Here is a 57671-nt window from a genome sequence, read left to right on the forward strand (position 1 = left end):
CCTACGGCCGGTCCGTAGAGCGCGTCCCACCGACGGCGATCGGCGACGAGGTCGCATGTGTCATCGGTTGTCGAGATTTTCGAGGATCTCCCGGACCTTGCCGACGTCCGGGTGGTGCTGGCCGTATCTCCGCTCGAGGTCCGACAGCAGGCCGCCCAGGGTGCGTTTCGCCTGTGCCCTGTTTCCCGAGCCGAATTCCAGCAGCCCGATCTGGCAACGGAGCTCCAGGACCCGCTCCTCGTCGGCGCCGAATCGCTGCTCGTCGGTCAGGAGCCGGTGGAGCTGGGTCAGGGCGACGCTCGTCTCCCCCACCGCCGCGTGGCAGTTCGCCGCCATCAACCGGCATCGCAACGCGAGATTGTTGCCCGGTCCCTCTATCTTGGCGACGTCGGCCGCCAGCCGGTGGAACTCGGGTGCCGCCCGGCGGTAGTCCCCGCCGAGGAAGAGGACCTCGGCGAGATCGATGCGCAGGTTGACCACGCTGGAGCTCATCGAGCCGAACGCGCCGGCGGCGGGACCGACTATCTCCGCCAGCACGTCCGCCGCCTGGCTGAAGCGGGATTCCGCCTTGAGCGCCTCGGCGTCCTTGCGGGCGTGCTCGATGTCATGAAGCCCGATCTGCGCCGTTCCTCCGGCGTGCCTGATCCGCGCCGGTCGCACCGGGTCGGTCGGCCGCCGGTTACGGCTCTCCGCCGGAGGGGTGATGCGTCCGACGACGGTGGCGTACATGCGCACCGGATGGGGCGTGTCCAGGTTCACGTAACCGGGGAAGGGCGGCAGGTCGTGGCAGAACTCCAGCAACCGTTCGTAGGCGACGTCCGCGCTGGGCACCCGCTTCTCCGGCGTTTTGGCGAGCAGCCACAGGACGAGCCGCTCCAGCCCCTCGGGCACGTCCCGCCTTCTGGTGCGCAGTGGCCGGGGCGGGATGTCGGTGTGGTTGCGCATCGCGGCCAGGGCCGTGGGGGCGGCGAACTGGTTCTCTCCGGCGAGCATCTCGTCCAGGATCACGCCGAGGGAGTAGAGGTCGCTCTGCGGACAGGCGGCCCCGCTCATGGCCTGCTCGGGTGGCATGTACGCCGGTGTGCCGAGCACCTCGCCCGTTCTTGTGAGTCTCGTCGCATTCGGGGAGACGAGCGTGGCGGCGATGCCGAAGTCGAGGACCTTCACCGTCCCGTCGGGGCAGAGCATCAGGTTGGCGGGCTTGAGGTCCCGGTGCACCAGCGAGTTGGCGTGGGCCACGGCCAGGACCGAGCACACCTGAGCGGCGATCGACACGGCCCAGGCGATGGGAACCTCGGTCTCGTCCAGAAGCGAGGAGATGGAACAGCCGTTGACGAGCTGCATGACCAGATAGAGATCGTCGCCGTGCGATCCGCAGTCATAGATCGTGGGCACTCCGGGGTGCTCCAGCCGGGCCGTGATCCGTGACTCACGAACGAAACGTCTGGCCAGTTCCTCATCCGGCCGGCCGTCGGGAAACCTGCTGACTTTGATGAATTTGACGGCGACCTGCCGGTCCAGGCGTTTGTCGTAGCCGAACCAGACCTCCCCCATTCCGCCGGAACGGCGAGACAGAGGATCCAGCTCGTAACGCCCGCCGACGGTGACCCATCTGCCCAAAACGATCAGCCCTCCAGAAAGGCTCTGCCTTCTCAGGAAAATCCAGAGAACTTTCCGATAAAAAAGTACAGGCTTACGCAGCGAACTGCGGGTCGAATTCCGCCATACGGACGCTTTCCAGCGCTACAACCATGATGGCATGATGCGTGGCTTTTCCTCCGCCTGCGGCAACCTCTCCGGCGGGCTTCCGGCGTGGGTACGGCGGCGCGCGGCGGGACGGCGGCGCCGGAGCGGCCGGGCGGTGACGACGTGGCGCTCCGGCTCGGCCCGCCGGTCGATCGGCGACCGCCGGCGCTTCACGGAGCGTCCTCTGCGACCGTACGGTTACCGATGGTAGATCCGCGAGATATCGGCACGTTCCATCGCGAGCCGAACGAGATCCTGGAACGCGTCACACGTCTCGAAGGGGGTGGTCGGCTCGAAGGTCCGCGTGACGTCCGGACGGAAAACACTCCCCTCTCCGACCGGTTCCACCACGATTATTCTCTCCTGCCTGACCGTTTCCACCATGATGCGGCCGCCGCATCGAGCCCCGCCGTTCTTCTCGCACATCCCGAAACGGGTCTTCCCGGTCACATACCGTACCGACTGGAACCTCTCACGGAAGAACACACCATGTCGGCCGACACCTCTCACGGAAGGCCTAGCCACCGACATTCATTGCGGCAGATTCGGCTCCGCCTTTAATAGCGCCGTCATATCGAAAGCGACCGCCGAAGCCCATCCTCGACCTCGTCCATCATGGCGAGAATCAGCGTGTCGGAGGCCCGATCTCTCCCGCGCGAATGAGGCATTGGATACGCCGACGCGGACGGCCGCGTCCTGTCCGAGAGAGAATGCCGACAGGCCGTCACATCACAACGATTGGCCGCGGACGGTTATGACATGATCCGCCCGCGTCCATCGGCAGGGCGCTCCCCGCGCGACAACGCAGACTCGGCCGGGAGACGGCGGCGAGGCGCTCGTCGCATCTTTCCCGCTCCTCCGCCTCCCCGTCTCCCCGGGTGCCTTCGCGCCCTGACGATCGCGGCGGTCGGCGAGCCCGATCAGGCGCTCTTGGCCGAATGGACGAACATCTCCCTCCTCTTAGGAAAACCGGACGAATTCCCCCACCCCCGGCCTGTCATACCGTCGCGGTAAACATCCATCGGAGGGCTGGCACGTGTCCGTTGATCTTCACCACCGCGCCGTCGTCGCAGACACTCATAACGATCTGCTGATGGCGGTTACCGCCAGGCCTCCGGAGCGGTGGGCGTCGTTCTTCCGTGAGCGGTGGCTGCCCCAGTTGCGTGAGGGCGGGGTGAATCTGCAGGTGCTGCCGGTCTTCATCGACGACCAGTATCGGCCCGAGGGGGCGCTCCGGCAGACGCTGCGCATGATCGAGTGTGCGCACACGCTGGCCGAGGGCAACGCCGACGCGGTGCGGCTGTGCACCGACGGAGCGCAGATCGACGCGGCGCTCGGCGAAGGGCTGATCGCCCTGGTGCTGGCGCTGGAGAGCGCGCCGGGCCTGGACGCGTCCGTGGAGTTGCTGCCCACCTTGCACCGGCTGGGGGTGCGGGTCGCCTCGATCGCGCACTGGGGCCGTACCGCGCTGGCCGACGGCAGCGGTGAGGACGCCACCGCCAGCCGGCTCACCGCCGCCGGCGTGCAGGCTCTGCGGGAGATGGAACGCCTCGGCATGATCTTCGATGTCTCGCATCTGGGTGCCTCCGGGGTCGCTCACGTGCTGGAGCTGGCCACCCGGCCGGTGATGGCCACTCACTCCTCGGCCCGGGCCCTGCGTGATCACCACCGCAATCTCACCGACGACCAGATCCGCGCCATCGCCGCCACCGGCGGCGTGATCTGCGTGAACTTCGTGCCGGGCTTCCTGTCGGAGGATCCGGCCGACCACACGGTGGACCGGCTGGTGGACCACATCGAGCACGTCGTGAGCGTCGGCGGGATCGACCACGTGGGCCTCGGCCCCGACTTCGTCCATGAGGTCCTGACAGACGTCACCCCGCCGTGCTGTGAGGATCTCAGCTACGGCGAGATCGATCCCCTGGCCGTCCTGCCGGGACTCGAAGGGCCACGCGGCCTGCCTCTGGTCACCGAGGCCCTGGTCAAACGGGGCCTCCCCGACGACGACATCGTCAAAATCGTTGGTGGGAACGTGCACCGGTTGTTCCGCGCCGAGCTCGGACGACCGCGGTGAACCTGAACGCCATGCTGGAGGACCTGGAGGAGCTCGTCCTCTGCGAGTCCTTCTCCGCCGACCATGAAGCGGTGGCACGCAGTGCTGAAGTGGTCGCCGACCAGGGCACCCGGCTGCTCGGAGCCCGGCCCGAGACGATCGTGATCGACGGGGTCACCCACCTGCGGTGGAGCTTCGGCACCCCTCGGGCGTTGCTGGTCGGCCACCACGACACGGTCTGGCCGATCGGGACACTGACGAGGATTCCCTGGTCGCTCGTGGACGGCATCGCCCGCGGGCCGGGCGTGTTCGACATGAAGGCGGGGCTGGTGCAGACGTTCCACGCGCTGGCCGCGCTGCCGTCGCTGGACGGGGTGTGCGTGCTGGTCACCGGGGACGAGGAGGTCGGCTCACCGTCCTCGCGCACGCTGATCGAGGAGGCGGCGCGCGAGTGCGCGGCCGCGTTCGTGCTGGAGGCCAGTGCCGACGGCGGCGCGCTCAAGGTCGCCCGCAAGGGCATCTCGATCTACGAGCTCCTGGTGCACGGCAGGGCCTCGCACGCGGGGCTCGACCCGGAGAAGGGCGCGAACGCCGGCATCGAACTGGCCCACCAGATCCTCGCCGTCGCCGGGATCGCCGACCGGGTGAACGGCGATCTTCCAGGCAGGACGACGTCGGAGGCCTCACCCGTCGCCGGAGCACGGGAAATCAGAGCACGAGAGACCGGGATCCGAGAGACCGGAGCGCGGGAAGCCGGGACCCGAGAAGCCGGAACGCGGGAGACCGGAGCACGGGAGAGCGGAACGCGGGAGACCGGAACGCAGGAGACCGGAACGCGGGAGAGCGGAGCACAAGGGACCGGGACCTCGCCGGGGTCCCTGGGAACGACCACCGTCACGCCGACGGCGCTGTTCGGCGGGACCACGGTCAATACCGTTCCCGCGCTGGCTCGCGTGTCGGTGGACGTACGGGTGCCCACCCTCGCCGCGCAGGAACGGGTCGACGAGCTGATGCGCGCGCTGGCCCCCCGGCTCGCCGGGACCAGGCTGGAGGTGAGTGGAGGCCCGAACCGCCCTCCCCTGGAGGAGGCCTCTTCGGCCGCCCTGTTCGCCGTCGCCCAGCGGATCGCCGCCGACCTCGGGCTCGCTCCCCTCACCGGTGTCGGAGTGGGCGGAGCCTCCGACGGCAACTACACCGCCGGCGTCGGCTGCCCGACGCTCGACGGACTCGGCGCGGTGGGCGGCGGCGCCCACGCCGACAGCGAGCACGTGGTCGTGAGCGAGATGCCCGGCCGCACGGCACTGCTGACCGGTCTGGTTCAGGCGGTGCTCAGGTGACCGGCGCGGTGCTGCGCGAGCTCCACTTCATCGAGGAGTTCGAGGACGTCATGAAGCTGTTCGACGGCATCTGGCGTCCCGACCCGGGGAGCGCGCCCGTCACGGTGGAGATGATGCGGGCGCTGTCGCACGCGGGCAACTACGTGGCCGGAGCCTACGAGGGCGACCACCTGGTGGGCGCCTCGGTGGCCTTCCTGGGCGCACCCCCCGGACAGGTACTGCACTCCCACGTCACCGGCACCGCGATCGGCCGCGGCATCGGATTCGCCCTCAAACTGCACCAGCGCACCTGGGCCCTGGCCCGGGGCCTGGACCGGATCACCTGGACCTACGACCCCTTGGTCCGCCGCAACGCCCACTTCAATCTGGCCAAACTCGGCGCCCGCCCCGAGGAGTACCTGCCCTCCTTCTACGGCGCCATGGACGACGCGATCAACGCCGGGGACGAATCCGACCGGGTGCTCGCCGTCTGGCGGCTCACCCAGCCCCACGTCCTGGCCGCCGCCCGGCGAGAGCCGTCCGCCCCGGCGGTCCCGCCGGACGCGGTGGCCGCGCTGACCGACCGCGACCAGCGCCCGATCTTCGGACGGACCGACGCGCGCACCCTGCTGGTCGCGGTGCCCGAGGACATCGAGGCACTGCGCCGTACCGACCCCGGTGCGGCCAAGGCCTGGCGACACGCCGTACGCGACGTACTGGGCGGCCTGCTGCGCGAGGGCGCGTCGATCACCGGTTTCCACCGCAAGTCCTGTTACGTCGTGGAACGGGCCGGCTGACAGTGGCCCGGCGCCGAAGGCGTGACCCCGGCCACAGGATTACCGTGGAACGGACCACCCGTCCCGAAACCAGTGCCGAAGACACGACACGGACCACACAACCGCCACGGAACGGATCGTCCGGCCCGAAACCGATGCCGAAGACACGACACGGACGACACAACGGCCATAGAGCGGGCCGCCTGCTCAAAACTGATACCGAGGACACGACACGCGCCACCTGACCGCCGCAAGCGGGTCACCTGATCGGAAACCAGCGCCGAGGACGCGCTGCCGGCCACACAATTGCCGTTGAGCAGGCCACCTGCCGACGGGGTCCTCACGGAGACGCGGCGGGAGCCGCGCGACATCCCGCGACACGCCGCCTGATCGGCGGCGAGCGCGGCCAGGAGAGGGAGAGAATGTGAAGATCACTGGAATCGAGCTGCGGCGGATCGCGATGCCGCTCGTCGCTCCGTTTCGCACCTCGTTCGGCGTCGAGACCGAACGCGACGTGCTCCTACTGCGGGTCGTCACCCCCGACGGTGAGGGCTGGGCCGAATGCGTGGCCATGTCCGACCCTCTCTACTCCCCCGAATACGTCGACGGCGCCGCCGACGTCCTGCGCCGCTTTCTCATCCCCGCCCTGCCCCCGAACCCCGACGCCCACAACGTCGAACGCGCCCTGCACCCCTTCAAAGGCCACCGCATGGCCAAAGCCGCGCTGCAGACCGCCGTCCTGGACGCCCAGCTCCGCGCTGGCGGCCAATCCCTGGCCTCCTTCCTCGGCGCCGCCAATGACCGCGTGCCCAGCGGGGTGTCGGTCGGCATCATGAACTCCATCCCCGAGCTCCTCGACGCCGTCACCGGCTACCTCGAAGAGGGCTACCTGCGCATCAAACTCAAGATCGAACCCGGCAACGACCTCGCCCCCGTCCGCGCCGTCCGCGAGCGCTTCGGCCCCGACCTGCTCCTCCAGGTCGACGCCAACGCCGCCTACACCCTCACCGACGCCCCCCACCTCGCCAAGCTCGACCCCTACAACCTGCTCCTCATCGAGCAGCCCCTCGCCCACGACGACATGATCCAGCACGCCCAGCTCGCCCAGAAGATCACCACCCCCATCTGCCTGGACGAATCCATCGAGTCGGCCGCCCACGCCGCCGCCGCCATCACCCTGGGCGCCTGCTCCATCATCAACATCAAACCCGGCCGCATCGGCGGCTACCTCGAAGCTCGCCGCATCCACGACCTCGCCCAGGCCCACGGCATCGCCGTCTGGTGCGGCGGCATGCTCGAGACCGGCATCGGCCGCGCCGCCAACGTCGCCCTCGCCGCCCTGCCCGGCTTCACCCTGCCCGGCGACACCTCCGGCTCCCACCGCTACTACACCACCGACATCACCCCGCCCTTCGAACTCCACGACGGCCACCTCGCCGTCCCCACCGGCCCCGGCATCGGCGTCGAGCCCCTCCCCGACGTCCTCGACGCCGTCACCACCTCCACCGAATGGATCACCCTTTGAACTCCTCTCCGGCCTGAAGGGCCGGAGCTTCTCCCGTCGCATCGCGGTTAGGCGGCGCGCGGGGGTTGACGCTTCGCAGACCGGGCAGCCCCGAGGTCTCCGCGTCCTGACACCACAGTTCCTGCGGCGTTGCGAATGTTGATCGCGGCGTTGGTGTCGGCGTGGCCGATCCACCCGCACACGGGGTTGGCGCACGAGAACCGGGTGCCGTCACGAGAGGCCGCGTCACGGTGCCCGCACTGGTGGCAGGTCTGCGACGTGCCCGGGGCGGGGACCTTCATCACCAGCCCGCCGCGATCATGGGTTTTGTACTCCAGCAGGGTGACCGTGCGGCCCCACGCCTCGCCGGTGATGGCGCGGTTCAGCCCTGCCTTCTGCGGCACGTTCCGGCCGGGTTGTTCGATCGTGCCCTTGGCGGAGCGGACCATGTTCGTTATCTCCAGATCCTCCACCACGACCACGCTAAAGGCGTCAGCGAGTTCGGTGGTTGTCTGGTGCTGCCAGTTAACGGCTCGGCGCTTGGCTGTCGCGCGGAGTTTGGCCATCTGGTCATAGGTGCGCGTCAGGCGATGAGAGGTCCGCTGTCCGGGGGTACGCCCAGCGCGCTGGCGGGCGGATTTCTTCTCCAGGCGGCGCAGGTGTTCATGCTCACCGCCGGTGAGCCAGGGGCCGTGCTCACGCATGGTCTCGTCCGACAATGCCAAGGCGACGGTGATCCCCCGGTCGATTCCTACGGCTGGACCGATATGAGTGTCCGTGACCGGAGTGGTCATGATCTCGGTCCGGAACACGATCTGCCAGCCGAAGGCGTCCTTGATCAGCCGGGCTCCGGTGATCCGCCCGGCCGGGCCGCCCTTGGTGACGCCGGGCAGGTCCTTGGTCCACCGAAACCGCACCCGCCCGACCTTGGGCAGGTTGACCGCACCCCACCGCCGGTTGACCCGCTTGATCCGCAGGTCGCGGGCCTGGGGCACATCGACGGCCGGCCGGGATCTCAACCGGGCCTTGAACGTCGGGCGTTTGGCGGGGTGATCAGGGGTGAAGAAGTTCACCCACGCCTGCCGGTAGGTCTTCAACACCGCCTGAGCCGCCTGGGCGGGCAGTTGGCCCATCCAGTCGATCTCACGACGGGCCGCCCGGATCGCCTCGTCGCACTCCTTCAATGTCGCGAACCGGCTCTGCCGGAAGGTGAAGTACTCGTGCAGCAGGTTCCACAGCGCGCGGGCAATGTGCGCCTGGTCGTCCAGCACCGCCGCCTGGGCCGCGCTCAACTCCAGGCGGGCCACATGCGCCCGCGTCTGCTTCACCTTCTCCACACTCTGATCGTATCGTTTGGTTTATGTCACCGAGGTGGGAACCGAACCATGATGTGCGCACCGGACGGCACGTCGTTTATAACCTTCACGCCCATTTGGTGTTTGTCACCAAGTACCGGCGTGGGGCCTTCACCGACCCGATGCTGGTCCGATGCGAACAGATCATGCGGGAGGTCTGTGCTGATTTCGAGGTCGAACTTCGCGAGTTCAACGGCGAGGACGATCACGTCCACCTGCTGGTCCATTATCCGCCCAAGGTCGCTTTGTCCAAGCTGGTCAACTCACTGAAGGGGGTCTCGGCTCGGATGCTGCGTAAGGAGTTCAGCGCTCACGTCAGCAAGTACCTGTGGGGTGATCATTTCTGGTCTGGGTCCTACTTCGCCGGATCGGTTGGCGGGGCTCCGCTGACCGTGCTCAAGCAGTACATCGAGCAGCAGAACCAGCCGGTCTGATCGAGGTGGACGCCGGTTCGCCTGGTGGCGAATCGGCTGTTCCTGCCCCGTTACGCGGGACAGTCCGCCTCACCCCCGGCCCGAAGGCCGGAGCACTACGGACGAACCTGGTAGAGAGGCTGTCCTGCCGAGGGGCCGCCGCCGTTCGCGGATACACAACCGATACGCGGTCGAGCGCCGGCGGATGCGCGGCTTCAACCGGGCCAATGTCCGGCCTGTGCAGGATGGCCCGCATGTTCTCCCCTCGAATACCCGGTGCGCTGGCCGCACTGACCGCGACCGTGGTGCTGTCCGCGACGATCGGATACGGCATTCCGGTCGCGGCGGCCGCGACGTCGGCACCCGCCAGGCCCGGTGCGCAGAGCGCGGGCGACCGGCTCTTCGCGTACCTCGGCAACGGCGGCTACGACGTCGACTCCTACGACGTGCGCTACGACTACCGGCCGGGCACCATGAAAATGGATGCCTCGGTGGGGATCACGGCAACCGCGACCCAGGCCCTGTCCAGCTTCAGCCTGGACTCGGCGGTGGAGAAGGTCATCGGGGTCACCGTTGCGGGCCATCCCGCCGGCTTCCGCGTCTCAGGCCAGAAACTGCTGATCACCCCCAGGCGGGCGCTGCCCCGGGGGCGGTCGTTCCGCACGGACATCTCCTTCCGCGTGGACCGCGACGACAACCCGCAGTCGCCCGCCTTCCCCTCCGATGAGAAACCGCACCGCACGGCCTGGGTCAACACGAAGGACGGCTTCTCGCTCATGGGCCAGCCGGACCGAACCCACCTGTTCTTCCCCGGCAACGACCACCCCGGCGACAAGGCGAAGGTCACCTTCCGCATCACCACCCCCAAGGATCTTCAGGCGGCCGCCAACGGCACCCTGCGCTCACGGACGGAGAAGGCGGGGCGCATCACCTACACCTTCACCACCCGCGGCCCCATCCCGACCCATGTCGTGCAGGCGGCGGTCGGCCGCTTCACTCTGATCAAGGGCAGGGGACCCCATGGTCTGCCGCTGCGCAGCTACGTCGCCACCGACCAGGCCGCCAAGGCGCGCCTGCTGGTGGACGACATCCCCGACCAGATGGCCTGGCTGGAGAAGCAGATCGGCCCCTACCCCTACGAGACCTACGGCGTGCTCGGAGTACCCGAGGGCTACCAGGGCGTCGCCCTGGAGACCGCGACCATGTCCACCTACGCCGCCGAAAATCTGACCGGCACGAACAACGAGGGCAAGGTGACCAAGGAGGACACCCAGGACGACCGGATCACCATGGTCCACGAGCTGGCCCACCAGTACTTCGGTGACGCCGTCTCGGTGCGCGACTGGGACCAGATGTGGATCAGCGAAGGTCACGCCGAGTTCTACCAGGTTCTTTACGGCTCGGAGAAGGGTTATCGCGACCTGAACGACCCCGGCCGGGGACTGCGCGCCCGCTACGACTTCGACGGTGACAAGCGGATCGAGTCGGGCCCTCCGGGGAGGATGACGCACGCGCGGGACGTGCTGGTCGGCACCAACACCGGGGGGCTGTTGATGCTGTTCGGGCTGCGGGAGATGGTCGGCAAGACCACCTTCCAGCGGATCGAGAAGACCTTCTTCAACGAGTTCCGCGGCCGCTCGGCCACCACCCGGGACTACATCAAGGTCGCCAACCGGGTGAGCGGCAAGAACCTGACCGGCTACATCAACGGCTGGATGTACGACGCCAGAACCCCGCCCATGCCCGGCCATCCGGACTGGAAGCCCAAGGGCTGAGGCGCACGGACGGGTAGGACGTGATGGCAGAGCACGGATCCCGTTTCCTGCGCTACGGATCTCAGGGGCAGCGCAGGCGCGGGATCGCCTCCAGCAGGGAGCGGGTGTAGTCGTCCCTGGGCGAGCCCACCACCTCCTCCGTCGGCCCGATCTCGACCAGCCTGCCCTGGTGCATCACCGCGACGACGTCGGAGACGTACCGGACCACCGCGAGGTTGTGCGAGATGAACAGCATCGACAGCCCGAGCTCCTCGCGCAGCGAGCGGACCAGGTTGAGCACCGCGCCCTGGACGGAGACGTCCAGGGCCGAGGTGATCTCGTCGGCGACCAGTAGCTCGGGCCGGGCGCCCAGTGCCCTGGCGATCGCCACCCGCTGGCGCTGGCCGCCGGACAGCTCGCGCGGGTAGCGCCCCGCCAGCGAGGCGGGCAGCGACACCAGTGACAGCAGCCGCTCCACCTCCGCCTGACGGGCGGCCCGGGACAGGCGGAGCCCCTCCGCCACCGACGTGCCCACGGTCATTCGCGGGTCGAGGGAGGCGTAGGGGTCCTGGAAGACCATCTGGATCTTCCGGGGATCGCCGCCGACGATCTCGCCGGTGTACGGCACCAGCCCGGTCACCGCCCTGGCCAGCGTGGACTTGCCCGATCCCGACTCTCCCACCAGGCCGACGATCGCGCCGGCCGGGATCTCCAGCGTGACGTCGTCGACGGCGGTGAACGTGCCGAACCGTACGGTCAGGTTCTTGATGATCACGAGGCCTCCCAGCAGGCGACGCGGTGCGCCCTGCCGTACGGGATCAGGGGCGGACGTTCGGCGCAGCGGTCGGTCGCCAGTTCGCAGCGGTCGGCGAAGGCGCAGCCCCCGCCGACCTCGGCGGGCGAGGGCTGGCGGCCGGGGATGCTCGCCAGCGGCAGGGACCTGTCTGTGTCCATGTCGGGCAGCGAGGCGATCAGGGCGCGGGTGTAGGGGTGCGCGGCGCCGGAGGCCAGCTCCCCGACGGGCAGTTCCTCGACCACCCGGCCCGCGTACATCACCACGACCCGATGGCACAGCTCTCCGACCACGGCGATGTCATGGGAGATGAACAGGGTCGCCGCACCGGTCTCGTCGGTCACCTCGCGCAGCAGCCGCAGGATCTGCCGTTGCACGGTCACGTCGAGGGCGGTGGTCGGCTCGTCGGCGATGATCAGTCGCGGCGTGCCCATCAGGCCCATCGCGATCACCGCACGCTGCCGCATGCCGCCGGACAGCTCGTGCGGGTGCTGCCGGGCCCGCCGGTCGGGCTCCGGGATGTGCACGCGCCCGAGCCGGTCCACCGCTCTGGTCCTGGCCTCGGTACGGCTCGCGCCCTGATGAACGGTCGCCACCTCCGCGAGCTGCCCGCCGACCTTGAGCGCCGGGTTCAGGGAGGACATCGGGTCCTGGAAGACCATCGCCAGCGACGTGCCGAGCAACCTGCGGCGTTCCTGTTCCGGCAGCTCGCCGAGGTCCGTGCCGCACAGCCGCAGCCGTTCCGCGCTCACCCGGCCCGGGTGGGGAACCAGCCCGCCGATCGCCAGCGCGGTCAGGCTCTTGCCGCTGCCCGACTCCCCCACCAGTCCGACGATCTCGCCGGGCGCGATGCTCAGCGACAGGCCGCGCACCGGCGTCACGCCGCCGGGGAAGGTGACGGTCAGGTCCCGTACCTCCAGGACCGCGTCCGGCTCGGGCTCGTCGAATCCGGGCTCGTCAGGCCCGGGAACGGCTCGCGGGACGTCCTTGCCCGCCGTCACGGCGGGACGCGACGCCGCGTGTGCCAGGGCGTCTCCCAGCAGGTTGAACCCGATGCCCGCGAGCGCGACCGCGACCGCGGGGCCGAGGGCGACGGCCGGGGTGACGTAGATGCGGCCGAGGCCGTCGAAGAGCAGCCGTCCCCAGTCGAACGACGGCGGCTGCACGCCCAGCCCGAGGAAGGACATCCCGGCCAGCCCGAGCAGCGCGCCGCCCAGCGCCTGGGTGAGGTTGAGGATCAGCGGCTCGGCGATGTTGGGCAGGACGTGGCTCGTCATGATGCGCCGCCGGGAGACGCCCAGCATGCGGGCGGCCGACACGTAGTCGGCCCCGGCGACGGAGGCGGCGAGCGTCTGGGTGAGCCGGGCGAAGCCGGGCGCGATGGCCACGCCGATGCCCAGCACGGCCCCTCGCGCGCCGAGCCCCGTGACCACCGCGGTGAACATGGCCAGCAGCAGGCCGGGGAAGGCGACCAGCGCGTTGACCGTACCGGTGACCAGGCGGGCGGCGCGGCGGGGCAGCACCGAGGGCAGCGCGCCCAGGACGACCCCGGCCGCCGCTCCGATGAGCGTGGCCAGCAGGGCGAGGGTGAGCGAGAGCCTCCCGGCGACCAGCACCCGTTCGAGGATGTCGCGACCCAGGTTGTCGGTGCCGAGCGGGTGCGCGGCCGAGGCTCCCTGGAGGATCACCGTGGCGTCGATGCGTTCGGCCCCGGCGCCCCAGATCGGGGGGCCGATGATCGCCAGGATGACCATGAGCGTGACCAGAACGGTTCCGGCGATCCCGGCGGGGGTCCGCGGCAGGCGCCGCATCAGGCCTCCCTCAGGACGGCGGGATCGAGCACACCGAACGGCAGGCGCCGCATCAGGCCTCCTTCAGGACGGCGGGGTCGAGCACGCCGGGCAGCGGGCGCCGCATCAGGTCTCCTTCAGGGCGGAGGTGGGGTCGAGCACGCCGAGCAGCAGATCGACGAGAAGGTTCACCACCAGCACGATCGTTCCGTAGACGAGGATCACGCCCTGGGCCACCGGGTAGTCCTTCTGGGTGATCGACTCCACGATCCGCTGTCCGAGGCCCGGCCACGCGAAGACGTACTCGACGAGCACGCTTCCGGCGATCAGGCCGGTGAGCAGCAGCCCGCCCACGGTCAGGGTCGCGGTGAGCATGTTGGGCAGGACGTGCCGCACGTACAGCCGGGCGGCGGGAAGTCGCTTGGCCCGCGCCAGCCGTACGTAGTCGGTGCTCAGCTCGCGCAGCGTCTCCACGCGGGCGATGCGGGCGATCATCGCCGTCGGCGCGATGGCCAGGGCGAGGATCGGCAGCACGTAGGACACGGGGCCGCTCTTGCCCGCGGGCGGGAACCAGCCGAGCCCGATCGCGAACACGGCCACCAGGGCGATCGAGTAGAGGAACTCGGGCACGGCGACGGCCGTGCCGGTCGCCGAGGTGAAGGCCGCCTCGGTGCCCCGGCCGCGGCCGTTCTCGGTGCGGACTCCCGCCCACATGCCGAGCGGCACCGCGACGAGCAGGGCCACGACGGTCGCGAGCAGGGCGAGCATGAGGGTGTTGGGGAGCCGGGCGGCGATGACGTCGCCGACCCGCTCCCCGCTGAGGAACGACGTGCCGAAATCTCCGCTCAGCACGTGGCGGACGTAGGACAGCAGCTGGTCCAGGATCGGCTGGTCCAGCCCGAGTGCCTCGCGCCTGGCGGCGACCAGCTCGACCGGCGCGGCCGGACCGAGCGAGGCGCGCACGGGATCACCCGGGATCAGGTGGATCATCGCGAACGACGCGACGAGCAGCGCGGCCAGCGAGATCACGAACCGGACGAGGTGCCGCAGGACGAACGCGCCGCGGGTGCGGCCGCCGGGCGGGCGCGAGGACTCGGCCACTCAGCCCGCCTCGGTCATCCGGATCGAGGTCGGAATGACCTGGTCCGCCGTCATCTGGAACGTCGCGCCCTTGGAGGCGACCAGCACGGTGTTCTCCACGGCCGGCACCAGGTCGGCGTTCTCGAACAGCGCGGACTCCGCCTCCAGCCAGAGCGCGCAGCCCTCCGCGCCCGGCTTCACCGCGGCCTCGGTGACCAGCTTGTCGTAGCGGTCGTTGGCCAGGTGGGCGAAGTTGGCTCCCTTCGGCGCCGCCGGACCGGACAGGAACCCGACGAGCTGCGTGGGGAGCGTGACGCCGATCGGCAGCCAGACGACGTCCCAGTCCTGGGTGACGGTGATCGACTCCGACAGTTTGGTGTCGATGACGCCGTTCAGCGCGACCTCGACGCCGACCTTCTTCCACGCCCCGGCGAGGTATTCGGCCGCGGCCTGCACGCCCGCTCCCCTGGTGGTGGGATAGAGCAGGCGCAGGGTCAGCTTCTTGCCGTCCTTGGCCCGGACGCCGTCCGCGCCCGCCTTCCAGCCGGCGGCGTCCAGCGCCGCTCCCGCGGCGGCCTCGTCGAAGGCCGGGACGTGACCGGTGACGGTGTCGCCCGGACACGGCCTCGGGTCGAGCACCAGCCCGGTGGCCGGCCTGCCGGTGCCGCTGGAGGCGATCCCGGCGAGCTCCGTGAGATTGATCGCCTGGGTGAGCGCCTTGCGCACCGCCGGATCCTTTGCGGGACGGTCGTCACCCTGGTGGTAGAAGAACTGCCCGTTGCCGGCGGCCCGGACCAGCTTGCCCATCCCCGGGGTGGCCTCCAGCCGGGCGCGGTCGGCGCCGGCGATGATCGCTCCGTTGAGCCCGCCGGAGATCAGCAGGTTGGCGGCGGTCTGCTCGTTCGGCACGACCTTCAGCACGACCTTGGCGGGCAGCCCGGGCGTCTGCGTGGTGGCGCCGCCCGGCCCCCAGGCGTAGTCCTTGCGCACCTGGAAGGTGTAGTGGTCGCTGGGCACCGCCTCGGTGAGCGTGTAGGGCCCGGAGCCCGAGGTGGCGCGGGCCACCGCCGAGCGGTCCTTCACTCCCTTGCCGCAGACGACGAACATCTCCGCGGTGCTCTCCAGGATGAAGCCGAACGGCTGCGGGGTGGAGAGCGTCACCGTTCCCGCCGCGTCGTCCGCCTCGGCCTTCATCCCCGCGGGGACCAGGACGCCGTTGATCGGCGACTTGGTGTTCGGGTCGGTGATGTGGTCGACGTTGGCGGCCACATCGCTGGGGGTCAGTGGGGAGCCGTCCGAGCAGGTGACGCCCTTGCGCAGGGTGAAGGTCACCGAGTCGGGCTTGACGTCCCATTTCTCGGCCAGTCCGGAGGTGATCTTGCCGTCGGCCGCGTTGTGGACCAGCGTGTCGTAGGCGAACGACAGCACCACGTTGGTGACCGAAAGCACGCCCATGGCCGGATCGAGCACACCGGGGTCGGCGCTGATCGCATAGGTGAAGGTGCCCGCGCCGGCGGGCGTGCCCGACGGGGCCCCCGCCGTGCCGCCGCCGCACGCGGTCGCGAACAGGCTCAGGGCGCCCAGTACGGCTACCGTTCCTGTGTTTCTCATCGGGGCTCCAGGGGGTGGAGGGTGATGCCCCACATTCGCCGGTTCCCGGCGATCCTTCTTCGTCCCTCCGCACAAAAAGTGGAAGGTTCGTCGTCCTACCGCCCGAAGATCCGCATCTGGAGCATCACGGTCAGCCGTGCGTCGGGGTCGGCCAGATCCAGCTCGCCGATCTCGGTGAGCCGCTTCAACCGGTAGCGGAAGGTGTTGGCGTGCACGTGCACCATGGCCGAGGCTGCGTTGACGTCGCCGAAGGCGTCCAGGTAGGCGCGCAGGGTGGCCACCAGCTCGCTGCCGTGCTCGGCGTCGTAGGCCAGGAGCCGTTCGTAGGGCCCGGTGGGCGCCTGCTCCTCGGCCTCGACCAGGTCGGAGAGCTGGAGCAGCAGCGACTCGAAGTGCACGGCGCTGTAGCCGGCGACCGCGCCGGACGCCTCGCGGGCGCGCAGCACGCGCAGCGCGCGGTCGGCGTCGGCCCGGGACCGGGCCACCTCGGTGAGGTTGGCCGCCAGACGCCCCACGCCGATGTTGGCGGCGTGCCGGGGGCCGACGCGGGCGAGGAAGCTCTCGGCGACCCGCACGGCCCGCCGCTCCTCGTCGCCGATGGCGTGCAGGGGCAGTACGGCGTACGCCACCGAGCCGACCAGCGCGGCGGCGGCCCGGGGGTGGATGGCTCCGACATGCAGGGCGAGCGCGTCGCACAGGCGGTGCCTGTCGCTCTCCCTGAGTGCGGCGTCGGTGCCGGATCCGCCGCTGAGCTGGGCGGCGAGCACGCACAGTCGCTCGCTGGCGACGCCGAGCCGCCCGGCGGCCTCGGCCGCGTCCCGGCCGCCCGCCAGCACGGTGGACAGCAGGTCGGCGCGGAGCCGCCGCCGGGTGTCCGCCCCGGCTCGCTGCCGTAGCAACTGCAGCGCGACGATCTTGGCGGCGTCGGTGAGGGCCCGCTGGCGCTGCTCGGTCAGCGGCTCGCGCACGGCGGCCCAGATGGAGCCGAGGATCTCGTCTCCCGACCGTACGGCTATCGCCACCCGGTCGATGATGTCGTCGCCCAGCTTCATGTAGACCGGTTCGCGGCTCTGGTACAGCTGCCGGAAGAACCCGCGCTCCTCCAGCATCCGCTGGTACCGCTGCGGCACCTGGCGGCCGAGCACGGTCTCCACCCTGCCGGGGTCGGCCTCGTCCTGCCGCTCGGAGTACGCCAGCACCATCGAGGACCGGTCCTCGATGGTGACCGGCGCGTCCAGCAGCGCGCACACGGCGTTGGCCAGTGAGAACAGGTCGTCGGGCGAGACCTCCCCCGGCTCGGCGAGATCGCCCTCGGCCAGCAGCGAGCGCAGCAGCGTCGTCACCTGCGCCCACGAGGCGGCCCGGGTGAGGCCGAGCACCGCGACCCCGGTCTCCAGGACCTTGGCCCGCACCAACTCGTCGACGTCCACCGGCTGCTTGACGACGATCCCGGCCGCCGGGCCCGCGACGTCGAGCAGGGCGCAGATCTGCTCGGCCCGGTCGACCCCGACGGCGAGCAGGATGCCGCCGGCCGGCAGCAGCAGCTCGTCGAGGGGGTCGTAGATGTGCACGCCGGTGACCTCGGCGTCGAGCTCGCCGGGGGAGGCGGCCACGTCCAGCACCGTGCTGCCCAGGTCCTCCAGGATCCGTTGCAGGCTGGCACGTGGCCGGTTGGTCATCCGTTCACGATAGTGAACATAGATGGACATCAGCCACGAATCCGGTCAGGGATCGGATCCGCGTCACGCACGGGGCGGTGCCCGCCCGTCGTACGGAGCCGATCGGGGACCGGACCCGCGTCACGCATGAGGCGACGCCCGCCCCTTGCACGGAGCCGGTCGAGGACCGGACCCGCGTCACGTGTACGGAGCCGGTTGAGGGCCGGATCCGCATCACGCACGGGGTAGCGCCCGCCCGTTGTGGAGGTAGGCGGCGCGGCCGTCCTCGACGATGAAGGTGACGGTCTCGTGCCTGCCGTTCTCGGACTCGGCCGTGATGAACGAGTGGCCGCCGTGGTGCACGTAGCGGGCGCTGGTGCGCTGGGCGCCGGCCTCCGTCATGAACTCGCCCGGGATCACGGTGATCTCCAGGCCGCCGTCCGCCGCGGCGATCTCGTAGGAGAGCTCCGGCTCGGCGTACCTGCCGGTGTACGGCGTGGGGTCCACGGCCTGCGGCGCCTGGGCCGGAACCGGGAAGTCCGGCACGGCGAGCCCCGTGGCCTCCCGGAGCAGCGGCAGGACGACGTCGACGAACAGGCCGAAGAAGCCGTCGCCGTTGACGCTCATCGCGACCGCGAAGTCGCTGCCCGGGACGACCCGCCAGAAGGTGCTCTGCCCGATCGTCCCGCCGTCGTGGCCGAAGACCTCGCCGCCCCAGTCGAACAGCTCGAAGCCGAGCCCCCAGCGGTTGGCGAGCAGGCCGGAGACACCGGGAACCTCGACCTGCGGTGTCCGCATGGCCGCGACCGTCTCCTCCGACAGCAGCCGGGTGCCGTCCTCGGCCAGCCCTCCGGCGAGGAACATCCGGCCGAACCGGACCAGCTCGCGCGGGGCCAGGCACATGGTGGAGCCCGCGGGCGCGTTGGAGCGCGGCATCTGCCAGGTGGGGTGGACGGTGCCCTCGGGCCCGACGTGACCGGCCGCCGTACGGAACAGCACGGCCTCCTCCCCGAAGAGCGCCGAGTGCGTGACGCCGAGCGGGTCCATCAGGCGCTCGCGCATCGCCCGCTCCCACGTCGTGCCACGCACCCGGGCGACCAGGGCGCCGAGGACGCAGTAGCCGGAGTTGCAGTAGGAGAACAGCGCGCCGGGAGCGTGCACGTGACCCGCGCCGTGCAGGTACTCCACGTACCTGCCCAGGCAGTCGTCGCCGCGCCCGGTGTCCTCGAACAGGTCGCCGACAAAACCGCCGGTGTGGGTGAGCAGGTGCCTGACGGTGATGACCTGCTCCGAGCCGTCGGCGACGACGAACTCCGGCAGGTAGTCGCGGACCGGCCGGTCCAGCTCGACCAGCCCCTCCTCGACCAGCTGCATGATCAGAGCGGCGGTCCACACCTTCGTGGTGGAGCCGACCTGGAAGATGCTGTCGGGCGTGGTCTCCACGCCGGTGTTCCTGTTCACCACTCCGGTGGCGGCCTCGACGAGCCGCCCGCCCGCCCAGACCGCGATGGCCGCACCGGGCACGCCGTGCCTGCCGGCCGCCTCGTCGAGGTTTTTCTGAAGGTTCTCAACCATCGTGGCTCCTCAGGCGATCTTGGGCGTGGCCCGCACACCGAGGTGGACGTACGGCGAGCCGTCGGGGAGCTCGTAGAAGACGGCCGACAGCCACTGGGGCTCGCCCTCGGGGCGTCCGACGAAGGTGACGTCGTCCACCGGGACGAGGTCGAACTCCAGGGGCGGATGCATGTCGGCCAGGGCTCCGGTGGCCTCGTTGAGCAGCGAGAGCCGGCCGTCGCGGACCGTCAGCGTCATCCGGCTGCCCGCCCGCTCGTACACACCGGCGTACCGCTCGACGTCGGTCTCGAACGGCTCGTCCGGCGGTCCCAGCACGGGCGGCACGGCCAGGTCGATCAGCTCGGCGAAGAGCTCGGTGGCCAGGGCGTGGTGGAAGGCCGCGGTGTGGCCGCCGTTGGCCAGCACGCACACCACCGTGTCCGTGTCCGGGACCGCCCAGAGCATGGCCGCCTGGCCGATGGTGTTGCCTCCGTGGAGGATGATCCGGCGGCCCTGCCACTCGTCCAGGATCCAGCCGAGCCCCCACTGCCTGCCGATGGCGTACGGGTTGGGGATGTCCACCTGCGGCTCCCACATCGCCTGCGGGTCGGCCAGCAGCCCGGTGCCCAGGTGGGCGCGGGCGAAGGCGACGACGTCGGCGGGGCGGGCGCAGATCAGCCCGGCCGGTCCGCAGGAGCGCATCAGGCCCCAGACGGGGGCGGGGACTCCACCCTCGACGTGGCCCATGGCGCCGCGGAAGCGCAGCACGTCCTCCGGCAGGGTCCAGGTGTGGGTCAGGCCGAGCGGCTCGATGATCTGCTCGCGCAGCGCTGCGTCCCACACCTTGCCGGTGAGGCGCTCGACGACCCGTCCGGCGATGATGAACCCGGAGTTGCAGTACGACTGGGTGACGCCGAGGGGATGGTTCTGCGCGAGGTCGGCACAGGCCTCGACGTACTTCTCGACGCAGTCGTCGCCGCGGCCCGTTTCGAGGAACAGGTCACCGTCGATGCCCGAGGTGTGCGAGAGCAGGTGCCTGATCGTGACGGTCTTGCTCACCTCCGGGTCGGCGACCCGGAACTCCGGCAGGACCTGGGAGACCGGGGTGTCGAGCGTCAGCTCGCCCCGCTCGACGAGCATCATGATCTGGGTGGCGGTCCACACCTTGGTGACCGAGCCGATCTGGAAGAGCGAGTCGGTGGTCACCTCCACCCCGGTGGCCGTGTTGAGCACGCCGGCGGCGAACTCGTGGACCTCCCCCTCGTGCAGGAAGGCCAGGCTCGCGCCGGGAACCTCGTATTCGGCGATCAGCTCAGCGAGACGGGCGTTCCATCGACCGAGATCCACTGTTCCAGCCACTCGACGATCCTTTCGTTGTAGTCCGCCCGATGGGATGGGCGGCCGTTGAGGATGAACAGGTGGGAGGCGCCGGGGTAGCGGACCAGCCGCACCGGCACGCCCCGTTCGCGCAGTGCGGCGAACCACTGCTCGGCCTGGCCGACGGGGCACCGGTCGTCGCTGTCTCCGTGGAGGAGCAGGGTCGGTGTGCTCACCCGGGCGACGTGGCTCATCGGGGACTGGGCGGCGAGGTCGTCGCCCAGTTCGTACGCCTTCAGGAGGTGGCCGGCGTCGGAGGTGCCGGTCATGCTGGCCAGGTCGCTGACGCACCCGCCGGGGACGGCCGCCTTGAACCGGCCGGTCTGGGTGGTCAGCCAGCAGGAGATGTAACCGCCGTAGCTGTAACCGGTCACCGCGAGCCGTTCGGGGTCGGCGACGCCCTCGGCGACCAGCTCGTCGATCGGGCCGAGGAAGTCGCCGGTGTCGGCGACGCCCCAGGCGCCGAGCGCGGCGGTGTAGAAGGCCTCGCCGTACCCGTCGCTGCCGCGCGGGTTGAGGGTGAGCACGGTCCAGCCGCGGGCGGCGAGCACCTGGTGGTAGAGGTGCGCGCCGTCGAAGACCGGCGCCCAGGCGTTGTGCGGGCCGCCGTGCGCGTCCAGCAGGAGCGGCCCGGGCTCGGTGAGCGTCTCGTCCCGCAGCACGAACCCCTCGATCGGCGTGCCGTCGGGGGCGGTGAAGGTACGGCTTCGCGGGGTGAACAGCTCGACGCCGGGAACCGCGTAGGAGGAGAGCCTCGTGACGCCGGGCGCCGCCGAGTCGGATGGAACCGCCGGGCCGGATGGAGGCGGAACGTCGCCCCCCGGGGTATCCGACGGAAGCGGGTCCTCACCCGGGGCATCCGATGAAGGCGGGAGATCGCCCACCGGGGTGGCCGCCCTGATCGCGGTGAGATCCGCGAGATAGACCTCTCCCGCGCTGTGCGGCGTGGCGGCGACGTAGGCGATCCTGCCTCCCACGGCGCTGACGCCGGAGACCACCTGGTCTCCACCGATGATCTTCTCGCCGGGGGCGCGGTAGAGGTGGGTGAAACCGCCGTCGCGGGCGCAGAAGATCAGGTCGTCCCCCGCGAGCTGGGGTGTCGCGCCGGGATAACCGGGCGCGCCCACCATGACGTTGCGGTCGAGCCCGGTCTCGACCTCCACGAGCCCGTCCGCTCCGAGGTCGAACAGGCGCACGTGGCCGACGGGGGTGTCGGCGTATCCCGCGACCAGCAGCCGTTCACCCAGCCACCAGACGTTCGTGCAGATCACGTCGGCGCCGGTGAGCCGCTCGGGCTTGCCGCCCGAGACGTCCACCGAGTGGACCGCGCCGCTGACGGTCAGGTCACGGTCGGCGTCCATGCTCGCGGCGAAGAAGAGCTTGCCGCCGTCCGGCGACCAGGACGGCTCACCCGCGTGGAAGTCACCCGAGGTGATCTGCCCGGTCTCCCCCGTCGCCACGTCCACCACGAAGAGGTGCATGGTCAGGCCGCGCAGCAGGCCGGTGCCGTCGGCCTTGTACTCCAGGCGGTCTGCCACGACCGGGGCGTGCGGGTCGACGTCGCCGTGCGGCGCGCCGTACGCGATCCGGTCGCCGTCGGGAGACCAGACCGCCGCGCCGGCGCCCAGAGTCGCCCCGGTCAGGACGCGCGGCTCGCCGCCGTCCATCGGCAGCAGATGGATCTGCGGCTTTCCGTCCACGGGACGGAGAAAGGCCAGCGAGCGCCCGTCGGGCGACCAGCGCGGGGAGGAGTCGTGCGGGCCGCCCGTCAGGCGCCGCGGCTCGGCGCCGGGGGCGGCGAGCCAGATCTCGGACCGGTTCTCGTCGGATTCCCGGTCGGCGGTGGTGACCACGTAGGCGACGGCGCTTCCGTCGGGACACAGCCGGGGGTCCCCCGGCACCGCGATGCGGGGAAGGTCGCTGAGGGAGAGACGAGGCATGCCCGAACGTTAGGCGTCCACTCGCCGTCGCTTCTTCGTCCGCGACGACGAACCGGGCTCCATCTGTTGTGCCGTCGTCCAACCGCCTCCCGGCCGGACGAGGTGGGTGACGGCGGAGCGGCGACTCCTCATTCGTGCCCGATGATCTGGTGGGGCCGGTACGGGGCCTCCAGACGGGCCGCCTCCTCTCCGCTCAGGGACACGTCCACCGCCGCGATCGCGTCGTCCAGATGGCCCACCTTGGTCGCCCCGACTATCGGCGCGCTCACGCCGGACCTACCAAGCAGCCACGCGAGTGCGAGCCGCGCCGGAGGCAGGCCTCGTTCGTCGGCGACCGCACGCACCACGTCGACGACGTCGAAGTCCGCGTCCTCGTACATGCTGTCGGCCAGCGGGTCGCTGCCGGATCGGACGGTGAGCCGCCGGTCGTCGCGGCGGCGGCTCCCGGCGAGCAGTCCGCGCGCCAGCGGGCTCCACGGGATGACGCCCACTTCCTGGTCCAGGCAGAGCGGGATCATCTCTCGCTCCTCCTCCCGGTACACCAGGTTGTAGTGGTTCTGCATCGACACGAACCTGGTCCAGCCGGCCGTCTGAGCGATGTGCTGCGCCTTGGCGAACTGCCAGGCGTACATGCTGGAGGCCCCGATGTAACGTGCCTTGCCGGCCCGCACCACGTCGTGCAGGGCCTCCATGGTCTCCTCGATCGGCGTCTCGTGGTCCCAGCGGTGGATCTGGTAAAGATCGACGTAGTCGGTTCCGAGCCTGGTCAGCGAGGCGTCGACGGCGGCCATGATGTGCTTGCGGGACAGCCCTCGGTCGTTCGGGCCCGGCCCTGTCGGGAAGTAGACCTTTGTGGCGAGCACGTAGTCGTCACGGCGTGCGAAGAGCTTGGCGAGCAGCCGCCCGGTGATCTCCTCGCTCGCGCCGTCCGAATACATGTCGGCGGTGTCGAAGAACGTCACCCCGGCCTCGGCCGCGCGCCGCACGATCGGCTCGGCCGCGTCCTCGCGCAGGATCCAATCCCGCGAGCGGGGATTGCCGTAACTCATCATGCCCAGGCAGATCCGGGAGACCTTCAGCCCCGACGAGCCCAGCTTCACATATCGCATTCCGTCTTGCCTTCCGGTGGGAGTGCGGTTTTCTCCGCACGACCCCATCGTCGGCCACCCCGTAATTTAGGAGAATGGCGAATCGAAAGATCAGACCCGAGCGGGCATACGAACCAAAGGAAATGGACGCCCTCGACCTTCGTATTCTCGCCGAACTGCAGGTCGACGCCAGAGTGAGCTTCGCCGAGCTGGGCCGCCGGGTCGGTCTGTCGGCTCCCGCGGTGGCCGACCGGGTGCAGCGGCTGGAGGAGACGGGCGTGATCACCGGCTACCGCGCCGAGGTCGACCCGCGGGCCCTGGGCTTTCCGGTCACGGTGATGGTTCGGATCCGTCCGGCGATCCGGGAGCTGCAACGCATCTCCAAGATCGCCCAGGAGATTCCCCAGATCGTTGAGTGTTACCGGATGACCGGCGACGACTGCTTCTACTTCACGATGCACCTGCGGGCGGTCGACGAGCTCGAACCGATCCTCGACCTGTTCACCCCGTACGGTCACACGACCACGTCCCTCATCCACACCGCGCCCGTGCCGCGCCGCCCCCTGCCGCTGGAGTGAGACCCGGGCCCGCCTTCCGGTTCGCCTCGCGGGCTTGCCGGACCTCGGTAGCGGCAGGGTCAGGTTCCCTGCGCGCGAGTGCCCGGTACGTATCGGGCCCTGGTGGCAGGACCAGGGTCCCCGCGGGCGAACGCCCAATCCGCATCGGACCCTGGTAGTGGCAGGGCCAGGATCTCTGCGCGTGAAACGCCTACCGTGGCGGTATGAGCCAGAGCAACGAACTGGGCGACTACCTGCGTGCCCGGCGTGATCTCATACGGCCTGAACAGGTCGGCCTGACGTCCGGCGGCCGCCGCCGGGTGCCGGGGCTACGCCGTGAGGAGGTCGCGCTGCTGGCCGGAATCTCATCCGAGTACTACCTGCGCCTCGAACAGGGCCGCGATCAGCATCCCTCCGCGCAGGTCCTCGACGCTCTCGTCCGCGTGCTGATACTCGACGCGGACGCCACCGCCTACCTGCACAGGCTGTCGCGGCCGGAGCGGCGCCGGCCGACCCGGCGGCGTCCCGAACGCGTCAGCGCCGGCATGAGGCAACTGGTGATGTCCCACACCGACATGCCGGCCCTCGTCCTGGGCCGCTACATGGACGTGCTGGTCGCCAATCCGCTCGCCCACGCCCTGTCCCCCTGTCATACGCAGGGCGTCAACGCGCTGCGCGCCGCCTTCCTCGACCCCGAGGTGCGAGCCCTCTACCAGAGCGACTGGGAACACCTCAGTTCCGGCCTGGTCGCGGGCGTACGCGCCATGGCCGGTCCAGAAAGCCGGGACGCGCACCTGGCCGAACTGGTCGGAGAGCTGTCGGTGCGCAGCGAGGAGTTCCGCCTGCTGTGGGCACGCCATGACGTCAAGCCCCGCACCAGCGGCGTAGCCCTCATGAACCACCCTCAGGTCGGCCCGCTGGAGCTGAGCTACGAAAAGCTCGCCGTCATCGGCACCGACGGGCAGATCCTGGTCATCTTTCACGCCGCACCCGGCAGCGACGCCGCCCAGTCCCTCGCCCTGCTGGCCCATCTGGCCGGCTCCGGCCCCACCGTAGCCGAAACGAGCGAGCCGAACACCCTACGGAGTTGATCCGTCGCCGTACGCCAATCCCGTCTCCCGCGCGCCGCACCCGCGTGTCCCGCCTCGTACGCCACACGCGTCCTCGTCCTCCTTGCGCCTCATTTCATCCGGCTTTACGGGATGGGCGAACGGGACCAGGTCGTCTCGGCCCGTCAGCCCGCTCCGCTCGTCCCTGGTGCCGGCGGGGCTGCCGATGACCGACCGGCGACCGGAACTCCTGCTCGCGACCGGGCTTTCGCTGATCGCGGGAATCCTGGTGGGCGTCGCCGTCCACGCGATCTACGACTCCGGTTCCAGGGTGGAGGCCGGCGAGCTCGTGCATCTGCTGCTCGAACTCGTGGCCGCCCTCGCGGCGGGCGCTGCCTACGTCGTCCTGCGGAAGCGGAGCTCGTAAGCCGCCGCGCGACGACCGGTTTGCCGGTGTCAGATATGACATGACCGATCACGGATAGTGATTTACCGTGGTCCACCTGCTTCGGGACGTGCGACGTGGGTACGCGCAAGAGATGGAAGACATCCTGATCAGCCGGGTGTACGGCGCGAAGCCCGCCAAGGGGCCGGTGTTCCTCGTTGATGGAATGTGGCCGCGGGGCATCCGTAAGGAAGATCTCAAGCTCGACGGGTGGGTGAGCGACATCGCACCCTCTCCGGACCTACGACTCTGGTTCGGGCACATCCCAGAACGTTTCGAGGAGTTCCGTACCCGCTACCGGCAGGAGCTCGACCGGCGCCCCGACGCCGTGCGCCCCCTCCTGGAGGCCGCACGCCAGGGACCGATCACTCTTCTCTACGCGGCGAAGGACACCGAGCACAACAACGCGGTGGTTCTGAGGGACTACCTGCTGGATCACCTCGCGAAAACCGCCTGACACAACCTCGGCAAGAACCCATCACATCCGCGCACGGGCCCCCTCAAGCATCGAGGCCCAAGCGTCCCAACCAATGAGAAAGCCGCCCGGCACGTGCCGGGCGGCTTTCTCATTGGTTGGCCATGCCGGGCGTCCGCCGCGGCCCAGGTTCGACCGGCAGCCGACGGCCGGCGTTCGCCGCTGAAACCGACCGGGACCGACCGGGACCGGGGGCCCGCCGGTTCGAGATGCGCGGGTCGCCGATCGAGGCGTAGGAACGGTGAGGCCGAGCGCCCGCCTGGTGGAGCGCGTGGGCTCCAGCCCGCGGGCGCGCCCTCACCCCGGCATTTCACGCATGTGCGGAAAAACCGTCGACAAACACGGTTGACAGGCATACATTCATGACGAAGACTACCTGAAAGTTTGCAATCAGCGGCCGATTATCGGATTTCCAGAAGCACTTCCCAAAGAACAGCCTGGGGAAAGTGCGCTTTTCTGGCTCCCATTCGTCCGTAGCTAGAAAGGGTCTTCAGCATGTCTTCAAGAGGCTCGCAGCCCCCAGCGGCCCGGAACGCCAAGAAACGCTTTTTGACACTTGCGTTAAGCGTCGGCCTATTGGGAAGCCTCAGTATTCCGGCAGCCACGACCGCCTTCGCCGATTCGACCGGCACCGAAGCGCTCGTCCAGCTGGCGACGGAGCGGGCAGCGACTCTGCCCAGCGGCCGGACCACCTACCGGACGATCACGGACTACAACGACGAGATGCTCGCGCTGAGCAAGCAGCACCCCGATCTTGTCAAGCACATCACGCTGCCCCACAAGACCCGCCAGGGCCGCGAGGTGTACGGCATCGAGGTGACCCACGACGTCAACGCCGCCGACGGCAAGCCGGTCCTGCTCATGATGGGGATACACCACGGGAACGAATGGCCCTCGGGTGAGCACACCATGGAGTTCGCCTACGACCTGGTCAACAATGCCAAGAAGGACCGGCAGGTCAAGCGCCTGCTCGATCAGGCGCGGGTCATCTTCGTCCCGGTCGTCAACGTGGACGGGTTTGTCATCAACCGGCGCACCAGCTGCGGCCTCTCACCGACGTGCGCCAGTAACGCCGGGGTCGACATCAACCGCAACTACCCCTTCGGCTGGGGCAGCAACGCGGGTTCCAACGCCACGTCCCGCGGCCCGGGGCCGGGTTCCGAGCCCGAGGTCCAGAACATCATGGACCTGACCACGACCAACCAGGCCACCGTACTGATCACGAACCACACCTCCGGTCACACCCTCCTCCGCCCCCCGCTGGAGAAGCGCGCGGGCGACGCCCCGGACGAGGCCGTCTACTCCGCCCTGACCGACGCGATGGCGGCCAAGAACGGCTACACGGGCATGAAGTCGGGCTTCGACTACGAGACGACCGGCGAGACCCCGGACTGGTCGTACTACGCCACCCGCGGCCTCGGATTCACCTTCGAGATCATGAAGACCCAGTCGACCACCAGCTCCTACCCCGAGGTGATCGAGGACTACCTCGGCACCGGTCGCTACGAGGGCAAGTCGAACCGTGAGGCGTTCATGGTGGCCCTGGAGTACGCGGCGGACCCTGCGGGGCACTCCGTGATCAAGGGCAAGGCGCCGAAGGGCGCGGTCCTGACGATCACGAAGGACTTCGACCTGTGGACCGCGCCGATCCTCCAGACGGGCGGTGTCCTCGATCCGCCCCAGGCGGTCCCCACCCACCTGGAGTCCAGCCTCGTCGCCCCGACCAACGGCAAGTTCACCTGGCACGTCAACCCGTCGGTGCGGCCGATCCCGGCCTACACCAAGGACGGCGTCGTCGCCACCGGCCCGGGCAACTTCCTCCGGGAAAGCTGGACGCTCACCTGCGCTCGCCCGAGCGGCGAGGTGCTCGAGACGGTGAACGTCACCGTCGACAGGGGCGAGCAGGTTGATGTGAGACTGCAGGAATGCAAGAAACACTTCAACGGCAAGGGCCCGAAGGACTAAACGGTCGCACACCAAAATGAGCCGGGCGGTCCCTCCAAGGGCCGCCCGGCACCGCTTTGAGCCCGCAGAAACTTCGCGACGCATGAGGTAACACGGCCAAAACCCGATCGCCCTGCCCTCCGAGCGGTGAGAATCAGCGCTGAGTGTGTCACTCCACGGGGAAGGGAAGTGTTCAAGGATGGGGCACGCCAGGGAGACCGGCCAGCCGCTCACCGTCCCGGACGCATCGCGGATCGCCGCGAACCTGCGCGGGCTCTTCGACGACCACCGGCTCTCCCCGTCGCAGCGCCGGATCGCGCGCTACCTGCTCGATCACGCGCAGGAGGCCGTCTTCTTCACCAGCGCCGACATCGCCGAGCGCGTCGGAGTCAGCCAGCCATCGGTCACCCGCTTCGCCGCCGCACTCGGGTTCAGAGGGTTCCCGGAGTTCCGGGACGCGCTCCGCTCGTCCGTGTTCGACAGCTCGCAGCGAACGCCGCCCGCCGAAGACCTCAACGAGATCCAGGAGCTGGTCAACTCCGAGATCCGCGACCTCGAACGGCTGCGGGACGGCCTCCGGGACACCCGTCAGCTTCGGGAGGTGGCCGGCCAACTGTCCAGGTCACGTCCGCTCCTGGTCGTGGGGCTGCGGGTCTCCGCACCGCTGGCGCACCTGTTCGGCCACCAGGCGGAGAAGGTGCTCCCGGACGTACGGGTCCTGGACATCGCAGGCTCGACCCTGGAGGACAAGCTGAGCCGGGCGGCCGAATCCGGAGCCGAATGGGTGCTCGCCATCGGGTTGCCGCGCTACCCGCGCGAGCTGGCCCAGGGGCTCATCTGGGCGCGGCGCATCGGGCTGAAGATCGCGCTCATCACCGACCAGCCGGTGGGCCGGCTCACCGACCTCGCGGACGAGGTCCTGCTCGCGCCGGTGAGCTCCGACTTCGCGTTCGACTCCCACGCGGGTCCCACGGTTCTGTGCACCGCGCTGCTGCACACCATGCTGGACGCCCTCGCCACCGAAGGGCAGACCCGGCTCGGCGCCTTCGACGACAGCGCGACAGAGCGCCAGATCTTCCTTCCCTACTGAACGGCGCGCGGCCGTCGGGGCCATCCGGGCGACCTCCGTACGCCCTGAACGGCGTGCACCGCCATCGGGGCCTCCGGTACGTCCTGAAGCGGCGTGCGCCGCCATCGGGGCCTCCGCACGTCGCCGTCCCGCCGTCGGCGGCCACCACGCCGAGGCCGGTAAGAGCACCCGGCCGGCGAGTTCGCCGCTTTCCGACTCATCTTCGGTCATCGCGAATCCGAAAAGCCGGTTTCCCGAATGGCTCGCATTCCATGAAACGTACATGGCGCATCGGAAGGCGTTTCCCGGAGCGGTGCCGACCGTCACCGGCATTTGGAACCGTCCAATCTCAGGTCGTCCGGCAGGCTCCCAACTTCCGCCATTGACATCACCATCGGACTTCTCTAACTTTCAGATGTTCTTATATATGGAAGCTATTCACATATGTGAACACGGGAGTGTCTTATGTCGCCCCAGAGCTCACCGTTCGGCCGGCGTCAGGTGCTGGCCGGAGCCGCGGCCGCGGCCCTCGGCGTCACGCTGGTCACGGCCACCGAAGCAGCGGCCGGGACCCGCCCTCGCCCGTTCGGGTCGTACGGATCACCGCGCCGAAGGCCGAACGCGCGCACGCTGTACGTCGACTCCCAGGGCCGGGGCGACCACATCACCGTCCAGGCGGCCGTCAACGCGACGCCGGACGCTCCCGAGCGGGGCTGGACGGTGGTGATCGCGGCCGGGACCTACCGCGAGACGGTCCTGATCGCCCAGGCCAAGACCGGCCTGACCTTCACCGGCGCCACCCGCGACGCCCGCGACGTCGTCATCGTCTTCAACAATGCCGCCGGAACGGCCAAGCCCGACGGCGGCACGTACGGCACGAGCGGCAGCGCCACCACCACGATCCAGGCCGGCGGGTTCACCGCGACCCACGTGACCTTCGCCAACGACTGGCTGCGCGCCGACCACCCGGAGATCACCGCGACACAGGCCGTCGCGGTGAAGGTCATGGGCGACCGCTCCCTCTTCGAGGCGTGCCGGTTCCTCGGCCACCAGGACACCCTGTACGCCGACACCCTCGCCCTGGCCACCTTCGCCCGGCAGTACTACCGGCACTGCCATGTCGAAGGCGACGTCGACTTCGTCTTCGGCCGTGCCACCGCGGTCTTCGACCGATGCGAGCTGCACACCCTGGCCCGCGACGTGTCATTCAGGCCCTACGGTTACGTCTTCGCACCGAGCACCGCCGCCGCGAACCCGCACGGCTACCTGGCGACCCGATGCCGTATCACCGGCGATTCTCCCGACGGCTCCTACGGCCTCGCCCGGCCCTGGCGCCCGAGCAGCGACCTGACCGCCGTCCCGATGCTGACCGTGCGCGAGACCTGGATCGGCCCGCAGATCGACACCGCCGTGCCGTACGTGAACATGAGCGCGGGCTACCCCTGGCAGGACGCCAGATTCGGCGAATATCGCAATTTCGGCCCGGGAGCCGCGATACCCGTTCCCGAGAACAGGCCCCAGCTGACCGCCGACCAGGCGGCCGCTCAGACCATCCGCACCCACCTCGGCGACTGGAAACCGTCGGCATGACCCGCGCGACCAGGTTGCGGGGTCCGGGTCGGTCACGGCCGCCTCGGCGACCGTTTCCGGGCTGCGCGACGTACGATCTCACATGTGACCAGCAGACCCGACTCGGCACAGCACCTGAGCGACCTCGCGCGGTTGCGGCGTGTTCGGGACCGGATCGACCGGGAGTACGCGCAGCCGCTGGACGTCGAGGCGCTGGCCCGCGGCGCGCACATGTCGGCCGGGCACCTCAGCCGCCAGTTCCGGATCGCCTACGGTGAGTCACCGTACAGCTACCTGATGACGCGCCGGATCGAGCGGGCGATGGCGTTGCTGCGCCGGGGCGACCTCAGCGTCACCGAGGTCTGCTTCGCGGTCGGCTGCTCGTCACTGGGCACCTTCAGCACCCGCTTCACCGAACTGGTCGGAATGCCACCCAGCACCTACCGGCACCAGGCGGCGCAGGCGACGGCGGGGATGCCCTCGTGCGTGGCCAAGCAGGTGAGCAGACCGATCAGGAATCGAGAAGCGCCGGCCCCCGAGCCGCGCCTAGCCTGACCGTCATGGACATCACCATTCACACGAGCTTCCTTCCGCACGAGGACCCGGACGCCTCCCTGGCCTTCTACCGCGACATCCTCGGCTTCGAGGTCCGCAACGACGTCGGGCACGGCAAGATGCGCTGGATCACGGTCGGCCCCGCCGGACAGCCCAGCACCTCCATCCTGCTGGCGCCGCCGGCCGCCGACCCCGGCATCACCGACGACGAGCGCCGTACCATCGCCGAGATGATGGCCAAGGGCACCTACGGCTGGATCCTGCTGGCCACCACCGACCTCAACGGCACCTTCGAGAAGCTGCAGGCCTCCGACGCCGAGGTCGTCCAGGAGCCGACCGAGCAGCCGTACGGGATGCGCGACTGCGCCTTCCGCGATCCCGCGGGCAACCTGATCCGCATCCAGGAACTGCGCTGAGCCGTCGATCACGGCCATGACCTGGACGGACGGCACCGTACAGGAGCCCGCGCACGACGGAGCAGAACGAGACGTACCCCTCGAAACTGGTTAGATCGAGCCAGGCGACGCCGACGGAGACCCCGAAGGCGAACCTTCGTAGCAGATCTCGCGTAAGGCCCCTCGTAACAGATCCCGCGTAACAGATGGAGACACGATGAGCATGGCCACGAGGCCGGACACGCAGTCGCCTGCGCCGCATGTTGCCGACAGCCACGATCTGATCCGCGTGCACGGTGTGCGCGTGAACAACCTCAAGGACGTCAGCGTCGAGATCCCGAAGCGTCGGCTGACGGTGTTCACCGGCGTCTCCGGCTCGGGCAAGAGCTCTCTGGTGTTCGGCACGATCGCCGCGGAGTCACAGCGGATGATCAACGAGACCTACAGCACCTTCGTGCAGGGCTTCATGCCGACGCTGGCGCGGCCCGACGTCGACGTGCTCGACGGCCTGACGACCGCGATCATCGTCGACCAGGAGCGGATGGGCGCCAACCCCCGCTCCACGGTCGGCACGGCCACCGACGCCAACGCGATGCTGCGCATCCTCTTCAGCCGGCTCGGCACGCCGCACATCGGCTCGTCCCAGGCGTTCTCCTTCAACGTCGCCTCGATCAGTGGCGCGGGCGCGGTCACGCTGGAGCGCGGCGGGAAGACCACGAAGGAGCGGCGCAGCTTCAGCGTCACCGGCGGCATGTGCCCGCGCTGCGAGGGCCGGGGCTCGGTCACCGATTTCGACCTCTCCGCGTTCTACGACGACAGCAAGTCGCTCAACGAGGGCGCCCTCACCATCCCCGGCTTCAGCACCGAGGGCTGGTACGGCCGCATCTTCAACGGCTGCGGCTTCCTCGACGCGGACAAGCCGATCCGCAAGTTCACCAAGAAGGAGCTGCACGACCTGCTCTACAAGGAGCCGACCAAGATCAAGGTCGACGGCATCAACCTCACCTACGAGGGGCTGATCCCGCGGGTCCAGAAGTCCTTCCTGGCCAAGGACGTCGACGCGATGCAGCCGCACATCCGGGCGTTCGTGGAGCGGGCGGTGACGTTCACGACCTGTCCCGAGTGCGACGGCACCCGGCTCAGCGAGGCGGCCCGGTCCTCCAAGATCAAGGGGATCAGCATCGCCGACACGTGTGCGATGCAGATCAGCGACCTGGCCAAATGGGTGCACGGCCTCGACGAGCCGTCGGTGGCACCGCTGCTCGCCAAGCTGGCACACGCTCTCGACTCGTTCGTGGAGATCGGGCTGGGCTACCTCTCCCTCGACCGGCCGGCGGGCACCCTGTCGGGAGGCGAGGCGCAGCGCACCAAGATGATCCGCCACCTCGGCTCCGCGCTCACCGACGTCACCTACGTCTTCGACGAGCCCACCATCGGCCTGCACCCCCATGACATCCAGCGGATGAACGGCCTGCTGCTGCGGCTGCGGGACCAGGGCAACACGGTGCTCGTCGTGGAGCACAAGCCGGAGACGATCGCGATCGCCGACCACGTCGTCGACCTCGGCCCCGGCGCCGGTACCGCCGGCGGCACCGTCTGCTTCGAGGGCACCGTCGAGGGGCTGCGCGGGAGCGACACCGTCACCGGCTGCCATTTCGACGACCGGGCCTCTCTCAAGGAGACGGTGCGCACGCCGACCGGCGCGCTGGAGATCCGCGGCGCGTCGGCGAACAACCTGCACGACGTCGACGTCGACATCCCGCTCGGGGTGCTGGTCGTCCTCACCGGCGTCGCCGGCTCCGGCAAGAGTTCGCTCGTGCACGGGTCGATCCCGGCCGGCGCGGGTGTGGTGTCGGTCGGCCAGGGCGCGATCCGCGGCTCGCGACGGAGCAACCCGGCGACCTACACCGGGCTGCTCGACCCGATCCGCAAGGCGTTCGCGAAGGCCAACGGCGTGAAGCCGGCCCTGTTCAGCGCCAACTCCGAGGGCGCCTGCCCCACCTGCAACGGCGCCGGTGTCATCTACACCGACCTGGCGATGATGGCCGGCGTCGCCACCACCTGCGAGGAGTGCGAGGGGAAGCGGTTCGAGGCATCGGTGCTGGAGTACCGCTTCGGCGGCCGCGACATCAGTGAGGTGCTCGCGATGTCGGTGACCGAGGCCAAGGAGTTCTTCGGCGACGGCGAGTCGCGCGTGCCGGCCGCGCACACCATCCTCAACCGGCTCGCCGACGTCGGGCTCGGCTACCTCAGCCTCGGCCAGCCGCTCACCACGCTGTCCGGCGGCGAGCGGCAACGGCTCAAGCTGGCCACCCACATGGCCGAGAAGGGCGGCGTCTACGTCCTCGACGAGCCGACCGCCGGCCTCCACCTCGCCGACGTCGAGCAGCTGCTCGGCCTGCTCGACCGGCTCGTCGACTCCGGCAAGTCGGTCATCGTCGTCGAGCACCACCAGGCGGTCATGGCACACGCCGACTGGATCGTCGACCTCGGCCCCGGCGCCGGCCACGACGGCGGCCGGATCGTCTTCGAGGGCACACCCGCCGACCTCGTCGCCGCCCGCTCCACCCTCACCGGCGAGCACCTCGCGGCCTACGTGGGCGCCTGACCGAGGCCCTCGCGATCAGCTTCGGGAGGCCGGCCGACCCCGGCCTCCCGACGGAACCGGGACAGAGCCGTTGGTGAACACGACCGGGACGACGTGCCCGGACGCCCCCGAGGTGGTCGGCGAGTCAGCGGTCACTGCTGGAAGTGACCGGGGCCGAGGACCTGCCAGTTCGCGGCGTTCGGGTCGCTGATCGAGGAGTAGGGGACGGTGAAGCTGAGCGCCTGCTTGGTGGAGCGCTTGATCGCCCAGAGCGTGGGCCTGTTGCTCGAACGGTCCCACGCGATGCCCTGGCCCTCGACGTTCGGGAGGGTGACGGTGGCGGCCCACTCCAGCTCCGAACCCGCGGACGGGACGTTCATGACGTAGGCCTCGCCGAGGTCGTGACCGGTGAGCCAGAGCCGGCCGTCGGGGCCCCACGACCCACCGGAGTTGCTCATCGGCTTGAACCGGTCGAGGATCGTCTTCGGAATCGTCCAGGACTCGACGACCTGGAACTTGTCGTCCATCTTGACGACCTGCGTGTTGTACGTCTCGCCGTACGGCTTGGTCTCGCCGGCCGGCACCTGGTCGTAGTTGGCGAAGCCCGCCCACCACGCACCGTCGTGCCGGTCGAGCCAGGTCAGCGAGCCACGATAGATGCCGAAGCTGTACGTGTCGACGTGCCGCATCGTCCGGGTGTCGAACACCTCGATCGAGCTCTCCATCGGCGACTCGTCGTAGTTGGAGTGCACGGCGTACAGCTTGTCGTTGACCACCACGCCGCTGTCCATGTGGATGATCGGGCCGTCGGCAATGAATCGATCACGAAAGGATGCTGCGAGGCCGCGCCACCCTGAACGCGACCCCCATCGGGCATCAATCCCGGTCACGATCACCACGGCGCCGACCAGCGCACCGAGCTCCCGGCAGTCACGACCCGTTGGCGATCAGGAGGAGCGGAGACCGCTGAGCTTCTCGGGATTGGTGATCAGGTGGATGCTCTCGACGACGCCGTCCACGAGATTCAGGATCATCACCGCGACGGGAGCGGGCCCGGAACGCACGACGATTCCCGGTCCTCCGTTGAGCTGCACGACGCTCAGGCTCGGGTCCTCCGGCATCCGGCCGGCGAACATGACCAGGGCGCGGGAGACGAGATCCACCCCGCGGATGGCCTTACGCGGCGCCGGGGCCAGCCCGCCCCCGTCGCTGATCAGCGTGACCTCGGGCGCCAGAACCTCCATCAGAGCCTTGAGGTCACCACCGGCGGCCGCGGCCAGGAAACTCTCGGTCGCCTTCTGCCGGACGGCCTGGTCGGTGTCGTAACGAGGGCGCCGGGCCTCCACGTGCTCGCGAGCTCGCCGGGCGGTCTGGCGCACCGCCGGCTCGCTCCGGTCGACGATCTCGCCGATCTCCGCGTAGGAGTAACCGAAGGCCTCGCGGAGAACGAAGACCGCCCGCTCCAACGGTGAGAGCGCTTCGAGCACCAGCAGCATCGCCGTCGACACCGAATCGGCCATCGCGACGCTGTCGGCGATGTCGGGGCTGGTGAGTATGGGCTCCGGCAACCACGGCCCGACGTAGGACTCGCGGCGCGCCTGGGCGCTGCGCAGCCGGTCGATCGCCAGCCTGGTGGCCACCCGTACGAGATAGCCCTCGGTGTTGACCACCTCCACGGGGTTCACACCGCTCCAGCGCAGCCACGTCTCCTGGACGATGTCCTCGCTGTCACCGGCCCGGCCCAGCACGCGATAGGCCACCGCCTGCAGCAGGTCCCGATGCTGATCGAAGATCCGCGCACGGTCCAGCTCGTCCATCTTCACCACGTCACCGGTCGCCACACGGACACTTTCGTCCCGTCTTCACCCTTGACTGTAACGATCACGTGCGCCCGGTCAAGGGCCGGCCATCCGGCTGAGGACACCTACGGCTGCGGGGCTGAACTGTTCGCATTCGTGTCGGCGGGGTTCATGGCCGCCGCAAGCGTGGTCCGCGGAAGCCGTGATCCGTGGGAAGCGCTGTCGATCCGGGTCCGGCCGAGCGGCCGGAACGCCGGGAGACGGAGCCGCTGACGGCGTCTCCGCTCGATGTCTCCGTTCGACGGGGAGGGCTCCGCCGCAGCCGAGTCCTCCCCATCGCCCCAGGTGTGGATGTCGCGCGGGTGGCCCCGTCGTCCACACCCGCCTCACGACCTCATCGGTCAGGGCAGAGAGATCTGCTCGGGAGCCTTGCCGGCGGTGACGGGAACCTTGTGCTGCATGGAGGGCGCCTCACCCTTGTTGCGCGCGTCCCAGGTGGGATAGCAGTCGTAGTAGCAGTAGTAGGGGTCGCAGTAGCGCAGGAAGCAGATCCAGCCCTTGGCCGTCTGCGTGCAGGCGGTCGCCGGCGCGGCCTGGGACGCCGCGGCCACGGACGATGCGGCATGGGCGCCGGTCGCGGGGAGCGCGACCATCAGGCCGGCACCGGCCAGGACGACACCGGCCAGGGCAGTGCCCGCTCTGCGAATGAAGGTGTGCATGATTCTCCTCGTTCATGTGGGAAACACGACGAAGGTAACTGTAATCAAGAAGTTACAGAGAGTCACGGACCCGATCTTGCCGCAGTTTCCCCGGCGGCAGGGCGGATCCGTTCTCGCAGAACACCGCCTTGGCAGGTGTGGGGTTGCGATCGCCTCGGCGGCATGGGCGACCGCTGAGCCGTCCTCCCCGGGGGCGAGACCGCACCGCCGGGGGTTCCCGCGCGGACGCGTTCGACCTCCGTCAGGGCCGCGCCTCGCCGGTGGTCGCCGTCACGCGCGGGAAGGTGACCGCGCGGACGAGCGCTCGGCTTTCATCGCGGTTGGCGGTCATGCGTTTTACCACCGTCCGCGCCGATGACGCGTGCCGCGCCGAGGTAGGCGGCGAGCAGGCTCTCGGCGACCGCCGCCACCGTCTCGTCTCCGGGCAGGAAGTACGGGCTGTGCAGGCCCGACGTCGTGTCGGTGCCCACGAACAGCATCAGCGACGGCACGACCGACGCGAAGTGGGCGAAGTCGTCGGCCCCGCAGGAGCGCAGCATGACGGGCATGTGGTGAGCGGTGTCGACGAGGATGTATCCGGTCTCCTCGGCGAGGCGAGCGTCGTTGACGAGCACCGGCTCCCCGGGCATGATTCGCACGTCCGCCTCACAGCCGTGGACGCGTGCGGTCCCCTCGACGACCGCGCGGAAGCGGTCGTGCAGCTGGTGGCGCCAGGGCTCCGACATCGTGCGGAGGGTGCCGCGGGCGACTGCGGTCTCCGGGATGGCGTTGGGCGCGGTGCCCGCCGTCACGGTCCCGAAGGTGACCACGGTCGGCGTCATCGGGTCGGAGTCACGGCTGACGATCTGCTGAGCGGCCACGATGATCTGGGCGAGTGCCAGGACCGGGTCGCGGGACAGATGAGGGTAGGCGGCGTGCCCGGCCTGGCCTCGCACGGTGAGCGTGAACTCGTCGGAGGAGGCGTTGACCGCTCCGGGAGTGCAGGCCGTCTCGCCCGCGCTGAGCACCGGCTGGACGTGGGCCGCGACCATCGCGCCGATCTGGTGCCGGTGCAGCGCGCCGGACTCGACGATGTCGAAGGCGCCGGACGGGTAGCTCTCCTCACGCGGTTGCAGCACCGCGACCATCGGGGCGGGCCCCCCCACACGCTCGACCGCCCCGGCCAGCGCGACCAGCGCGGCGAGGTGGACGTCGTGGCCGCAGGCATGCATGGCGCCGTTGCCCGAGGCCCACGGGACACCCGTCTCCTCCACGATCGGCAGAGCGTCCAGCTCTCCACGCACTCCGACGGCCAGGCCCTCGCCCCCGACGCGCAGGAGCGCGCCGGTCCCGGCCACCCGCTCCATCACGGTGCCGTCGGGCAGCGCGTCCAGCACACGTTTGAGCGTCGGCTCCTCCCTGCCGGACACGTATGGCTCCGCGTGCAACTCTCGTCGCAGTGCGTAGGCGGCGGGAAGCTTGGCGTGGAGGGCGGCGCGGAGCCGCTCGTGGATCTCTGTCATACATTTTCTCCGAGGCCGTAGACGCGGCGGGCGTTCTGCTCGCCGATCATCGTGGCTACCCGAACCGCCTGGTCCTCACTCCACTCGCCTTCGGCGACGAAGCCGGAAAGGACGCCGGTCATCGCGCGGCGCCAGAGCAGGGCGCCCAGATGGTGCAGCTCGGCAGGGCCCCAGGCGTCCGAGGAGAAGAGGATCTTGGCGAACGGCGCCAGCTCCAGGCTCTCGGCCACGACGGCCACGCTGCGCGCCCCCGTGTAGCTCACGCCCAGCCCGACGTCGAAGTAGACGTGCGGATAGGCCTGCGCGAGGTAGCCGGCGTGACGGTGGAACGGGTAGCAGTGCAGCAGGAGCAGCGGAACGTTCCGGGGTTCGGCGAGCTCGATGAGGCCGCGCAACAGCAGCGGGTCGGAACGGCGGAGGTCGATGTCGGGGTCGCCGAACCCGATGTGGAACTGCAGCGGCAGGCCGCGCTCGATGCCCGTCCAGATCAGGTGGCGCAGGAGCACCGGGTCGTCGAGCCGGGCCGGGCCGGGTCGATCGGATGCCCGCAGCCAGCGACCGGCCGCCTCCGTCACCTCGGCGGGGGTGGGTGGGCAGGGGTCGAAGTCGAGCCCGTGGCGGTAGGCGACGATGGTCTTCAACCCGCGTGCCGTACGGCTGCGCTCCCAGAGGGCCGCCTCGAAACGGGCGGCGAACCCGGCGGCGTCGGTCCCTTCCGCGGCGACCCGCTCCGCGACCGCCTCCAGCCGGACGACCTCGCCGGCGGGCTTGCCGGTGACGGCGGCCATCTGGTCCGGACCGAGGATCTCGTCCCCGCGGTAGCCGGTCTCCACCAGGAAGTGGCCGATCCCGCTCGCGGCGAGCAGGCGCCTGTTGACCTCCTCGGTCCCGAGCTCGACGCGGCGGGCGAGGTAGATCTCGGGATCCGGGTGCGGGTCCAGGCCGAGGACGGGCGCGCAGTGCCGCAGGATGGCGAAACCGACCTGGGAGTCGAACTGGGTCATCCAGGCGGGCACCGGCCGGTCGGACTCGGTGATCAGCTCCTCGAACTGCCGCCGCGACACATCGCCGGCCAGGACGCCGTGGACGTGATGATCCACCAGCGGGATCTCCTCGATCGCCCGTCTCAGCGTCTCCTCCCCCGTCATCGGCTCGACCGCCTCACGGGCGAAACCCTCCGCGGCCGCACCCGCGCCGCCGGGCCGGGAATCTCCTGGCTCTGCCTCTCCACCCCCACGACCGGCCGACCCCTTCCCCCTCATTCAAGCGCTTTGTCCCATATGGCAACTTCTGCCTAGTTTGCCAGGGAAGATACTCCTGCCCGGCGCCGGATGCGGCCTGGCACGCCCTATCAGTCGACGATCACGCCGCTCAGATCGGGACCATCCTCCCGCAGACCAGGGCCATCCTCCCGCAGGCCGGGACCATCCTTCCGCAGACCAGGGCCATCTTCCCGCAGGCCGGAGCCATCCTCCCGCGCAACCCGCGGACCGGGGCCCTCCTCCCGCGTGACCCACGAGCCGGGGCCGTCCTCCCCCACAGCCCGCAGGCCGGAGCCGCCCTCCCGAACGACAGGCAGGGGATCCGGACGTTTCCCGCCCGCACGACCACGGCGCAGCCAGACGAGCCATGCCGGTGATGCGCCTCCGCCTGCGTGAACGGAGTAGGCGCCCATCATCCAGTCCGCCAGACGGTCACGGTCAACGACGATCATGCCGTCCTCGCTCGCGGCCTGGTGCGCCTGCTTACTCAGGACGCTGGAGGTCACCAGGACGCCCCTGTGCCCCCTGTAAGCAGGGGCTCGCAGAGCGCCGATGAAGTCACGGACCTGTCCGGGCCCGACCGGCCTGGTGTAGAGCTTGCACTGGACGGCGTACGGGATGCCGCCCGGTGCGGTGCCGAGGACGTCGATACCGCCGTCACGGGCTCCGCCGATGACCCTGACCCCGCGGAAACCCTCGTTGCGCAGCAGCTCCGCGGTCAACTGCTCGAACTGCCCGGGAGTCAGCCGGCTGACCGCCGCACGTTCCAGCACCTCCCTCCGATATTTCCGGCCCGTTCTGCGCAGCACAAGGACCACGCAGGCGGTGAGAGCGACCAGGACAGCGGCTATCGCCAGAACAAGCGGCCACACGGAGGTGAGCGCGTTGAGCGCGTACGGAATCAGGATGATCACGATCACCGCGCCAAGCAGCCAGAGCACCCAGCCGTTACCCGCCCTACGCCGAGGACGCCTCCGTGCGGGTGACCGTCTTCGGGCCGAGGATCGCCTCCGCGCCGGAGATCGTCCTCGCGCCGGTGACCTACGCCTCGCCATCGTGAGACCTCCGCATTCGGGGGTGAAGTCAACAGCGAGTCTGACCCGCCACACCGACAAAAACCCTCCGGCCGCTGCCCCCATCACCATCGCCAAATAAAAAATTGGTCCCATATAACCGGAAATCGCCTGTATGGCTAAGTAAAATCACCCAGCAAAAGTCCACGCAAAGGAGAAGCAAAGCCAGCCTGGAGATCACCGGATACAGCCAGCGTGGAGCGCCTTATGTCGGAGCAGTTTTCGTTGTTTCGCCCTGATCCGGAAGTGGTACGGAGCGAGCCTCCCGAAAATCGGTTCCAGCGGATGAGAGTCCTCATCACAGTCAAGACCGCCCCCAACCCCTCGGAAACATACGGTGAGACCGTGTGCGTGGCCGCGCTCAGGCTTGATCTCGATCACCTGGGCTGGATAAGGCTCTATCCGATCAATTATCGAGCTTTGGAAAGCAACTCACAGTTCCGCAAATACGACATCGTCACGCTTGAGGCCAAACCGAGAACGAAGGATCCTCGAGTGGAGAGCCGGCAACCTCGATTGGACAGCCTCAAGACAGAAAATCACCTCACGAGCTGGGAAAAGCGAATGGCGTACCTGGATGACCACGTCGAGGACTCCATGTGCGATCTTCTGTCCGCTGTCCGTGACCAACCCGCTGCCAGATCACTCGCGGCCGTCAGACCAAAAGAGATCCTGGATCTCATCATCGAGCCCCACCTTGGTTGGAACCCCGCAGATCAGCGGAAGATCGAACAGTATGTCGCGCAGTTGGATCTTTTCGAATCCGGACCGCGCACCGCTCTGCAGGCTCCTCGATTCAAGGCCTGGTACAGGTACCGATGCCACTCTTCGGGCTGCAACACACATCGCCAAGGGATATACGACTGGGAGTTGGTCGCTCTGCAGCGGAATGTGCACGCCCGCGATGACGAAGGAGTAAGGGAAGCCATCCGCGAGAAGTTCCTGGACCTGATGTGCGCGCCGAAACGGGACACCATCTTCTACGTGGGCAACCAGCTCGCCCATCCGCAAAGCTTCATGGTGCTCGGCGTCGTCTATCCCCAGCGGATCAAGCCGGTACGGCGCGGCTGAACCGGTCGCGGATCGCTTCCAGCACGAGGTCTCGATGGCAACGTCGCTCGTCGGCCTCGAAGCACATGATCGCTATCGTCTGCTGCCGAGCGGCCTCTGCGATCCGCTCCAGACATTCATGCGCGCCGGAATCCAAGATCTGCTCGACATAGACACCGCGGGCGATCTCAAGCTCGGCTGGGTCCCCGCCGAACCCCGGCCTGTTCCACTTGGGATTTCCCAGCGACCGCATGTGATCATAAGCGATTCCGGCATCGGCAAGGGCGCCGGACAGCGCTGTCTTGCTAAATCCGCGCTTGCGGGAAATGGGGTTCAACCTGACGTCGACGAGGAGGGTGACCGAGCTGAGATGCAATCGCTCGATAAATTCCGCAAGATCGCAATCCTGATAACCGATTCCGATCATCTGCTGGTCCCGCTCGGAGCTAGGCATGAACAGTAGCCTCTCACGCTCCCGCGACGGCTGCTTGGCGGAGTTCGCAGCTGTCGGCAATCTCCGCATAGATGACGATCAGGCGTTTCAGCCGATTCGCCTCCATCGGTAGCTCTCCCGCGCCGGTCGAGGTTTTGGTCGCTCCCGATTCCCCATCCGACCGGCGGTCACCCGCCGACCGGGTCTCCGGCCTCGAGGGAGGCCGCGCCGGGCGCGTGCCGGGTACGGGCGTTGTACAGGAGGGTGATGACGACGATGACGAGGGGGAAGGCGACGGCGACAAGAAGGCCCGCGCGCAGGCCGGAGCCGCCGTCGTCGGGAAGCAGATCCGCGAGGCCGCCCAGCAGCGCGTTGCCGGTGGTGGAGGCGTCGGCGACGGCTCCGGCGATCCAGGGGCCGATGGCGCCGCCCGCGTCGCCGAAGACCGCCAGGACACCGAACATGGCCGCGCCGCCGAGGGGGAAGCGGCCGGCGGCGAGACTGAAGGTTCCGGGCCACAGGAGGCTGACGGCCAGGCCGCACACCGCGCAGCCGACGAGGCTGACCACCGGGTTGGTCGACAGGCAGGCGACGAGATAGCAGACGGTCGCCAGGGCGCCGCAGGAGGCCATGGCGGGCACCAGCGGGATCCTCTCTCCCCACAGGCCGTAAATGATGCGGCCGACACCCATCAGCACGGCGAACAGGCACGGGCCCGCCAGGTCTCCCCAGACCTTCGAGACGCCCAGGCCTTCCTCGGCGAAGAGGGACGACCACTGCGACATGGTCAGCTCGGCCGCGCCCGCGCAGAGCATCAGCGTCATGGCCGCGGCGAAGGCGGGGACGCTGAAAAGCTTTCTCAGAGAAGTGCGGTGCTCGTCGGGGACGGTGGCGGGCAGCGGCACCTTCAGGAAGACCACCAGGTTGATCAGGGGGACGATCGCCCAGGCCAGGGGCAGGATCTGCCAGGCGTCCTGGCCGATCTGGGCGAGCAGCAGCGTGCTTCCCGCCACCACCGCGACCTGGCCCCAGCAGTAGAAGGAGTGCAGCAGGCTCATGGCCGCGGCCTTGCCCTCCTGCGGGCTGGGCAGAGCGTCGACGACGGGACTGACGAGCACCTCCAGCAGGCCGCCGCCGACGGCGTAAACGATGATCGCGACGCACAGTCCCAGATACGGGGAGGGCGAGACCGCCGGGGCCACCGCCAGCAGCGCCAGCCCCGCCACCGACAGGATGTGGGCCACCACCAGCGGGACGCGGTAACCGAGCCGGTCCACGAACCTCACCGCCACGATGTCCGTGACCAGCTGGGTGGCGAAGTTCAGCAGCACCAGACGCCCGAGCATCTCCAGCGGCAGGTCGTAGCGGGTCTGGAAGACGATGAACAGCAACGGGGCCAGGTTGTTGACGATGGCCTGGGTGACGTAACCGGTGTAACAGGCGCGGCGGGTGTGGTCGAAGGTCATCGTCATGGGGGAATGCGCGTCTCTTCCTGGCGGGGGCTGGCCGTCTCGCACCCTATGTGGCGAGACGACCGGACATGACACCCGCCCTCCGGCTCCAGGGCGGTGCCCCCGAAACGAGGGTCAGCGCCTGCGCTTCTTGCCGTGTCCGCTGGGACGGCCGCGCGCGCCGGGGGCCTGACCTCGCACCAGCCGCAGCGGACGGCCGCGATCTCGCATCTGCTCGGCCACGAGGGTACGGAACTCCTCGACGGCCACCCTGTCGGGGTGCCCCGAGTTCTGCACCCCGGTGGCGATCTCCGATGCCTGGCCGGGAGGCAGGGCGGCGAGCTGCTCCCGTACGGCCTCCGGCCCGCCCAGCTCCAGAAGCGTGAGCAGTCCTTCGGTGATCAGGAACAGTTGCTCGCGGCCGGTGAGGTCCTCGGGCCCGAGGAGGCCCTCGTCGACGAGGGTCAGCACGGCCAGGGGCCTCAGCTTCGCGTCACCGCGGAGCCCGCGGAGGAGCGCCCTGCCATCGGGAAGCGTCTCGACAAGGATCTTCAGCATGGCCGCCGACCGGATGCGGAACGGGCATTCGCGTACGGCCTCCAGCAGTGGCTCGACGTCCCCGCCGTGCGCCGCCAGCCAGCCCTCGATCTCCTCCTTGGCCGTCTCCAGCGTGTAGTGCTGGGCGACCACGCCGAGCATTTCGGCCGGTGCCTCGTCCGCCAGCTCTCCGACCAGGGGGGCGTCACGGCCCCCGGCGAGCATGCGCTCGCGCACGGCCCGGACGCCCAGGGGCGTCAGCCGTACCAGCGGGCCGGGTTCGGCGAGCCGGGTGAGGAGCCGCGCGCACACCTCCGGCGGCAGCGGGCGCTCCTCGCCGTGCTCCGCCTCGAAGTCGTCGCCGAGGTCGGCGGAGAACATCTCGTCCGCCATGCCGTGGCTCAGCTCCACGGCGCCCAGCCCGGCCAGCACCTCAAGGGCCCGGAGCAGGTCCCTTTCGACCCCCGGCCGGAGCGACTCCGTCGAGGGGTCCTCCTCCTCGTCATCGAGCCAGAGGTATTCCCGGCACGCCAGCCACACGGTCTCCTGAAGCCGCACCACCGGCGTCGGGTGCGGAATGCTGTAGATCGTGTTCAGCACGTCGGGCAGTATCTCGTCGAACGTCAGGGTCATCGGCGAGGATCTGCCCCAGAAGGCGTCCGGCGCGCACACGACCCCGCCGAGGTCGAAGAACGTCTCGAACGCCCGCCGCCACAGCGCCTCCGGGTCACGGAGCAGCGGCGCGGCCTTGGCCACCCGCAGCACCCGCCCCTTGCTCACCCGCACCAGGCGGGCCTTCTTCGCCCAGGCGAACAGCAGATCGAGCAGGGGCGTCTCCGTCGAGCCGCGCGCCGTGGAGTCCTGCTCGCCGGTGCCGAGCAGTCTTGCCAGTTCGCGGGCGTCGGCCGGCCGGAGGTCGCCGGTGGCCGTCAGCTCCCGGCCGTCGGCGCCCACCCAGCCCGCGAGGGCGGCCAGCCGACGGACGGTCCCACTGTCCGCGGCGGCCGCGGCGAGCTCCTCTCGGGGCGGAAGGCCGACGGGAAGCTGCGCGTATGCCCGCGCCTGATCGAGCGGCGGCCTTGTGAGGCTCGCCTCGATCAGGCGGTCGAGCAACTCGCCGTCGTACCGGGCTCGTCCGGCGTCGACGTCGCGCTGGAACCTCTCCAGGGCCTCGCCGTCGCTGAGATCGACCCCGTTGTCCAGCGCGGCGAGCGTCCAGAACTTCCCGACTCCCTGCCGGAGCGGGTCGGCCAGCGCGGCCGGGTAATCCGCGGCCGCTTCGGCGACGGCCTTCTCAAGCGTGGCGATCGAAGCGCCTCGCGGGTCGCGCAGCCCGGAGGCGGCGAGGTAGCGCAGGAGCGTCAGCAGGCTCTCCGGGGCGGCGTTCAGAGTGTCGGGGTCGGCCACCACGAGCTGGGGAATCCACTCCAGCAGCAGTCGCCGCACCTCGACGGGGGTCCAGTGACCGAGGCGCCCGTCCGAGCTGAGGTGCCGTGAGTCCAGGGCGGCCGAGAGCATCCCCTCGTCGGCCCGCATGCCGTGATCCGCGGCCCAGTTCTTGCAGCGGCGGAGCAATAACTCCTTCGCCGATTCGTACTCCTCGGGTTCCTCGACCTCGAAATGGGTTCGCACGCCGTCCGTGATCCTTTCAGCACGCCGCGATCCGGTGAGAGCGGTACGGAACCATCCGATGATCCGGCTCCTGTAACCACCCTACGACTCCGGGTCACCGCCGTCAGGAAACTCGCGCCACGGCGATGTCCCGCATTCACCCCCGGGGAGAACACACCTCATCGCACATCCGGATCCGATGCCGTCTCCGGATGATCACGTGGACGGCACTCCGTGCGACCTTCTCCGGATCCATGGACGACGGACGCGGCGGTCGAAGGCTCTGCGTGCGGCCTTCTCCGGCTCCGTGTACGACGGGTGCGACGGATACGGCCCGCTCCGCTGCCTCCTCGACGGCCACCCGTCAGCTCGTTCGAGGGCCGGGCGCCTACTTGAGCTGCAGGACCGGGGCGGCGGTGGGATGGCGGTGCGAGACGGGCAGGCCGAGAGTGAACCAGACGACCTTGCCGCCGGAGGAGGGGCGGGTGACGCCCCAGTCTCCGGCCAGGGAGTCGACGATCTGGAGGCCCCGGCCGCCGGTGGCGTCCATGTCGCGCTCGCAGATCCGGGGTGCGCCCGCTCCGGGGTCGAAGAGCTCGCCGTACACAAAGCTCCCACCGCCGCAGATCCTGAGCGCGCACGCGGCGCCACCGTGCCTGACGGCGTTGGTGACCAGCTCACTGATGATCAGTACGCAGTCGTCGACGAGGTCGTCGGCGCCCCACAGGGAGAGTTCGCGGCGGACCATCGAGCGGGCTTCGCGCACACTCGCGGGGGCCGCAGGCAGCAGGCACTCAGCCTCGTACTCGGGAGCGGCGTCGGCGGACACCGCGGATGAGTTGTGATGGCGAGACACTGCGCCTCCTTTCGATGGGAGCGCTCCCACAACCAAATGTAGAACATTGACCCCAGTCGTGTGAATTGATTACGAAATATTTGTTTCGACCAAATGTCGCAAAGGTGAGGGGAGGTCATGTCACCAGGGGCAACGTCTCGACCTCCCTGGAGATCACCTTCGAGAAGACCGCGCCGTCAGTGGAGCTGGGGCAGTACCTTCGCGCCGAACGCGTCGATGTAGGCGCTCTGCTCCTGACCGACGTGGTGCAGGTAGATCTCCTCGAAACCCACCTCCGCGTACTCGTTGAGCCGGGCCGCGTGCCAGCCCAGGTCCGAGGAGACGTTGACCACCTCGGCGACCTGGGACGGCGAGACGTCGGCGGAGGTCACGTCGAAGAGCTCGGCGGTTTCGAGGTCCCAGCTCACCGGCGGGGAGAAGACGTTGCTCCGCCACTGGTCGTGGGCGATCGCCATGGCCTCCTCGTCGTTCTCGGCCCAGCTGAGATGGACCTGGAGGGCCGCCTTGCCCTTCCCGCCCGCGTCCCGGTAGGCCCCGACGACCTCGCGCAGTTTCTCCAGGGGCCCGTTCACCGTGATCAGGCCGTCGGCCCACTCCGCGCACCACCGCGCCGTCTCGACGCTCACCGCCGCGCCGACCAGCTTGGGCGGGACGTCCGGACGGGTCCACAGGCGGGCGCGGTCCACGGTCACCAGGCCGTCATGGCTGACCTCCTCCCCCGCCAGCATCGCCCGGATGACGTCGACGCACTCCCGCAGGCGCGCCATGCGGAGTTCCTTGCGCGGCCAGCGATCGCCGGTGATGTGCTCGTTGCTCGCCTCGCCCGAGCCGAGTGCGGCCCAGAAGCGTCCGGGGAACATCGCCCCGAGGGTGCCGATCGCCTGGGCGATGATCGCGGGATGGTAGCGCTGGCCGGGGGCGTTGACCACGCCGAACGGCAGTTCCGTGGCCTGGAGGGCCGCGCCCAGCCAGGACCAGGCGAATCCGGACTGCCCCTGTCTCTCGCTCCACGGGGAGAAGTGGTCCGACGACATCGCCGCCCCGAACCCCGCCTGCTCGGCCCGCGTCACCGCCTTCAGCAGCTCCGCCGGATGAATCTGCTCGTGTGAGGAGTGAAACCCATAAGTCGTCATCGTCTCCGGCTGCCCGAGATGCGGGCCCGTACTCCGGCTTTCACGCCGGAGATGGACCCGCGCGAACGCCCTCCGAGGCACTTCCTCGTTTTCGGGAAGGCTCCCGAGACCGGAGACGGGCGTCCCCGAGGAGGTGAGCCGCCACCTCCCCTTCGACCCGACGACTTCACGCGGGCGGTACGGCCTCCGCCCGGCGCACGCCGCATCGACGGCGTGCGCCGGGCTCGGGTGCTCTCAGAAGGCCGAGGTGTAGGTGGTCATCGAGCGGTGGCTCACCCGGGTGCCGGCGCTGTAGCAGGCGACGTTGCGGACGAACACGGTGGTTCCGCTCAGGGTCCACAGGGTCTGCAGGTTGCAGAACTCGGGCCCGGGTCCGAACGCGGTCGCCTGGACGTGGGTGGGCGCTGCGGCGACCTGGGGAAACAGCACCATGCGCAGGCCGACTCCGGAGCTCTGGACGGTGTTGACGCCCAGCTGGGAGTTGTGGTTGATGCCGACGGGCGTCGGTGCGTACGGGCCGGGTGCACTGGAGAGGTCGAAGGTGTAGGCGAAGTTCTTCGGCGGGATCGCCGCCCCGGTGATCGCCCGCTCACGCTGGTAGGTCAGCGTCCAGCCGGTGTTGAGAGGCACGTTCGTCGCGTTGAAGCAGCGCACCTGGATCATCTGACCGCTCGCCGTCGGGGTCCATCCGGCGACCTTGCAGCGGGCGGGCTGCGTGGGGTTGACCGCGGTCACCTGGATGTTGCCCGCGGCCGCCGGCGAGCCCAGGCCCGGCAGGGAGACCGTCCAGCTGCCGCCGCCCCCGGTGACGCTGTTCGGAGCGGAGACCGAGTTGAACTGGCCGGCGATGAAGGCCCCGTTGTAGTGGACGTAGCCGAACCCCTGCGCCACGGGCAGGGTGCCCGTGCTCGTCTCGAAGACGACGGTGTACTGGGCGAACACGGGAGCCCCGCCGTACCGGTAGCACTGCACGGCCACGACGAGGTCGGGGCCCGACGGTCCCCAGTTCTGGGCCTGGCACCAGTAGGCGTCCTGGGCGACCGCCGTGACGTGCACGACGCCACCCGTCGTCGCGATCTGCGGGAACCTCACGAACGACTGGCCCACGGCGCCGGGTGTGACGGAGACGTTGAACCCGACGGACCAGCTGCCCGCCTGGTGGGCGGGGCTGGGAATGCCCGAGTAGGCGTTGACGTAGGCGAATCCCCAGCGGTCCGGTACGGCGGCCTGCGCGCTCGTGGCCGTGGCGGCGAGGCCCGACACGAGCAGAAGGGTGACGCAGAGGATCCGTAAAATGACCTTTCGTAACTGACGCATGTCGCTCTCCGTCGAATCGAGGGGATGGGCAGCCGGATACGACAGCGGAGCCGTACGGCAGGGCTGCAGCGAGTGGCGGGGTATCTGGCTCACGATTTCGTTCCTGCTCTTGATAACCCGCCCGCCGACCTCTGAGAAGACCCAATCTCACAAGGAGATCTGACTGTCCCAAACACATTGGGTCAGTGTCCTGACCAGACACGACGTCACGAAATATCTATGCTTGCCGGGTGAAAACGCATAGGCCCATCAACCAAGATCCACGAAAAGGGGTGAGAACGTGCCGACGATGAACGCGAACGTCCCACGTGTCATGTGGCAATTACTGGAGCCTCTACACGCCGTCACCTATTTCGCCCCGGAAGCGCGGGCGGCAGCGGACGCGATCGGCATGCGCGGATTCTGGATGGGCTATTTCGCGATGAGGGCGGCCCCGCTCGGGCCGGTGGGCCCGGACGTCGTCACCGCCGCCTTCCACGGCTTCCATCCGGCACGGGTGCGCCGGGCGCTCCCCGACGCCTGGACGTTCGCGGCCCCCTCCTCCGTGCTGCGAGCCCGGCTCGACGGGGCGGGAGCCGCCCTGGAGCGCCTGCTCACGGACACGACGCTCGACTCCGATGATCTGCGCGCGGCCGCCACGCTCGCCTGGAAGGCCGCCGAGCACGCCGACACCGCGGGCCGGGTGCTCGGCGCGGCGAACCAGGCTCTTCCCGCGCCGGTCGAGCCGCACCTGCGGCTGTGGCAGGCCGCGACCACGCTGCGCGAGCACCGGGGCGACGGGCACGTGGCCGCCCTCGTGGCTCACGGCGTGTCTCCGGTCCAGGCGCACCTGCTCAAGGCCGCGGCCGACGAGACCGACATGGAGCTCCTGCGTCAGGGGCGGAAGTGGGATGACGCCGACTGGATCTCCGGCGCCGAGGCCCTGCGCGAGCGGGGGTGGCTCGACGGCTCGGACCGCCTGACCGCCGTGGGCGCGCAAGAGCGGGACCGGATCGAGCAACTGACCGACGAGGCGGCGGCCGGTCCCTGGCGAGCCCTCGGAGACGAGCTCACCACCACGCTTGCCCGGCTGCTCCGCCCCCTGGCCGGCGCGATCGTCGAGTCGGGCACGTTTCCGGTCACGAGCCCGATCGGCCTGCGGTGGCCGCCCTCGGACGAGGACAACCTGGAGCCCTCGCTCTCGGCCGCCTCCGCGCGGCACCGGAGCGACTGACCCCGGAGACCCGCGACCGGCCACACCTCGCGAGACCGGCCTGTCCCGCGCGTCACCGCTTCCTCGTGGTGTGCGGGTCGGGCTCGGCAGGGGCCGGGGTGTTCCGCGACGGCCAGGCGAGACGGGTTCGTTCGAGCGCGGCTGGGCGTGCCGTGTCCGCGCGGGAAGGCTTCGGGATCGCCCGGGCCGGTGAACCGCGGACCACCCGCACCCGGTTGGAAGGCCGGGTGCGGGTGGTCCGCGGTTTTCAAAGCCGGGAAGGACGCCAGGGGCTCAGCTGAACGGGAGCCTTATCAGCGACTGGTTGCCGATGCCCAGGGTGGTGGTGCCGTTGCCGATGGCGTTCCAGACCTCCACCCTCACCTGACCGCCCGACAGGTTGCCGAGCGTTCCCGACGAGGACTGCAGACCGGCGGCCTGGGTGTAGTGCTCCCAGCCCGGCACAGGGTCGGTGGCGAAGTAGTTGTAGGTCTCCACCCTGTCCCAGCTGCCGTTTCCGGTCAGGTCGTAGGAGACCCGGATCTGGCTGCCGTTGGCGACCGTGGCGCCCGCGTCCAGGAATAGGTCGAAGGTGGCGGAGCCGCCGTTGTGGGTGGCGGTGAGGCCGGTGGCGACGAACACCTGCGGGTTGACGGGTGTGCCGTTGGAGTTGCCGGTGGAGGCGGCCAGCGTGAGGTTGCCCGCCGTACCGGAGGTGCCCGGCAGCGCCCCGCCCGTCTGCAGGTAGCGGGTCGCGGCGAAGGTGCCCGTGGGCGGCGTCGGGGTGGGAGTCGGGGTCGGCGTGGGGTTGCCGGTCGGAGGAGTGCCGCCGCCCGCGTTGCCGCCGCTCCAGTTCTGGGCGCCGGAGGCGACCGTCTTGCCCGCCGGCACGTTGAGGACGGTGCCGTTGGAGAAGGTCACCGTGATCGCGCTGCCGGAGATGTTGGACGCGACGTAGGTGCGGGCGCCGTTCTTGCTGAACACCTTGGTCAGCGGGTGGTTGGCGGTGATGGAGCTGTCCACGTTGCCCAGCGCGGCCAGGTTGCGGATCCAGTGGAAGGTGTGCGCCCTGCTCTCACCCTCCTCGGGGGTGTAGCCGGGGTTGGCACGGAGGTTCGCCAGGGCGGTGTCGCCGTTGCCCAGCGCGAGGAATTCCCAGATGACGTCCTGCCACACGGTCGGTGGGCCGCCGTTGTTGGTCACCAGCTCGTTGTAGTTGGTGGTGATGTAGCCGGGGTTGTCACCCAGGTAGAAGTGGCCACCGGTGATCGGAAGCATGTTGATGCCCTGGATCATCTCTGGCTCGCCGCTGAACCAGGTGGCGTAGGCGCCGCCCGAGCCCCAGACCATGCCGACCGTGCTGTGGCCGAACGTCGTGGGGAAGTTCTGGTTGCGCGTGTCGAACCAGTACTCCTGGATCGCCGCCGCCTGGGTTGTGTAGATGTAGATGCCCGCGTCGCGGACCGCCGTGTTTCCGGTGGCCTGTCCCCACTGGATCAGGGCGTTGGCGAAGTTCATGCCCTCCGACGAGGACTCCTGGTTGTTGCCGGAGCCGAACGCCCCGTGTCCCGAGGCCCAGTCGTGGCCGGCGTAGATGTCGAAGTCGCGCAGGTAGGGGAACCGGGTGTCGGCGCGGTCGTAGTTGTTGGCGTCGCGGATCAGCAGGTCGACCATGCCGCCGTACTGGCTGCTCTTGGCCCAGTTCGGGTCGAACTTGGCGAGGGTCGCGGCGGCCGCGATGTAGTAGCCGTAGTGGAAGTGGTGGTCGTTGAGCTCCAGATCGGAGCCGTAGGAGGCCGGGTAGCCGATGAGGGTGCCCCAGGTGGGGTTGAGGTAGAAGACCCGGCTGGTCTTGCCCGGCGAGGCGGTGAACCAGTCGTTGAGACGGGTGCGGATGGCGTTGAGCGCCGAGGTGCGTACGGAGGTCAGGTTGAGCTGGTCGGCGATCTCCGCGATGCGGGCGGCGCGTCCCAGGCCCTTGCCGGTCCAGTAGGTGTCGTCGCCACGGATGTCCGCCGGGTTGGCCAGTTCCGCGTTGAGCTGGTTGGTGATGGTGGTGAGGTCGGCGCCGCTGCTGTCGCCGACGGCGGGCACCTCCGGCAGCACGCCGGTGTATTTCATCGTCGTCCTGAACTGGGTGCCCGTGACGATCTTCATCTGGCCGCGCGCCGAGGTGTAGGTCTGCGCGAACGGCGTCGAGCCGGTCAGGTAGTTCCACTGGTGCGGGTAGAGCGCGATGACCGTGCCGGTCGCCGTGCCCTGCCTGGCCGTGGTGGTGAAGGCGTACGTCGTGGTGAGCGTGCTCGCCGACTGGTTGTAGGCGTAGGAGACGCGAGTGCCGGTGACATGCGCGTGGGCGTACTGGCCGTAGGTGGCGGCCAGGGCGGCGCGGTCGCCGCCCGCGGGCAGCACCGCCACCGAGAAGAAGCCCTGGCCGGCCAGGGCCGAGCTGATCGTCGTCCCGCTGACCGTCCAGGTCGCGCCCGTCGGGGCGTAGGCGACGTAGTCGTGCCCGTTGGCGGTGAAGCCGATGGTGGCTCCGCTGTTGGACCAGACCGCCGGGGTGCCGGAGGTGGTGATCTGCGCGTCGCCGCCGGTGACCTGGAAGTAGCTGAACGGCAGGCCGTGGCCGATGGTGGCCTTCATGGTCCGGCCGCCGCCGCTCCAGTACGGGGTGACGGTCCAGTCGCTCCAGCCGTCGACCTTGACGTCGGGTGAGTTCAGCCCGGCGACGCCGACCCGGATGTCCTGGACGTAGGGGTAGTGGTACTCGCTCACACCGGTCGCCGTGCCGCTGATCGCCGCGGTGGTGTTGTAGGAGAATCCGAGGCCGTTGCCGAAGGTGTCGTAGGAGATCGGGTGGGCGTAGAGCGGCTCGCCGTACGCGCAGTCGGTCTTCTTGAAGAGGATCGACGACCACCAGTCGTTGGTCGGCACGGCGCCGGCCGGCGCGTTGGCGGTCACCCACTGGCGGGGGTTGGTGGAGACGGAGCCGCAGCCGCTCGGCAGCGAACGGCCGGCGGGCAGGGTGTCGGCGTAGCTGCCGGCTCCGAGCGTGGCCGCCTCGGCGGAGCGGGCGACGCCGAAGCCGAACAGGGCGGCCACCATCGCGATGACCACTCCGGCGGCGAGGCCGCGCCGGTGGTTCCGGGAGCGGCGGATGAATCGTCCTTCACGGGGGTACGCGCTGTCCGGACCCGTGGTCCGGATCGAGGGATCCATTGGGGGGTGCCTCCGGGGAGAGGAATCGGGATCTTCGGCGAACCAATCTGAGAGAGCGCTCTCTGACCGAGAAAGTAATGGCCCATTCGGCGGGCGTCAATGTTTCGTATTGGTAACGAATAAGTAAACCTCAGAGATGCAGGCAGGAGGGCATTTCCCCGCAGAACAGGGGTTTACGACACGCGGGGAGCGCGACCGGCATCCGCCGCCATTGCACCATGGCCCTGGTTAATCAGCGCGCGATAGCCGTACCCTGATCTGAGAGCGCTCTCTCAACCGACGGCACCCATCGCCGGTCGGCTCTTGCAGGACGCCCGCGTCCGGAGGCGCCCCGAAGCGCCCCGCCTCCTTGTCTCCGGCGCATTCCCGTCGCGCCCGTGCATGATCGGCGCACCCGGCACAACCCGCCGAGAGGTGACAGAACCAAGACTCGACACTCAACGTAGCGACTTGTTTACTTTGCGTGACTGTTCTGACCCCTCTCGCCCCAGGAGAGAACGTGCCACGCAGGAAACTCGCGACCCTCGCCCTGGCCGCCCTTGTCGGCTGCACGAGCGTCGCCGCCCTGGCCGTCGCCGCGCCCGCGACGGCGTCCGCCCCCCTGGCCCCCTCCAGCGCCGCCGACTTCACCGGCTACTTCCTCGCCAGACTGCCCAACGCCAACGTCCCCAACTTCGCCCGCCGCACGCTCTGGTGCCCCGCGGGCAAGCGGGTCGTCGGCGGCGGCGCCGAGGCACGGGGCAACGGCGCCATCCTGGTCGGCTCCTTCCCCACCGATGACGGCACCGGCTGGATCGGCATCGGCCGCCAGGCCGGCTACAACGAGGTCGGCATCAGCGTCTTCGCCATCTGTGCGAACGTCACCTGATCCGATCCGTCGCGGGACCATCGGCTCTGGCCGGACCTCCTCCAAGGTCCGGCCAGAGCTTTTTCCGCCCCCTCTCCTAACGACCGGGCAATAATCACTTAAAGCAATGGTTTACCGACCCACAGTCATGGTCATGGGAGGCCGGCGATTGAAGCGTCTGCGATACCGCTTTGACAACCTCATCGCCCGGGGAGCCGTGGCGATGACCGGCCTGCTCTGTCTCGTGGCGCTGACCATGGCGACGATCGGTGCGACGGCCCTCCTCACCCTCTCCTCACGGGCCATGGATCTGCCGTCCGCCCTGTGGTCGGGCCTGATGCGCACGATGGCACCCTCCATGGTGACCAACGACAACGGCTCTCCGGTGTTCCTCGCGAGCATGCTGCTCCTCGCCCTGGCCGGAGTCGTGATCTTCAGCACGCTCATCGGGCTGATCCAGACGGGGCTCGACCTCAAGCTCGCAACCTTGCGAAAGGGCCGGTCACGGGTGATCGAGCATGGTCACACCGTGATGCTCGGCTGGTCCGAGCAGGTGTTCCTGACCCTGGCGGAGCTCGCCGTCGCCAACGTCAGCAGGGGCAGGACCTGCGTGGCGATCCTCGCCGAGCAGGACCGGGTGGCCATGGAGGAGGCGATCAGGGACAGGCTCGACCTGCCCCGGCATCTGCGCGTCGTGTGCCGCACCGGAAACCCCACCGATCCGATAGACGTGCCCATCGTCAGTCCGGAGCGGGCGAAGGCCGTCATCGTGCTCGGCTCCGAGGACGACTCCGACGCCAGGACCATCAAAAGCCTCCTGGCCCTCGACGCCGCGGGGGTGCGCCCGGAGGTTCAGGTGGTGGCCGGCATCCGCGATCCGCACAATCTCGCCCCGGCTCGCCTCGCGGGCGGAAGCGGCGCGCAGGTCGTCGACATCGACGAGATCGCCGCACGGATCATGGTCCAGACCTGCCTGCACACCGGTCTGTCAGCGGTCTACGACGACCTTCTCAGCTTCGACGGCGACGAGATCTACATCGGCCTGGCGCGGGAGTTGACCGGCGAAAGGTTCGGCGACGCCCTGCCGGCCCTGGAGAACTGTTCCCTCATCGGTCTGGTGCAAGAGGGGAGAGTTCTCCTGAATCCCCCGCATGAGACCCGGATCGGCGCGGACGACCTGCTCATCGTGATCTCGGACGACGACGGCACAGAGCCGATCCGCTCGACCACCGAGGTGGACGTCGAGGCGATCCGCACCACGGTCGAGCGCGGTCCCCTGGCCCGCCGCGTCATCGTTCTCGACTGGAACAACCGCGGTGCCGCGATCGTCGCGGAGTTCGACCGTTACATGCCACCGGGCTCGCAGCTGACGGTCGTGGCCGACGACCCCCGGATGACATCCGAGATGAGCGCCCTGTCGGCCCGGACGAACAATCTGACCCTCCGCCACGAGACCGGGGACGTCACGCTGCGCGGCACTCTCGAATCGCTGGACCTCGGATCCTACGACCACGTTCTGATCCTGGCCGATGACCGGCTCGGCGCCCAGGTCGCGGATTCACGCACGTTCCTCACCCTCCTGCACGTCCGAGACATGAGCAGGAGGCACGGATGGCAGCACACCCTGGTGACGGAGATCGTCAGAGATTGCGACAGGCGTCTCGTGGAGGTCACCGAGGTGGACGACTTCATCGTCAGCTCCAAAATCACCAGCCTTTTGATGATCCAGATTGCCGAGAACCCGCAGCGCTGCCGGCTGTTCGCCGACCTGTTCGACGCCGGGGGGCAGGAGATCTACATCAAGCCCGCCGCGGACTACGTGCGGTTGTCCGCCCCGGTCCGCTACGCGACCGTGGTGGCGGCCGCACGAGCGTACGGCGAGGTCGCGATCGGCTACCGCAGCGGCCGTACGGCGGGCGAGACCGGCATCGTCCTGAACCCGCCGAAGAGTGAGTGCCTCACCTTCCGGGCCGGCGACATGGTGATCGTGCTGGCCGACGGCTGACCTCCGGAACCTGCCGTCGCAGGAACGTCCCCGAGCGTGGGCCGGCCCGCCGCAAGAGGGCGAACGGCCTCGGAGAACCAAGGGAGATCCTCCGCCGCGGTCCCGAACTCCGAGCGCACCAACCTCGAACCCCGAACACGCCGACCGCGGACACCCGTCTCGCTCGGAGCGAACAATTCTGACCCAATGTCCGATTTAAAGGTTTGGGCGAGTTTCGACAGCCTCGGCTCCAGGAAGGTTAGGAAAATGGCTCTTGGGCCACAAACAGCAGGTGGGGGGCATCATCAACCTCCCGCAGACTCCCCTTGAACTGTTTTCTCGACTCTTGCGAGGAGGGGTAATGACTGCGAGTGAGACGACCACCAGCAGGCGGGGCACCCGTACGCCGCCGAAGTCCACCATGCCCGCTGACCGGAAGGCCGGAAAGGAGCAGCCGTCGCCACCGACGGCGAGGGCAGCGGCCGAGCGCAAGCCCACGGGCCAGAAGGCGAAGGTGACCACCACGCCGAAGCCCACGAGCCAGAAGGCAAAGGCAACCACCGCGTCAAAGCCGGCGTCGCCGAGAGCAAAGGCGACCGCCGCGGCGAAGCCCGCGTCGCCGAGGACAAAGGCGACCGCTGCGGCGAAGCCCGCGTCGCCGAGGACGAAGACAACCGTCGCGGCGAAGCCTGCGGCCCAGAAGGCGAAGGCGACCACCACACCGAAGCCCGCGAGCCAGAAGGCGAAGACGGTCGCCGCGGCGAAGCCCACGGGTCAGAAAGCAAAGGCGTCCGCGGCGGCGAAGACCACATCGCCGAGAGCGAAGGCGACCGCCACACCGAAGCCCACGGGACAGAAGGCAAAGGCAGCCACCGCGTCAAAGCCGGCGTCGCCGAGAGCGAAGGCGACCGCCATGCCGAAGCCGGCGTCGCCGAGAGCGAAGGCGACCGCCACGCCGAAGCCCGCAGGCCAGCGAGCGAAGGCAGCCACCTCGTCAACAAGAACCAAGACGACGTCCACGCTGAAGCCCGCAGGTCAGAGAGCGAAGGCAGCCACCTCGTCAACGAGAATCAAGACGACGTCCGCACTGAAGCCCTCGGGCCAGAAGGCGACCGCCAAACCGAAGCCCGCATCGTCGAGAGCGAAGGCGACCGCCACGCCGAAGCCCGCAGGCCAGAGAGTAAGGGCGGCGGCCTCGTCGGCTAGAGCCAAGACGACGTCCGCGCTGAA

The 57671-nt window shown here is 69.3% G+C and carries 48 protein-coding genes (1 of these 48 cut by a window edge); 20 read left to right on the plus strand and 28 right to left on the minus strand.

What is annotated here, in order from left to right; genetic code table 11:
• Positions 1-60: 60 nt before the first annotated feature.
• Together DKM19_RS37635 and DKM19_RS37640 are read right to left on the minus strand one after the other, a co-directional pair.
• Positions 61-1620: a serine/threonine-protein kinase gene (locus DKM19_RS37635; RefSeq protein ID WP_239513801.1), complete on the minus strand. Its 1560-nt coding sequence runs from the start codon at positions 1618-1620 to the stop codon at positions 61-63.
• 324 nt (positions 1621-1944) lie between these two features.
• The gene (locus DKM19_RS37640) at positions 1945-2271 is read right to left on the minus strand and encodes a hypothetical protein (protein ID WP_162642067.1); all 327 of its coding nucleotides are present in this window, start codon (positions 2269-2271) and stop codon (positions 1945-1947) included.
• Between the two features lie 511 nt (positions 2272-2782).
• On the opposite strand from DKM19_RS37640, the gene DKM19_RS37645 reads away from it, so the two are divergent.
• The 4 genes from DKM19_RS37645 to menC all read left to right on the plus strand — a co-directional run bounded on the left by DKM19_RS37645 (position 2783) and on the right by menC (position 7416).
• Positions 2783-3820 carry a dipeptidase gene (locus tag DKM19_RS37645; RefSeq protein ID WP_110702530.1) on the plus strand — a complete coding sequence of 346 codons (1038 nt, stop codon included), beginning with the start codon at positions 2783-2785 and terminating at the stop codon, positions 3818-3820.
• Positions 3817-5136, plus strand: a complete 1320-nt coding sequence (locus DKM19_RS37650; RefSeq protein ID WP_204358411.1) for a M20/M25/M40 family metallo-hydrolase — start codon at positions 3817-3819, stop codon at positions 5134-5136. The genes DKM19_RS37645 and DKM19_RS37650 overlap by 4 nt, the downstream gene beginning before the upstream one ends.
• A complete protein-coding gene (locus DKM19_RS37655; protein ID WP_110702532.1) occupies positions 5133-5912 on the plus strand; it encodes a GNAT family N-acetyltransferase in 780 nt (259 codons plus the stop codon). Before DKM19_RS37650 ends, DKM19_RS37655 begins: the two co-directional genes overlap by 4 nt.
• Before the next feature lie 403 nt (positions 5913-6315).
• On the plus strand, positions 6316-7416 hold the full coding sequence (menC, locus tag DKM19_RS37660) for an o-succinylbenzoate synthase (protein ID WP_204358412.1): 1101 nt from the start codon (positions 6316-6318) through the stop codon (positions 7414-7416).
• A 47-nt stretch (positions 7417-7463) separates the two neighbouring features.
• On the opposite strand, the gene DKM19_RS37665 is transcribed toward menC, so the two are convergent.
• Positions 7464-8732: a transposase gene (locus tag DKM19_RS37665; protein ID WP_239513803.1), complete on the minus strand. Its 1269-nt coding sequence runs from the start codon at positions 8730-8732 to the stop codon at positions 7464-7466.
• Between the two features lie 23 nt (positions 8733-8755).
• Here DKM19_RS37665 and tnpA point away from each other — a divergent pair, with 23 nt between their 5' ends.
• Entirely contained in the window at positions 8756-9184 is a 429-nt protein-coding gene (gene tnpA, locus DKM19_RS37670; protein ID WP_110702534.1) for an IS200/IS605 family transposase, read from the plus strand.
• A 233-nt stretch (positions 9185-9417) separates the two neighbouring features.
• Positions 9418-10938, plus strand: coding sequence for a M1 family metallopeptidase (locus DKM19_RS37675; RefSeq protein WP_204358413.1), 1521 nt, complete (start codon positions 9418-9420; stop codon positions 10936-10938).
• A gap of 61 nt (positions 10939-10999) precedes the next feature.
• Here DKM19_RS37675 and DKM19_RS37680 read toward each other — a convergent pair whose 3' ends face one another.
• The 9 genes from DKM19_RS37680 to DKM19_RS37720 all read right to left on the minus strand — a co-directional run bounded on the left by DKM19_RS37680 (position 11000) and on the right by DKM19_RS37720 (position 23829).
• Positions 11000-11692: an ABC transporter ATP-binding protein gene (locus DKM19_RS37680; RefSeq protein ID WP_110702536.1), complete on the minus strand. Its 693-nt coding sequence runs from the start codon at positions 11690-11692 to the stop codon at positions 11000-11002.
• Complete coding sequence (locus tag DKM19_RS37685) at positions 11689-13521, minus strand: dipeptide/oligopeptide/nickel ABC transporter permease/ATP-binding protein (RefSeq protein ID WP_110702538.1); 1833 nt, start codon at positions 13519-13521, stop codon at positions 11689-11691. The genes DKM19_RS37680 and DKM19_RS37685 overlap by 4 nt, the downstream gene beginning before the upstream one ends.
• Before the next feature lie 105 nt (positions 13522-13626).
• Entirely contained in the window at positions 13627-14601 is a 975-nt protein-coding gene (locus DKM19_RS37690; protein ID WP_110702540.1) for an ABC transporter permease, read from the minus strand.
• Positions 14602-16191 (minus strand): ABC transporter substrate-binding protein, encoded by a 1590-nt coding sequence (locus DKM19_RS37695; RefSeq protein ID WP_110702541.1) that lies wholly within the window; start codon positions 16189-16191, stop codon positions 14602-14604. It abuts the gene before it with no gap.
• Positions 16192-16286: 95 nt separating this feature from the next.
• Positions 16287-17900: a CdaR family transcriptional regulator gene (locus DKM19_RS37700; protein WP_110702543.1), complete on the minus strand. Its 1614-nt coding sequence runs from the start codon at positions 17898-17900 to the stop codon at positions 16287-16289.
• 183 nt (positions 17901-18083) lie between these two features.
• Positions 18084-19424 (minus strand): serine hydrolase, encoded by a 1341-nt coding sequence (locus DKM19_RS37705; RefSeq protein WP_110702545.1) that lies wholly within the window; start codon positions 19422-19424, stop codon positions 18084-18086.
• A 9-nt stretch (positions 19425-19433) separates the two neighbouring features.
• Positions 19434-20762 carry a serine hydrolase gene (locus tag DKM19_RS37710; protein ID WP_239513804.1) on the minus strand — a complete coding sequence of 443 codons (1329 nt, stop codon included), beginning with the start codon at positions 20760-20762 and terminating at the stop codon, positions 19434-19436.
• On the minus strand, positions 20711-22720 hold the full coding sequence (locus DKM19_RS37715; protein WP_110702549.1) for a S9 family peptidase: 2010 nt from the start codon (positions 22718-22720) through the stop codon (positions 20711-20713). The genes DKM19_RS37710 and DKM19_RS37715 overlap by 52 nt, the downstream gene beginning before the upstream one ends.
• A 128-nt stretch (positions 22721-22848) precedes the next feature.
• Positions 22849-23829, minus strand: coding sequence for an aldo/keto reductase (locus DKM19_RS37720; protein ID WP_110702550.1), 981 nt, complete (start codon positions 23827-23829; stop codon positions 22849-22851).
• A 122-nt stretch (positions 23830-23951) separates the two neighbouring features.
• Between DKM19_RS37720 and DKM19_RS37725 the strand changes: the two genes are divergently transcribed.
• The 10 genes from DKM19_RS37725 (at position 23952) to DKM19_RS37770 (ending at position 34474) form a co-directional block, all read left to right on the plus strand.
• Positions 23952-24386, plus strand: coding sequence for an Lrp/AsnC family transcriptional regulator (locus DKM19_RS37725; RefSeq protein ID WP_204358414.1), 435 nt, complete (start codon positions 23952-23954; stop codon positions 24384-24386).
• 203 nt (positions 24387-24589) lie between these two features.
• Positions 24590-25456: a helix-turn-helix transcriptional regulator gene (locus DKM19_RS37730; RefSeq protein WP_110702552.1), complete on the plus strand. Its 867-nt coding sequence runs from the start codon at positions 24590-24592 to the stop codon at positions 25454-25456.
• 184 nt (positions 25457-25640) lie between these two features.
• Positions 25641-25841, plus strand: coding sequence for a hypothetical protein (locus DKM19_RS37735; RefSeq protein WP_110702553.1), 201 nt, complete (start codon positions 25641-25643; stop codon positions 25839-25841).
• Positions 25842-25953: 112 nt separating this feature from the next.
• On the plus strand, positions 25954-26316 hold the full coding sequence (locus tag DKM19_RS37740) for a DUF488 domain-containing protein (protein ID WP_089213708.1): 363 nt from the start codon (positions 25954-25956) through the stop codon (positions 26314-26316).
• A gap of 567 nt (positions 26317-26883) precedes the next feature.
• Positions 26884-28299: a M14 family zinc carboxypeptidase gene (locus tag DKM19_RS37745; RefSeq protein WP_162642068.1), complete on the plus strand. Its 1416-nt coding sequence runs from the start codon at positions 26884-26886 to the stop codon at positions 28297-28299.
• Between the two features lie 178 nt (positions 28300-28477).
• Positions 28478-29368, plus strand: coding sequence for a MurR/RpiR family transcriptional regulator (locus DKM19_RS37750; RefSeq protein WP_110702555.1), 891 nt, complete (start codon positions 28478-28480; stop codon positions 29366-29368).
• A 444-nt stretch (positions 29369-29812) separates the two neighbouring features.
• On the plus strand, positions 29813-30937 hold the full coding sequence (locus DKM19_RS37755; RefSeq protein ID WP_110702556.1) for a pectinesterase family protein: 1125 nt from the start codon (positions 29813-29815) through the stop codon (positions 30935-30937).
• Positions 30938-31021: 84 nt separating this feature from the next.
• On the plus strand, positions 31022-31471 hold the full coding sequence (locus tag DKM19_RS37760) for a helix-turn-helix transcriptional regulator (protein ID WP_110702557.1): 450 nt from the start codon (positions 31022-31024) through the stop codon (positions 31469-31471).
• A 5-nt stretch (positions 31472-31476) separates the two neighbouring features.
• A complete protein-coding gene (locus DKM19_RS37765; protein WP_110702558.1) occupies positions 31477-31887 on the plus strand; it encodes a VOC family protein in 411 nt (136 codons plus the stop codon).
• Between the two features lie 196 nt (positions 31888-32083).
• On the plus strand, positions 32084-34474 hold the full coding sequence (locus DKM19_RS37770) for an excinuclease ABC subunit UvrA (RefSeq protein WP_110702559.1): 2391 nt from the start codon (positions 32084-32086) through the stop codon (positions 34472-34474).
• 131 nt (positions 34475-34605) lie between these two features.
• On the opposite strand, the gene DKM19_RS37775 is transcribed toward DKM19_RS37770, so the two are convergent.
• The 6 genes from DKM19_RS37775 to DKM19_RS37800 all read right to left on the minus strand — a co-directional run bounded on the left by DKM19_RS37775 (position 34606) and on the right by DKM19_RS37800 (position 40676).
• Complete coding sequence (locus DKM19_RS37775; protein WP_204358415.1) at positions 34606-35244, minus strand: hypothetical protein; 639 nt, start codon at positions 35242-35244, stop codon at positions 34606-34608.
• Positions 35245-35400: 156 nt separating this feature from the next.
• The gene (sigJ, locus tag DKM19_RS37780; RefSeq protein ID WP_369986869.1) at positions 35401-36294 is read right to left on the minus strand and encodes an RNA polymerase sigma factor SigJ; all 894 of its coding nucleotides are present in this window, start codon (positions 36292-36294) and stop codon (positions 35401-35403) included.
• Between the two features lie 359 nt (positions 36295-36653).
• On the minus strand, positions 36654-36971 hold the full coding sequence (locus DKM19_RS37785) for a hypothetical protein (RefSeq protein ID WP_110702560.1): 318 nt from the start codon (positions 36969-36971) through the stop codon (positions 36654-36656).
• A 311-nt stretch (positions 36972-37282) separates the two neighbouring features.
• Positions 37283-38473 carry a M20 family metallopeptidase gene (locus DKM19_RS37790; RefSeq protein ID WP_110702561.1) on the minus strand — a complete coding sequence of 397 codons (1191 nt, stop codon included), beginning with the start codon at positions 38471-38473 and terminating at the stop codon, positions 37283-37285.
• Entirely contained in the window at positions 38470-39621 is a 1152-nt protein-coding gene (locus DKM19_RS37795) for an amidohydrolase family protein (protein WP_110702562.1), read from the minus strand. Before DKM19_RS37795 ends, DKM19_RS37790 begins: the two co-directional genes overlap by 4 nt.
• A 203-nt stretch (positions 39622-39824) precedes the next feature.
• Entirely contained in the window at positions 39825-40676 is an 852-nt protein-coding gene (locus tag DKM19_RS37800; protein ID WP_162642069.1) for a restriction endonuclease, read from the minus strand.
• A 339-nt stretch (positions 40677-41015) separates the two neighbouring features.
• Here DKM19_RS37800 and DKM19_RS37805 point away from each other — a divergent pair, with 339 nt between their 5' ends.
• Positions 41016-41879, plus strand: coding sequence for a hypothetical protein (locus tag DKM19_RS37805; RefSeq protein ID WP_110702564.1), 864 nt, complete (start codon positions 41016-41018; stop codon positions 41877-41879).
• On the opposite strand, the gene DKM19_RS37810 is transcribed toward DKM19_RS37805, so the two are convergent.
• The 6 genes from DKM19_RS37810 to DKM19_RS37835 form a co-directional block, all read right to left on the minus strand.
• Positions 41857-42312 carry a DUF488 family protein gene (locus DKM19_RS37810; RefSeq protein ID WP_110706278.1) on the minus strand — a complete coding sequence of 152 codons (456 nt, stop codon included), beginning with the start codon at positions 42310-42312 and terminating at the stop codon, positions 41857-41859. The genes DKM19_RS37805 and DKM19_RS37810 overlap by 23 nt on opposite strands.
• Positions 42313-42479: 167 nt before the next feature.
• Positions 42480-43763, minus strand: a complete 1284-nt coding sequence (locus DKM19_RS37815; RefSeq protein WP_204358416.1) for a sugar MFS transporter — start codon at positions 43761-43763, stop codon at positions 42480-42482.
• A 114-nt stretch (positions 43764-43877) separates the two neighbouring features.
• A complete protein-coding gene (locus DKM19_RS37820) occupies positions 43878-45911 on the minus strand; it encodes a hypothetical protein (RefSeq protein WP_110702565.1) in 2034 nt (677 codons plus the stop codon).
• A gap of 367 nt (positions 45912-46278) precedes the next feature.
• Positions 46279-46746, minus strand: coding sequence for an ATP-binding protein (locus DKM19_RS37825; RefSeq protein ID WP_162642070.1), 468 nt, complete (start codon positions 46744-46746; stop codon positions 46279-46281).
• A 176-nt stretch (positions 46747-46922) separates the two neighbouring features.
• Positions 46923-47879 carry a TIGR03885 family FMN-dependent LLM class oxidoreductase gene (locus DKM19_RS37830; protein WP_110702567.1) on the minus strand — a complete coding sequence of 319 codons (957 nt, stop codon included), beginning with the start codon at positions 47877-47879 and terminating at the stop codon, positions 46923-46925.
• A gap of 234 nt (positions 47880-48113) precedes the next feature.
• Entirely contained in the window at positions 48114-49196 is a 1083-nt protein-coding gene (locus tag DKM19_RS37835) for a hypothetical protein (protein WP_110702568.1), read from the minus strand.
• A gap of 289 nt (positions 49197-49485) precedes the next feature.
• On the opposite strand from DKM19_RS37835, the gene DKM19_RS37840 reads away from it, so the two are divergent.
• Positions 49486-50409, plus strand: a complete 924-nt coding sequence (locus tag DKM19_RS37840; protein WP_110702569.1) for a hypothetical protein — start codon at positions 49486-49488, stop codon at positions 50407-50409.
• Between the two features lie 273 nt (positions 50410-50682).
• Here DKM19_RS37840 and DKM19_RS37845 read toward each other — a convergent pair whose 3' ends face one another.
• Positions 50683-53610, minus strand: coding sequence for a glycosyl hydrolase (locus DKM19_RS37845; protein WP_110702570.1), 2928 nt, complete (start codon positions 53608-53610; stop codon positions 50683-50685).
• A 499-nt stretch (positions 53611-54109) separates the two neighbouring features.
• Here DKM19_RS37845 and DKM19_RS37850 point away from each other — a divergent pair, with 499 nt between their 5' ends.
• A complete protein-coding gene (locus DKM19_RS37850; protein WP_110702571.1) occupies positions 54110-54478 on the plus strand; it encodes a hypothetical protein in 369 nt (122 codons plus the stop codon).
• Between the two features lie 148 nt (positions 54479-54626).
• Positions 54627-56462, plus strand: coding sequence for a potassium transporter TrkA (locus DKM19_RS37855; RefSeq protein ID WP_162642071.1), 1836 nt, complete (start codon positions 54627-54629; stop codon positions 56460-56462).
• Between the two features lie 195 nt (positions 56463-56657).
• Here the strand turns inward: DKM19_RS37855 and DKM19_RS37860 are convergent, their stop codons facing one another.
• The 3 genes in view from DKM19_RS37860 to DKM19_RS37870 are tightly spaced (at most 15 nt apart) and all read right to left on the minus strand, a layout consistent with a single transcriptional unit that may run on beyond the window.
• A complete protein-coding gene (locus DKM19_RS37860) occupies positions 56658-57212 on the minus strand; it encodes a hypothetical protein (protein ID WP_110702573.1) in 555 nt (184 codons plus the stop codon).
• A gap of 3 nt (positions 57213-57215) precedes the next feature.
• Positions 57216-57461: a hypothetical protein gene (locus DKM19_RS37865; protein WP_110702574.1), complete on the minus strand. Its 246-nt coding sequence runs from the start codon at positions 57459-57461 to the stop codon at positions 57216-57218.
• A 15-nt stretch (positions 57462-57476) separates the two neighbouring features.
• Positions 57477-57671: the end of a hypothetical protein gene (locus DKM19_RS37870; protein WP_162642072.1), read on the minus strand. It continues 525 nt past the right edge of the window; only the last 195 of its 720 coding nucleotides appear in the window; its start codon lies off the right edge, out of view; the stop codon is at positions 57477-57479.

Source organism: Streptosporangium sp. 'caverna', assembly GCF_003203775.1.
Taxonomy (GTDB): Bacteria; Actinomycetota; Actinomycetes; order Streptosporangiales; family Streptosporangiaceae; genus Streptosporangium; species Streptosporangium subroseum.

What these genes read in the sequence shown, in the direction of transcription:
- DKM19_RS37735 (WP_110702553.1), top strand. Translation starts at nt 25,641, where the DNA reads ATGACCGACCGGCGACCGGAACTCCTGCTCGCGACCGGGCTTTCGCTG.
- DKM19_RS37740 (WP_089213708.1), top strand. Translation starts at nt 25,954, where the DNA reads ATGGAAGACATCCTGATCAGCCGGGTGTACGGCGCGAAGCCCGCCAAG.
- DKM19_RS37795 (WP_110702562.1), bottom strand. Translation starts at nt 39,621, where the DNA reads ATGACGGGGGAGGAGACGCTGAGACGGGCGATCGAGGAGATCCCGCTG.
- DKM19_RS37695 (WP_110702541.1), bottom strand. Translation starts at nt 16,191, where the DNA reads ATGAGAAACACAGGAACGGTAGCCGTACTGGGCGCCCTGAGCCTGTTC.
- DKM19_RS37770 (WP_110702559.1), top strand. Translation starts at nt 32,084, where the DNA reads ATGAGCATGGCCACGAGGCCGGACACGCAGTCGCCTGCGCCGCATGTT.
- DKM19_RS37840 (WP_110702569.1), top strand. Translation starts at nt 49,486, where the DNA reads ATGAACGCGAACGTCCCACGTGTCATGTGGCAATTACTGGAGCCTCTA.
- DKM19_RS37715 (WP_110702549.1), bottom strand. Translation starts at nt 22,720, where the DNA reads ATGCCTCGTCTCTCCCTCAGCGACCTTCCCCGCATCGCGGTGCCGGGG.
- DKM19_RS37705 (WP_110702545.1), bottom strand. Translation starts at nt 19,424, where the DNA reads ATGGTTGAGAACCTTCAGAAAAACCTCGACGAGGCGGCCGGCAGGCAC.
- DKM19_RS37815 (WP_204358416.1), bottom strand. Translation starts at nt 43,763, where the DNA reads ATGACGATGACCTTCGACCACACCCGCCGCGCCTGTTACACCGGTTAC.
- DKM19_RS37700 (WP_110702543.1), bottom strand. Translation starts at nt 17,900, where the DNA reads ATGTCCATCTATGTTCACTATCGTGAACGGATGACCAACCGGCCACGT.
- DKM19_RS37755 (WP_110702556.1), top strand. Translation starts at nt 29,813, where the DNA reads ATGTCGCCCCAGAGCTCACCGTTCGGCCGGCGTCAGGTGCTGGCCGGA.
- DKM19_RS37750 (WP_110702555.1), top strand. Translation starts at nt 28,478, where the DNA reads ATGGGGCACGCCAGGGAGACCGGCCAGCCGCTCACCGTCCCGGACGCA.
- DKM19_RS37830 (WP_110702567.1), bottom strand. Translation starts at nt 47,879, where the DNA reads ATGACGACTTATGGGTTTCACTCCTCACACGAGCAGATTCATCCGGCG.
- DKM19_RS37765 (WP_110702558.1), top strand. Translation starts at nt 31,477, where the DNA reads ATGGACATCACCATTCACACGAGCTTCCTTCCGCACGAGGACCCGGAC.
- DKM19_RS37675 (WP_204358413.1), top strand. Translation starts at nt 9,418, where the DNA reads ATGTTCTCCCCTCGAATACCCGGTGCGCTGGCCGCACTGACCGCGACC.
- DKM19_RS37835 (WP_110702568.1), bottom strand. Translation starts at nt 49,196, where the DNA reads ATGCGTCAGTTACGAAAGGTCATTTTACGGATCCTCTGCGTCACCCTT.
- tnpA (WP_110702534.1), top strand. Translation starts at nt 8,756, where the DNA reads ATGTCACCGAGGTGGGAACCGAACCATGATGTGCGCACCGGACGGCAC.
- DKM19_RS37810 (WP_110706278.1), bottom strand. Translation starts at nt 42,312, where the DNA reads ATGCCTAGCTCCGAGCGGGACCAGCAGATGATCGGAATCGGTTATCAG.
- DKM19_RS37720 (WP_110702550.1), bottom strand. Translation starts at nt 23,829, where the DNA reads ATGCGATATGTGAAGCTGGGCTCGTCGGGGCTGAAGGTCTCCCGGATC.
- DKM19_RS37775 (WP_204358415.1), bottom strand. Translation starts at nt 35,244, where the DNA reads ATGGACAGCGGCGTGGTGGTCAACGACAAGCTGTACGCCGTGCACTCC.
- DKM19_RS37845 (WP_110702570.1), bottom strand. Translation starts at nt 53,610, where the DNA reads ATGGATCCCTCGATCCGGACCACGGGTCCGGACAGCGCGTACCCCCGT.
- DKM19_RS37685 (WP_110702538.1), bottom strand. Translation starts at nt 13,521, where the DNA reads ATGCGGCGCCTGCCGCGGACCCCCGCCGGGATCGCCGGAACCGTTCTG.
- DKM19_RS37730 (WP_110702552.1), top strand. Translation starts at nt 24,590, where the DNA reads ATGAGCCAGAGCAACGAACTGGGCGACTACCTGCGTGCCCGGCGTGAT.
- DKM19_RS37785 (WP_110702560.1), bottom strand. Translation starts at nt 36,971, where the DNA reads ATGCACACCTTCATTCGCAGAGCGGGCACTGCCCTGGCCGGTGTCGTC.
- DKM19_RS37805 (WP_110702564.1), top strand. Translation starts at nt 41,016, where the DNA reads ATGTCGGAGCAGTTTTCGTTGTTTCGCCCTGATCCGGAAGTGGTACGG.
- DKM19_RS37790 (WP_110702561.1), bottom strand. Translation starts at nt 38,473, where the DNA reads ATGACAGAGATCCACGAGCGGCTCCGCGCCGCCCTCCACGCCAAGCTT.
- DKM19_RS37725 (WP_204358414.1), top strand. Translation starts at nt 23,952, where the DNA reads ATGGACGCCCTCGACCTTCGTATTCTCGCCGAACTGCAGGTCGACGCC.